The organism is Polyangium sorediatum, from assembly GCF_029946465.1.
GTDB classification, from domain to species: Bacteria; Myxococcota_A; Polyangia; order Polyangiales; family Polyangiaceae; genus Polyangium; species Polyangium fumosum.
The window spans coordinates 57672-115342 of record NZ_JARZHI010000018.1; the positions used below are offsets into that span (position 1 = coordinate 57672).

Genomic DNA, 57671 nt, shown 5'->3' on the forward strand with positions numbered 1-57671 from the left:
GTTGACCCTTGCTTTGGGAAGTCCGAGGACGTGGGGACACGCACGGGAGGGCGCGTCCGAATGCAATCCTAGGAACCCGCGAAAGCGAGAGCAACGATTGGAATCGTCCGGCAGGAATGTAGCGGCGGAAAATGGACTAGTCGCGAAGGCTTTCGCACCGCGGGCAAGCCGCCTTGAGCCGCTCGTTCGCGCGATCGATGCGCTGCTGCGCGGCCGCGCAACGGTCGTCCTCTTTTCCAGCGAGATCGCAGAGGCGCGTGGCCGCGCGCTTCATCGAGGCGTAGGCGCGGCACGCGCCATGGCAAGGCGACTCCTCGCTGCCCGCCGACGTCGCCTCGGGCGCCACGGGCTTGGTGGGCGCCTTGCGCGCTGCATCCGTGGGCGCCGCAGGCGGCGCAGCACCCTCCGCAGAGGACTTCGCCTCGTCCGCCACGACCATCACGTTGAGGAAGGAGATCTCCCAACGATCGAGCTCCGTCGCGGCGTCGTCCGGGGTCCGGAGATCATCCGACGCGACCTTCGCCGACGCCGTGGCCGCAGGGGGCGGCGGCGGCGCAGCGGACTCAGCGGACTCGGCCGCGATGTCGACCGCCGTCGCCGGGGCCTCCCCGGACTTCGGAGCCGCCGCACAAGCGACGAGCGCGATAGGCACGAGCGCAAGGACCAAGGACGCCGGACGCAGGAGACGCAAGGACATGTCGAAACCCCCAAACGCGAAAAAGGCCGGCACCTTACGGTGACCGGCCCTTTTCTCTTCTTTCGGACTCGCGGTTCCTCATGAACCGCTTCGGGGTGCGAAGGGGGGGACTTGAACCCCCACGGTGTTACCCGCTAGCACCTCAAGCTAGTGCGTCTGCCAATTCCGCCACCTTCGCTCGGAACCGCTTGCTTCGAGGCGACGGAACCTACCCGGTTCGCCCCCAATGTCAAACACTTTTTTCGAGGCCCCCCAAGCTCGCCCGTCAGGTCGTGAGAGCCACGACAATCTCGCCGATCTCGAAGGGCTTGCGCACGGCCTTGACCTCGAAGGACGCGGGCAAACCCGACAGGTCACGCACGTTGCCCGAGATGAGGACGATCCGCACCGAGGGGTTCGTCTCGCGGATCTCGACGAGCGCGCCGTGCACGTCCGCGCCGAACGGCGAGAGGTCGCAGAGCGCCGCGTCGACGCGGCCCGTCTTCAAGGCGCCCGCGAGCTCGGCGCGCGCGCGCACATGCACGATGGTCGCGCCGCGCGCCGCGAGCGCCGCTTCGAGCAGATCGAAGACCGCGTCGTCGTCCTCGACGACGAGGATACGTTGGCCCGCGAGGACCATCGCCGGCTTGCGGTTCGAGTGCGGCGGCGCAGGCGGCATGGAAGGACGGCGAGGCCAGCGAAGCTCGAACCGCGCCGAAGGTTCGGCCCGCACGAGCGAGAGCGAACCCCCCGACTCGCGCGCGAGCGCCGCGGCGTAACGAAGGCCGATGCCCGCGCCGCCCGCGCGCGTGGTGACGCCCGCGTCGAGCAAGTTCGCGCGGCGCTCGACAGGCACGCCCGGGCCTTCGTCGGTCACGCCAAAGACGACGTCGTCAGGTCCATCGAGCGTCGCGTCGAGGAGCACGGCGCCACGCGAAGGCGAGACGGCGACGGCGTTCAGCAGGAGGTTCGTGAGGATCTGCAAGATGACGGAGGTGCCCGGCAGATGCGCGGCTTCGAGCGCAGGGTCGAGCGAGGTGCGGAGCTCGACGCCGCCACGCTTGGCCTCGGGCTCGCAGCCCTTCGCCGCCTCGGCGAGGATCGTCGCGACCGAAGCGGGCACGTCGTCCGGTACGTCGGCGCCGATGGCGCGACGAACGATCTGCCTCGCGTGGCGCGCGCGTGAGGCCGCGATGGCGAGCGCGTCCTCGACGGTGGGGAGGGAGTCGATCTCGCCGCGCGCGCGATCGATCCATCCAAGCACCACGGTGAGCGCGTTCGAGACCTCGTGGAGGACGCCCGCGAGGTCTCGATCGGTCGGGCGTCGCAACGCTTGTTCGACGTCGATCCGCAGGCTCTCTTTGTCGGCCAAGGGCCCGCGGCTCGCCTCCTGCGATGCCCCTCGTCCGCGCGCCGTCTCGTCCTTACCACCGGTGTCGGACTCCGCCACGCCTCCAGCCTATCCCGGACCGAGGCGAGCGTGTACCCCCGGGACGCAGGCGCGAGACAGCACGCGCGCCTACCTCGAAAGCGCGAGGGACGGAGCAAGAGGCAACTTGTAACGGCCTGCGAAATCCGTGGCTCCCTCCGCAATCTGAATCACCACGGTCTCTTCGGTGCCCGACGCCGTGACGGGCATCCACGCGCGGACGGTCGCATTCGGGACGATCTTGCCGAGAGGATCACGGACCTCGCCGCGGAGCACGACGGGGTACGGGAGGACGAGCGTGTTGAAGTCGAAGGGCTGGCCGACGAGGATCTTGACCTGCGGATTTGCGATCCACGGGTAGAGCGAGTCGGACGGCGGGACGACGACCAGATCCGCGAGGCCCGGATCGGCGAGCAAGGAGAACTCGCCCGCGAAGCCGAGCGGCGTCGACATGGGCTGCGAGGCCGGCGCGTCGGCGAGGAGGCTACGCGAGAGGTACGGGCGCGCAGGCGTGCGCGAGGGGAAGACGGAGGCGGAGCCGAACGAGAGCGGGCTGCCGTTCGGCAGAACGACCTCGCCGGAGACGACGGACTTGTCCCGGACCGTAAAGCCCTTGCCGCAGACGCAGTCGCCGTCGGCGGGGACCTCGAAGCCGTCCTCGGTGGTGACGGCCTTCGTGAGGTCGAACGTGGGGTGCGTGGTGACGCGGTACTTGCCAGGCGGGAGGAGCACGGTGAAGCGGCCCTCGGTGTCGGTGTCGACGACGGCGCTGTAGATGGCGCTGTTCGAGGCGTTGCCGGAGAGCTCGAGGCTGCGGAAGGAGACGGTCGCGACGACGGGCGCGCCGTGGGCGTCGACGACGGTCGACATCACGCTGCGGCCGACGGCGTCGAGGTCGATGAGGGTGAGGTCGGCCTGGATGTTCTTGCTGTCGGGGTTGAGGGGGCTGAGCGAGGCGACCTGCCAGAAGAACTTGGGCGCGTCGGGATCGTCGGGCGGCGGCCTGAGGCGGAGGATGGGCGAGCTCTCGAGGCCGAAATCCCAGTAGTACTCGAGGTTGTAGGTCGTGAAGAGCGCGAAGGGCGGATCAACCGTGAGGACCTGCGTGCGCGAGACGGGGATGCCGTGCTTGGGCTCGACGACCTCGATCGACCAGCCGTTCAGGTCCTTGCCCTCGGGGAAGGCGATGCTGCCGGAGATGAGGCGCGGCGCAGCGGAGAGGTGGAGGTCGATCTTGCCGCCCTGCGAGACGTCGATGCCGCGGTAGTACATGGGCGGCGGCGGAGGCGCGGGGCAGTTCTCGGGGGCGCGCGGGACGACGTGCACGTCGTAGATGCCGGGCGGGATCTCGACCGAATAGGCGTCCGTGCTGCCCGGCTGGATGACGGCCTTGGCCTCGTGATCGGGCAGGCCCGCGTGCTGCGCGTCGCGGTAGAAGGTGAAGTCCGCCTGGAGTTTGCCCTCGGGCGAGAGGGGGCAGCCCTTGTAGTCGTAGTCGACGAAGAGCTCGATCGGCGAGACGACGACGTGCGAGAGCGCGATGTCGTGGTCGACGACGAGGCCCGCGCTCGACTGCGCGACGAAGCCCTCGCCGCCGAAAGGCACGAGGTAGGGCGTGTTGGCGCCGGTGTTCGCCTCGGCCGTGGGGCGCACTTCGAGGATGAGCCCGGGGAGATCGACCTTGGTGCCGACGCAGGTCTGGAAGCCGTCGACGCTGGCGCAGACGCCGCCGCCTTCGCAGTCCTCGTCGGAGGAGCAAGCGTTCACGGCTTCCGCGTCGGCCCCCCCGAGCGCGAAGCATCCAGAGAGGGCGGGCACGGCCGTCAGCAGAAAGAGCGATGAAGTCAAGGAGAAGGCGCGTTTCAAGGTCAACCTCCCGTGGTCCCGGCGTCATTCATGTCGCCCGTCGCCGCCGTGGGATCGAGCGGACAGCTAGCTGCGGCGGAGGGGCAGTTCTCCAGGATCGGAGGACAGTCCCCGACGCCGCATTGCCGAAATTGCCAGGTGATCTGGCTTGAATCCCGGAGATCCTTGGGGCAGCCCGTCTGCGTGTCGAATTCGTGCGTGACCACGAGCGTGAGGCGATGGCAGCCCGGATCGAGCGGATACAACTTGGAACTCCAACGAACCCCCACGAGCGGGCGTGGGCCATCCGCCAAGGTCGCTGCCGGTAGCTCCTGGAAATTCGGAAATGCCCACCGGAACGGTTGGTTGAAGGCGTTCATTTCACCGTAATCGACGTAAAGGGCGACCTTGACGGATTCGCCCGCGTCCTCGGACGCGACGGACGCGACGATCGGAAACTCGGGCAAGCCGAGATCGCCGCCCACGAGCAAGATGGAGCGCGGATCGGGGTCGAGGCCCGAGGCGACGAGGATCGGCGGTGTCTGCTGAGGCTCGTACGTGACGGGCTCCGCGGTGACGAGGCAACCCGGCGCGAGCACGGCGAGCAAGAACGCCTGAAGCGATCTTCGGGCCAGCGCGCCGAAGCCCTGGAAATGGCCTTCAGGCAAAGACGGACGGCGCCGCACCCCTGACAGCGCTGTCAGGTCCTGGAGAGCCTCCGGCGCAGACGAGCGGACGGGCGAGAGCGGACGAGCGACGAGCAAGGGCACCTCCTTTTTGGGCAGGGGCACGGCGTAACAGCCGCCGCGCGAGCCCCTCCATCAAGTGCCACGAAAGCGGCTCGGCGGTCCGTTCTTGTTCCCTTCGGTGGAAGGCGCCGCGCGGAAGCGGGCCTCGGCATACTCGCTACGCGTGGCGAGTCGAACGAGATCGGCGAGGGCGGGGTGCGCCGCGCAAGCCCGCGCGAGGCCACCCTCGGCCGTGAGAGGCGTGTCGAGTTCGAGCTTGAGCTCGGCAACGACGAGGCGAAGGGCCGTGGGAAGGTCGCCGCTCGCGAAGAGGCCGGCGCGGCGGGCGGCGCGGCGAGCGCTTTCCATGGCGGCCTCGTAGGTGATGCCGTCGGGCTGGGCGAAGATCTCGCGAAGGCGGCGGTCCCCACGGGGAGGGACGATCTGCCAGAGGTCCTGGCCGAGGCGCGCGACGCCGGGATCGGTGCCGCCGGTGGGGCCGACGGGGCCAAAAGCGGCGCGGAGGGCCTCGATGAGGGTGCGGAGGTGCTCCTCGGGGAGGCGGACGAGGACGTGCTCGGGCATGGCGCCGGCGATGGAGGCGCCGAGGAGGTACCGAAGCTCGGGGGTCTCCTCGCGGATCTCGCCGGAGAGGACGACGGCCGGAGGCGCGAGGAGCGCGACCTGGACGCCGAGGGCGGAGGCCTGGTTCGGGGCGCCGGCAGGCACGCGGCGGTGGAAGAGCGGGGTGCGGGCGGCGCCAAAGACGCGCGTGACGGAGCCCCACACGTCGCCGAGGACGGTGGGCGCGCCGGGCTGGACGCGGAGGGCGCCGGTGAGGCCGTAGTGGCTCGGCTCGCGGCGGTAACGGCCCGTCTCCCAGGTGATGGCGAGGGCCTCGTTGATGGGGCTCTCGACGTTGCGGAAGAGGAGCGCGAGGACGAGCTCGGGCGCGGAGGCGAGCGCCGAGAGCGCGGGGGGCGCGACGGCGCGGCCGGCCGGATCGAAGCCCGCGAGGACGTGGTCGACGGCGCGGGCATAGGCGCCGTTGCGGTCGAGCAGCGCAGCCTCATGGAGCTTCTGGAGCGTGGTTCGATCGCCGGGGCGGAGCGACGCCTGGTGCTTGCGGACGACGAGGAGGTCACGCGAGCGCGCCTCGGCGTTCGCGCCGTAGAGCTCGACGAGGCGCTCGCCAGCATCGTACGAGCCGGCCATGAGCTGCTCGAAGAGCGCCGTCTCGCGCGCAGGTCCGCCGCCCGGGGCCGGAGCCGGAGGCGCGGTGCGGGCGCGGGGTTGCGCAGGCGGCGGGGGCTCCTCGACGATCGGCGCGGGGAGAGGCTTTTCCGCGGGCGGCGGCGGCGGGCGGAGGCCCGTCGGCATGGAGCGAATGGCGCTCGCGGCGAGGGGGATCGGGATGTCGTCGTCGTCGTCGACCGCGTCGTCGAACGCGCTGTCGAAGGCCTCTTCGAGGTCGAGGACGAGGGCCTGGCCGTCGTCGCCGAGGGGCGCGGGGGCCGGCGGAGGAGGCGGGGGCGGCGGATCGGAGGGCTCGACGATGAGGCGCGGCCTCCGCGCATGGGCGAGCTCCTCGGCGATCTGCGCGGTGAGGTTGCGATCGGGGGCGGCGAGCGGGAAGGCGTCGGCGTAAAGGCGAATGGCCTCGTCGGGGTCGGTGGCGACGACGAGGCGGCCGAGCTGGTAGAGGAAGCGGGCGCGATCGAGGCCGGCGCTCTGGCGAATGAGGTCGAAGAGGGCGGAGCGCGCAGCCTCGGGCTCGCCGTAGCCCGCGACGAACTCGAGCTTCTTGCGCATCGCGATCGGGCGGGTGTCGGGCTCGACGGCGGCCGTGTCGAGGAGGCGCGACGCGGTCTCGAGCTGGCCCGCGGAGAGGGCCGCGTCCGCCGCGGCGAGGGCGACGCGGCCACGGCTGCGGAGGCCACGGAGGTCGCCCGTCAAGGCGCGCTCGAAGAGGGGCAAGGCCGCGTCGAAGTTCTTGTTGCGCACGAGGCGCTCGGCCATGCCGAGGGCGATGAGCGGAGCCGGGCCGAACGCAGCATGCCGGCGCGAGAGTTCGCGCATGCCGGCGCCGCCGCCCTGGATGACGTCGAGCTCCTCGGCGAGCAGGAACGCTTGGAGCTCCATCTGCTCGGGCGTGAGGTGCTCGGCGATGCGCATGAGCTCGTCGATGGCGTGCTGCGCTTCGCGAGGCGTGCCGCCGCCGCGCGCGCGGTACTCGAGGCGGCGCGCTTCGAGGACGGCCTCGGCCGAGTGCGGAGCGAGACGGACCGCGCGACGGACGCGATCGAGGGCGGTGGCCTCGTCGCCGGTCGAGGAGGAAGCGCGCGCCGCCTCGACGAGGTAACTCGCGCGTTTGTCCGCGGGCTCGCGGGAGGCGGTGGCGAGCTGATCGAGGGCCTCGGAGAGGGTGCGGGCGTCGCCCTGGTGGCGAGCGATCGAGACGCGCAGCTCGATGACGGCGTCCCGCGCTGCGATGGGCGCGATGCTCTCCAGGATGTTGCGCGCGGCCTGGGCGTTGCCGCCCGCGAGCCAGTCGTTCGCGGCGCGGATGCCGTACTCGGCGCGCTCGTCGGTCTTCGCGGAGAGCTCGCCGAGGCGCTGCCAGAGGGGCGCAGCCCGGAGCGGCGATCCGAGCCGCTCGTGGATGTCGGCGAGGAAGCGGAGCGCGCTCGGATCGTCGGGCGTCTCCGCGAGGAGCGCGTCGAGCTCGGCGCAAGCGTCCTCCAGGCGGCCGAGGCGCTGCTCGAGGACGGCCGCGCGGCGCAGGCGGAGCGTGCGGCGAAGATCGGGCGTCGACGCCGCGGCGATGCGCTTGCCGAGGATGTCGGCGACGGCGGCGTGATCGCCCTGTGAGGCCGCGTGTGCTTCGAGTCCTTCGAGGGCTTCTTCGTTGTCGGGCGCAAGCTCGCTCGCGGCCTTGAGGTGCGCGACGCCAGCCTTGTGATCACCGAGCGCTTCGAGGAGCGCAGCGAGCTCACGCAGGATGGCCGCGCGCGCGACGGCGTCGTCGGTCCGCTGGAGCTGGAGGTTCAGGAGCGCGACCTGCGCGGGGCGATCGCCCGTGCGGCGCGCGAGGCGCAGCGTGGTCGCGAGGAGCTCGTCGGTCGGCTCGCTGTCCTGGAGGATGCGCTTCAGGACGTCGAGCGCGGCCGCGTCCTCGCCGCGGCCCGCGAGCATGGTCGAGAGATCGACCGCGATGCGCACGCGTGACATCGGGCCGAGGTCCTGGCGCGCGAGCTCGGAGGCGAGCACGGCCTCGGCCTCGCTCGCGCGCTCGGACAGGACGAAGAGCCGGCGCATGCTGGAGAGCGCGGCCTCGCGTTGCTCGGGCGTGATGCTCGGGGATCGCAAGGCGCGTTCGAGCGTCTCGATCGACTCGGCAAAATTGCCTTCGCGCTCTTTGCGCTCGGCGACGTGGAGCAGGGCCGCGAGCCGGACATCCGGGGCGACGGCCGCGTCGAGGTCACGCGCGAGCGCCGCGTCGCCCGAGGCGAACACGGCTGCGTCGGCGTCGCTCACGAGCAGCTCGTCGTCCGGAGCGCGGCGCGCCGCCTGCACGAAGAGCGTGCCCGTGACGAGCGGATCCCCGATCGCATGCGCGAGCTTGCCGCCGAGACGGAGGAGCGCGACGCCGACGCTGGCGTACGGCTTGGCGACGGCGAGCAGCAGGGATTCGAGGAAGGCGCGGGTGGTCGCCGCGTCGCCCGCGGCGACCATGGGCGCGAGTTCGACGAGCGTGTCGTACTCGTCAATGTCGCCGTCCGCGGCCACGGCGCGTTCGACGAGCGAGAGCCCGAGCGCGTACGCGCCGAGGATGCCGAGCGCGACCTTGGCGAGGGCCACGGCCGCGCGCGCGCCATCCGGTCCATCGGTTCGCTTCAGCGCGGCGAGGGCCGCGGTTTCGAAGCGGGCGACGAGCGGCCCGACGTGGCTCACGGACGCGACGAGCTTGCGCAGCGCCTCGCCGATCTCCTCGATGGTCCCGAGGTCCGGCCGCGCCGTGAGCGCGCGCAGAAGCAGGTCGAAGCGCATGCGGCTGCCCTCGCCTGCGGCCTTCGCGAGCGAGGCGGCGCGCTTGAGCCACGCGGCCCGCACGCCCCCGTCGGCTGCCTCGGCGACGCGCTCGATCGCGCGGATGGCCTCGGTCGGGTTGCCGCCGCGCTCCGCGAGGCGCGCCATCAAGAAGTACGACGTGCCCTCGGACGGGACGGCCTCGAAGCACGCGACGGCGTGGCGAAGCGCCGCCTCGGTGGCGCCTCTTCGTTCGAGCTGACGCGCGCCGCGGTAGTGCGCCGCGCGCCGCCCGTAACAACCGAGCGCGGCGGCGGCGAGCACGTCGTACGTGCGATCGAGCACGTCGATGCCGCCCTCCACCGCGGAGGATCGCTCGACGATCGCCACGGCTTCGGCGCGCGACGGGTCGATCTGGATCGCGCTCGCGCCGATCTCGAGCGCGCGCTTCGGCAGCCCGTTCGCGACGGCGAGGTTCGCGGCCTCGATGAGCAGGCTCGCGCGACGGCGCGGCTCGGACGTGAGCGTCTCCGAGCGCCGCACGATCGCGTCGAGCGCAGCCGCAGGACCCGCGAACGTCACGAGGTCCCGCGCGTACCGCTCCATCCCGCCGCGCGGCGCGGCCACCGCGGCCCGCCAGAACGCCTCCTCTGCGCCTGCCGAATCCTGCGCGAGATCCCAGCGCACGGCCCCGAGATCCCTGAGCCCGCTCGACAGGTTCTCGAGGGCCGATTGCTCCGGCCCATCCACGAGATCGCCGAGCGCGTGCACCCTCGCCTCGACGAACGCGACGAGCCCGTCCGAGCCGAGCGACGCGCCGCTCTGCTGCATCTTGTCGTCGAGCGCGTCGAGGTGCTCGTGCAGGTGCCGCGACTCCGCGCCCTTCGCCGCGGCGCGCGCGAGCTCCGCCGCCGCGCCGTCCCAGTCCTCCGCGGTCGCGCGCCGCTGCGCCAGATCGAAGAGCCGCTCGATCGTGCGCTCGTTCTTCGTGTCCGCCGAGACGAGCCGCTCCAGCAAGATCACGCCGAGCGCCACATCCTCTGCGCGATCACTCATCGCGAGCAGCCGACCACGCAGCCCCGGCACGCGCGGCCCGTACATGTCGAGCGCGCGCCTCCCGACGTCGATCGCCCGCGGCGCGTCGAGCTCGAAGAGCAGCGCGAGCGCGTCGCCGAAGAGGCTCGCCATGTCATCGAGCGGCCGCGGCTGCGCGAGCACCCACCCGAGCGCGTCCTCCAGCCGGTCCGGATCGTACGCCTGTGAAGCGAGCCGCACGAGCTCGCGCATCGCGTTCGGGCATCCCGGACGAAGCGCGAGCCAGCGCTGCGTCCACGTCACCGCGAGCGCCATCTCCCCGACCGCTTCGAACGACTTCGCGAGACCCTCGCAGAGCGACGATCGGATCAGCATCGTCGAAGCGCCGCCCTCGACCGCCATCGCCGCGTCGAGGTCCGGCATCGCGATCGTCGCCTTCGCCAGCGCCGACAGAGCCCGCGCCGACCCGGGATCCGTGAGGCACGCGTCCTCCGCGGTCCTCCGCGCGAGCGACGCGATCCCGAGCCCGAGGTAGCCCTCCGCGGCCACCGCGAGCAGGCTCGCGCTGATCTCTCCGCTCGTCTCCGCCGCGATCTGCACGAGCGCATCGGCGCGCTCGCGCTCCTTCGACGCGCCGAGCGTCGCCTGGAGCAACGCCGCCGCCCCGACCTCCGAGCCCTTCGCGCGCGCCGCGATCGACGCGATGCTCCCGCCCTTCTGCCGGAGCTCGCGCCGCACCGAAGTGATCCCATCGAGCGACGCGAGCGCGACGGCGCGATCTGCGAGCAACCCGAGATCACTCTCGACCTCGGCCACGATCCCCGCGTCGAGCACGGCCGCGATCGCGCGCGCCGCGTTCCCCTCGTCGAGCGCCCGCGACACGCGGCGCAGGTGCACCTGCCGCGCGCGGTACCGGTTCGTCTGGAAAGCGGCGAGCGCATGATCACGCAGCGCCTCGTCGGCCGCGCCTGCGGCGCCGCGCGCGGCGAGCGCGTCGACCATCGTGTTCGCCGCCATCTCGTCTTCGGGCGCGATCTCGAACGCGCGCAGCCGATCCTCGAGCGCGCTGTCCGCATCGTCGAGCGCCTCGTGCCGCGCCGCCGCCGTCAAATACCCCGCCGCCGCGTCCGCTTTCGGGATCGCGTCCTGCGCCCACGCCGCGATCGTGCCGATGAGCTCGAGCGGCATCGGCTGGCTCGAATCGAACGCGGCCGCCTCCTTCAGCGCCTCGGCCGCGCCTTTCGGATTGGCGCCTCGCGCGAGCAGCACCGCGATCTTCAAGAGCGCCTGCGCCGACGAAGCGGGCCGCGACGGATCACACGACGCGCGCAGCACCTCCGCGGCAGCGATCGGCTCCCCGAGCCCTGCCAGCCACTCGGCGAGCTCCGAACGCAGCCCATCGTCCTCACCGAGCTCGAGCGCGCGCCGCGCCACGTTCACGGCCGTGTCGAGCTCCGTCTCGCGGGACGCGAGCAGCCGCGCCAGCGTCGACGCGGCCTCGCGCTCGCCGGCCACGTCGCCGGCCTCTCGACAACGCGCGACCACGCCGCGCAGGTGGGCGATTTCCGCGCGAGGGCCGTGATGCCGCTGGATCGGCTCTTCCGTGCGGTTCGCCTCCAGCACGAGGGAACCTGCCGAGGTGGGCGCCGGCCGATCGGCGAGCTCGGGCGGCGGCATGGTGGCTCGCCGCGCGACCGGCGCGGCGTCTTCATCCGTCGCGGAAAAATAGCTCATGGAAGGGCGCGGCCAGGCTACCAGAGGCCGCGGACGAGCGGTGAGCTCAACGCACGATGAGACCGAACGGCATGGCCGCCAGCGTACGCTCGCCCGACAGGAAGGGCGCCATCGAGCCCAGATACCGGGCGACCTCGGGCAGGAGCGCGCCCACCTCGGGCAAGAGAGCGTCCACAGCGGCTTGCCGCGCCGCCCGCGCAGCCTTGCTCTCCTGCGCCGCGCCCGCCTCTCCATCCTCTGCAGCTTCGAGCAAATCGAGGAGCCCCGAGCCCTCGCCCACCACCTCGGCAGGCGCGTCGTCCGGCAGATGCGCGAGCTTTCGCGCGAGCGTCACGGCGTCGACGAGCCCGCCGAGCTCGTCAACGAGGCCCCTCTCCTTGGCCTCGACCCCGCCAAAAATCCGACCCTCGGCGCTCTCGGCGACCTTCTCGACCGCCATCCCGCGCCCCTCGGAAATGCGCCGGACGAACACATCGTAGATCGACTGCATCGACCCGAGCACCTTCTGCCGCGTCGGCTCGTCCCACCCCTGGAACGGCGACATGTACGTCGCGCGCTTCGCCTTCAGCGGATCGGGCGCGGCCGCGATCGTCTCGGTCGTCACGCCGATCTCCGCGAGCGTCTTGCCCACGGCGAGTTTCCCCGACACGACGCCGATCGACCCGAGGATGCTCGTCGGCTCGGCGACGATCTTCGTCCCCGCGCAGGCCAGGTAATACCCGCCGCTCGCGGCCATCCCTCCGACCGACACGACGAGCGGTTTGTCCCCGCGCAGCTTCATCAGCCGCTTCCACAAAAGATCCGACGCGAGCGCCGATCCGCCGGGCGAGTCGATCCGCAAGACCACCGCCTTCGTCGACTCGTCCTTCTCCAGCCGCGCGATCGTCCTGCCGAGCTCACGCTCGTTGATCCCGTCGCTCCCGCCGAGCGGCGACGACGGCGCGCCGCCCATCGCAATCGCCCCTGTCGCCGGCACGATCGCCACGTGCGGCTCTCCGCCCGAGCCCGGCCCCGCGAGCACACGGATCACATCGATGATCCCGCCCGACACCGGCTCCGGCGACGCGCCTCCGCCGAACCGCACGCTCACGCGCTCCGCGCCCGCGAGCTTCTTCGCCTCGTCACGAGCCTCGTCCGCGTACCCGACCTCGTCGACGAGCCCCTTCGCCTTCGCCTCTTCCGGCGGGAACGGCCCATCCTCCACGATGTCCGCGAGCTCGGGTTTGCCGCGCCCCTCCGTGATCGCCGACAGCCACGCCGAGCGCAGCCCGCGCAGCGCGCCCTCGACCGACTGCCTCGCCTCCGGGCTCGCGCTGTCGCGCGTGAACGGCTCCTGCGCGCCCTTGTACTTGCCGACCTGCAGGAAGTTCACCTCGACGTGCAGCTTCTCCAGCAGGCGATTGCCGAACACGAGCTCGGCCGCGAGGCCCACCGACTCCACGCCTCCAGCCGGGCTCACCCACACACGATCACAGCCCATGGACGCGAGCAGCAGCGTCGCGTTCCCGAGATCGTCGGCGTGACAAACCACGGGCTTCTTCGCCTTGCGGATCGACGCGAAGAGGCGCCCGATCTCGTTCGCCCGCGCGAGCCCGAGCCCTGCGGTCCCGAGCTTCACGAAAAACCCCTTCGTCGTCTCGCGCTCGTTCGCCGCGCCGATCGCCTGCACGAGATCGGCGTGCGTGCGCCCCCGCGGCGAGCCGAAGAGCCCGCCCTGCGACGACTCGGGCGCCCCGCGCGACAGATCGATCTCGACCACCGAAGGCCCGCTCAGCGCCGGCGAGACCCGCGCGTTCGTGGTGCTCCGCGGCCTCCCCTCGCAGCCCGCGCCCGCGACCACGAGCGCCGCGATCGAAAGGCCGAGCGCCCCCAGACGAACACGTCGGTCTCGCCTCTTCTTCATCAGGGCTCCCAGGAATCCGCGAACTTGGCGAGCCGCTCCTTCGCGCGCTTCGTGTGCGGGTTCGCGTCGCCGCCTTTCTCGATGATCTTGCGGTAGAGCGTGCTCGCCGTCATGCGTTCGCCGTTCTCCCACCGGAGATCCGCGAGCGCGGCGACCGCATCCAGGTTCGTGCCGTCCGCGGCCACGGCCTGCTCGTAGAACCGGATCGCCGCGGCGCGGTCGCGCTTCTTCTGCGCGAAATCCCCCTGCGCTTTCAGCACCTTCGTGTCCTTCGGCGTCTTCTCCGCGAGCTGCTTCAAGAGGGGCTCGGCCTTGTCGAACTCGCCCTTCTCGATCGCCTCGATCGCGGATTTCAGCGCGTCGTCCCCCGCCTCCACCTTGAGGCTCGCGGCCTCGACCTCGGGCTTCTTCGCGCCCTCCGCGCTCGCCATGAACGCGCGCAGCGACGCCACGAGCGGGTGGGGCCTCGGCATCGCCGCGAGCCTGTCGAGCTCGACCTTCGCGCCGGCCGTATCGCCCGATCGGGCGAGCGCGTAGATCAACATCGACCGCGCACGCCCGAGGTTCTGCTCGTCCCGCGCCGCGGCCCTGAGCCGCTCGATCACCGTCGCCCACACCGGCGCAGCCTCGGCCAGATCGAGCGTCGCGAACAAGAGCTCGTCGCTCGCCTGTGGGGTCGCCTTCGGCAGCGTCGCGACGAGCTTCCGCGCGCCGTCCATGTCTCCCGCGAGGCGAAGCGCGTCGATCCGACAGCGCGTCACGTCCGCGTCGGCCGCTGCGATCGACTGCGCCCGGTCCGCCGCCTGCTTCGCGCGCCCCACCGCGAGATCGAGCTCGCGCCGCGCGTTCGGCAGATCCGGATCCGACGCGCCGAGCAGCCGCACCTTGAGCCACGCCACATCTGCGCGCACGACCGCGAGGCGCGCGAGCCGCACCGCCACGCGCAGATCCGCGTCCGCGATCGCGCTCGCCTTCACGTACGACTCGTTCGCCGCGTCGAGATCCCCATCCCGCAGATCACGATCGCCCTGATCGAGGAGCGCCCCGAGCCGCGCGTCGCCTTGCGTCGACGCCGCCGCCCCGCTCCCCTTCGGCAGGTACTCGCGCCCGACCATCACCGCGCCGAGCGCGCCCGCGCCGAGCAGCAAAACCCCCACGATCCAGCGCGCTGCATGCGGACGACGCGGCGGCACGCCCGAGACCGAGAGCACATCGTCGCTGTGCAGCAGCGCCGACGACGGCGGCAACGACGTGGGCCCGCTCGACGGCGGCGTCGCCGGCGGCGACTTCGAGGAGATCGGCTTCGCTGGCTCGGCTTTTGGCGGCGCGGGCGTGGCCTTGCCCGCCGTCAGCGCCGGCGGACGATCCATCATGAGCGTCGGCCCTTCGCTCGTCGGCGGCCGCTCCATCATGAGCGTCGGATCGTCGCCGCTCGAAGGCCCCGCGTCCTGCACGTTCGGCGGCTCGGGCGTGGCCTTTCGCGGCAGCGGCGGGGGCTCCGGCGGCGGGAACATCGGCGCGGACGCCGCGGCCTTTCGGGGCGGCGGCGGAGGCTCCGGCGGCGGAAACATCGGCGACGACGGCGCGGTTTTTCGCGGCAAGGGCGGCCCCTCGGCCGGCGGCGACGGGAACATCGGCGCCGACCCCGCGGGCTTGCGCGGCGGCGGCGGAGGCGGCGGAAGCGCGCTGATCCGCTCCACGGTCCCACCTCGCTCGTCCGACGACGAACCCGCTTGCGCGCGCATCGGCGGCGGCGACCCGAAGCCGCCGTTGTTCCGCGTCGAGATGGGCGCCTCCACGACGTCCATCGTGTTCAGCTCTTCGAGCCCGCCCGGCACGCGCGGCGCCGCGAGGGCCGGCATGTCCGAACCCTTGTCGGCCCCGGCCGACGCGGGCGGGCGCACCGACGCCGGCCTCCGCCCGAGCAACGCGCCGCCCATCGCCATGGGCGGAGCCGCAGCCGCTGGGGCCTGCTGCTGACGCCCGGGCAACGCGAACACGACCGATCCTTCTTGCCGCGGGGGCTGCGCCGCCCCTCCGCCGAGGCCTGCGGGCGTCCTCGTTCGGGTCCGCGCGGCCGGCGGCGGCGGCGTCGTCCCGGTGCCGGGCACCGTCATGCCGATGCGGTTGAAGAACGGATCGAGCTCGGCGATCGACCCGAGCCTGCGCGGCCGGCTGTTGCCGCGGGAGAGCACGTCGTCGCGGGTCACCTTCCCGTCGTGGATCGCGCCCTGGAGCTCGCGCAGGGCGGAGAACTCGATCTCGCGCCCGTCGACGGTGCGTACGACCCACGTATCGGGGACCGTCCCCACGGATGCGCGACGCACCTTGAACTGGTGCCCGCAGGTCGTGCACTTCACGGAGGTGCCGCGCTCGGAGACGAGAGCGTCATCGAAGTCGTACACCGTGCCGCAGCGCTCGCAGGTGACTTCCATGGGGAACTTGGCAGCTTTCCTCTTTGTGCACCGGGACGCAACGGCCGCGAAGGCCGGCGCTGCGGCGCATCAGGCTCCTACTTCTACCGCGCTTGCCCTGCCGTGCTCCACTGTTCGACACGCAAGGTCCGTGGATCCTGCGCGCTCGGCTCGCCGGATCCTGGATGCCACAGCCGATCGTGAACGCCCTTTCACGATCCGACCCCACGCGCCGCGCCCGCCCCCCTCTCTCCGCAGCGGATCGGCGCGACAAAACCCGGCGCGATCCCGCGGCCTTGTACAGGGCATGCTGCTTGCTAGGCTCCTCCTGTTGCCCCGGCCTTCGTCAAGGCCCGGGAAGACCTGCTTCGCGGCGTGGTCGATGCTTATTGGGAGACGGTATGAAGCGACTTTCTCTGCTGGGCTTCATCGGCATGATGGCGACGTTGCTCGCTGGCTGTCCCATCTACGACGACGACGGCGAGTGGAACGAGGGACCGTGCCCCTCGGGGGACTGCTCGAATCCAAACGGCTGCAACGACTCCAGTGATTGCGGCGTGAACGAGACGTGCGGCCGGGACAACGAGTGCCACACGGGCGACTGCACGATCTGGGGATGCACCTCGGACTTCGAGTGCGTCATCGAGGGCATGCAGGCGAGCTGCCAGCCTGGCGGCACAGGTGGCACAGGCGGCACAGGCGGCTCGGGCGGGACCGGCGGCACGGGCGGCTCGGGCGGCTCGGTCACCTGGTGCGGCAACCCCGACGACTGCCCCATGGGCGAGACCTGCGCACCCGACGGCACCTGCAAGCCGGGCACCTGCGACACCGTCGGTTGCATCTACGGCTACGCTTGCGAGGCTTCGCAGTGCGTCCCGCAGAACCCCGCGGCGTGTGGCACGGACGCCGACTGCAGCGCGCTCGGCGCCGGCTACGCCTGCGTCAGCGGCGTGTGCACCGCGCCCGCGGATCAGTGCACGGACCAGACCCAGTGCCCGGCGAACAACAAGTGCGTCGACGGCAAGTGCACCCCGGCGTGCAACGACAACGCCGACTGCGACGGCGGATACACCTGCGACCCCGTCGGCGTCTGCACCGTGCCGGCCAAGCCCTGCACCATCACGAACGACTGCGGCTCGGCCGATGAAGTCTGCGTCGACGGCGCGTGCGTCCCGCGCAGCCAGATGGGCATGTGCCCGCCGGGCGACGTATGGGTGGAGAACGGCTGCATCCCGAACCAGACGGCCGCGTTCTACTGCAACCAGGATGGCGTGCAGGACGCCTGCGCCGCGGGCTCCATCTGCCTGCACCACGCCTGCTACATCTCGTGCGCCCCGCCGAACGACAACGCCTGCAACAACCTGCCGTCGTTCGACGTCTGCAAGCCCGTCTCGACGATGTCCGGCGACCACCAGGTCTGCGGCTCGAACGACAACCTCGGCAATGAGTGCGATCCCACAGCCGGGCTCGCCTGCGCGTCGGGCAAGATTTGCATCGACGGCTTCTGCAAGTAGCTCCCCCCTTCTCGCATCCTGCCCCTCACACGGCGCCGCGGACATTTTTGCGGCGCCGTGTGCGCTCGCCCTGCCCGCTCCTGCTGTGGCATGCGTGCTGCCTGGCCCTCCCGCGCGGATTCGATCGAGCGCTCACGTGGTTCGTTTCGCGCTGGGAGCTTCGGGTCACCTGCAGCGACCCCCAGCTCCCAGCCCCACGTGAGGCTCCGATCCATCCCCGACGGAGCCTAAACAATGAAGAACTACGGATTCCTCCAGCGTTTGGCAGAGTCGTTCCCTTACGAGCGCAGGACCACGACGAGCTGGCTCGTGCCAGCCTCCATCGGGGTCGGCGTCGGGGTGGCCCTCGGCGTGGGCATCGGCTTGCTCTACGCGCCGCGCACGGGCGAAGAGACCCGAGAGCGACTCCGCCAGGGCGCCGATCGGGTCAAAGACCGCGCGCGCTTCACCGCCGGGCGCGTCCGGGGTGAGCTCGAGTCAGCCGCGAACCAGATCCGCGAGCGCTCGTTCGCCACATCGAACGAGGCCGGCCAGAGCCGTTAGCGCCGACGCGCGCGCCGGCGTTCGTGACGCGCTCCACACACACCTCACGTGCGAACCGTGTACGCGCTGCGTGCACGGTTTGCACGCTTTGGGGCCTCGAAGCTCCTGCGCGGTTCGTCCGCGCGAAAGTCGCGGCATCATGAAACACGAGATCCTCATCGCTTTCTTCTTCGAACGCGCGCAGGCGGACGGCGCGCTCGCTTCGCTCGCCGAGCTCGGCGTCCTGCCCGGCGACGTCAGCGTCATCCCCAAGCACGTCGGCCATCGAGGCGACCTCGGCCTCCACCTCGGCAGCAAGGCCTCCGAAGGCGCTGCGATCGGCGCTGCGATGGGCGGACTGCTCGGCGCGATCGTGGGCGCGCTCGGCGCCGCGGGCTCGCTCGTCGTGCCCGCGACTGGCTCCGTCTTCGCGGGTCCGGTCGTCGCGGCGGCGGCGGGCGCCGGCGTCATCGGCGCGATCGGCGTGGCGGTGGGTGGACTTTTGGGGGCGCGTCACCCGGAGTTCGAGGCGCGCTTGCTCGATGATGCCGTCGGCATGGGCGGCTCGCTCGTCGCGGTCCGCGCCTCGCCTGCGGCTGCGGGCGCCGTCGAGCGCCTCCTCGAGGCGCGCGGCGCAAGCTTCGTCCGGCGTGAGTCGGCCGAGCCCTGAGGCCGGCCCGTTCGTCGTCCCGAGGCGAGCTCGCTTCGCGCGATCTCGCAGAGCGCCGAACGAGTCGGCGCTCTCGCCGTCCTCCAGGCGCTCAGCGCGCGCCTGCGTTGCCCATCCGCTCGGCCAGCCCGTGCTCGAGCCCGGCCAGCGTCTCTTCCACCGTCGCGCGGAAGTAACGTCGCGCCGTGAAGAGCGCCGCCGCGCCGAGCAGCCGGGGCGTCAGCCCGCCGCCGAGCAGAAAGCCCACCGCGACCGCGCCGACGAGCGCCGCATGTGGGTTCGCCCGCGCCACGTCGCTCACCATCGTGAGCACCTCGTTTGGATCGACTCCGCCGAACGCTGCGAGGGGACCACGGTCCGCCCCTTGTTCCGTCGTGCCGCCTTGCCCCGCTTGTCTCTCCCCAACCATGAACCCCTCCGTTCTCATCCTTGACGCGTCATCACGCGCCCGAGCACGTACCCGAACGCGAGCGCCACGCCGAGCGCGACGAGCGGCCGCTCCTCGACGAAGGCGACCAGCTTGTCGTCGGCCCGTTTCACCTGACGAACCACCCGCGCCGCCCCCTTCGCGTGACCGTTCAGGTGGGCGCCGCCCATTTCCGATTTGTGAGGATCTTCGATCATCGCCTCGCGCTCCAGCAACGGGCGCGCCATGCGGCCTGAGCAAGGCCCGCACGGTCGAGGCGCGTGCTCACGCGTCGAGCGGGATGCAAAGCCGACAGATGGTGCCCTGGCCCTCCACGCTCTCGACCGACAAACGACCTCGGCAGAGCGTCGCCAGGTGGTGTGCCAGGTACAGACCTACACCCAGCCCGCGATACAGGTAGCTCGGCGCGTTGGAACCCCGATAGAACTTCGTGAACACCTGGCCGAGCTCGCGCGCCGGGATCCCGATCCCCCGGTCCTCCACGACCACCACCGCGCTCGCCGCGTCCTCGGAGATCACCCGCACGCCGATCGGCGCCTCGGGCGGCGAGTACTTCACCGCGTTCTCCACGAGCGACGCCACGATCTGCTCCACCCGCTCCGGATCGCCCCGCACGCGCACCGGCGAGGCGGGCTCGTGAAGCGTGAACGTCCGCGACTCCAGCATCAGCCGCGCCTCGCCCACCGCCCGCCGCACCGGCTCGCGCAGGTCGAACGAGAGCGCCGCCACGCGCAGCGATCCGTCCTCGATACGGGGCAGGTCCACGAGCAGCGCCTCGATCAACCGGCCCAGCCTGCGCGCCTGCCGCATCGTCCGCGGGAACGTGTCGGGCGGGACGCTCGTCCCTCGTTCGAGCGCCCGCGCGAGTGTCATGAGCGAGACCTCCAGCGGCAAAAGCGGACTCTTGAGCTGATGCGCGATCAGCGCGAAGAACGTCCGCATCTCCTGCCGCGCCTCTTCCTCGGCCGCCTCCCGCTCGGCGCGCTCCTGCGCGAGGCGCTCGTTTTCCTGGCGGAGGCGCGTGTTCTCCTCCTGGGCTTCGGCGAGCCTCGCTGCGAGCGCCTCGTAGCTCGGCTCAATGCGGCGGGCGAGTTTCATCGCGGTTCCCTCGTTGGGCCGGCGCCGCCACGCCTTTGCCCTCCGGCCAGTGCCTCGGCAGCACCAGCGAGAAGGCGCTCCCTCGCCCCACCTCGCTCGCGACCGTCAAGCTCCCGTGCAGACGCTTCGCGAGCCCTTGTGCCAGATAGAGCCCCACACCGAGCCCGCTCGCCGCCGTCGGCACGTTCGAGCCGCGGTAGAACTTGCCGAACACGCTGGCTTGCTCCGCCGCCGGGATCCCGATCCCCTGATCGATCACGCGCACCCGCACGCGTGACTCCGTCCCCTCGACCTCCACCGTCACCACGCGCTGCCGCCCCGAGTACTTCATCGCGTTGTCGATGAGGCTGATCAGGATCTGGTGCACCCGATCCGGATCCGACGTCACGGGCACCCCGTCGCCGGGCCCGTGGTACTCGAGCCGCTGCGACGGCGCGGCCAGGCGGAAGTCCTCCACCACCTCGCGCGTGAAGACCGCGAGGTCGAAGGGCGCCACGTGCACCTCCAGCGTCCCGCGCTCGATCGCCGCGGCGTCGCTCAGGATCGCGTCCACGAGCCGCCCGAGCCGGAGCGTCTGCCGCAGCGCGCGCGCCATCGTCCCCTCGGGCGGCGTCGTCCCGATGGCGAGCGCGCGCTCGATCGTCCGGAGCGAGTTCAGCACCGGCTGGATCGGCGCGCGGAGCTGATGCGCGGCCATCGACAGGAACGACTCGCGCTCGGCCGAGAGCAGCTTCGTCGTGACCGACCGATCACTCGCCGACAGGTCTCGCACGAAGGCCGTCGCGAACGCGCGGCCCCCGGGCGGCACGAGCGAGACCTCGAGCGGCACGTTCGTCCCGTCCTTTCGATGCCCAATGGCGCGCTCCGGCGCGACCGTCGCCTCGTCCCAGCGATGCCCTTCTCCGTTGGACAGCGCCACGAGCTCGGGGAACGACTCTCCGACGAGCTCTCCGGGCGAGCGCCCGAGGAGACGCTCCGCCGCGGGATTGGCGTACACGATCCGCCCACGTTCGTCCGCGCAGACCACCCCATCGGGCGCCCGCGCGATCACTTCGGTCCAATCGATCGTCGTCTCCTGCACGGTTACCACCTTGCGTTCGTCGACGGTGGCTTCATTAGGGACGGAGGGGTTCATTGCCAGTGGGGGGCACGAAATTGGGAAAGCGCTCGCGACCGACCGTTCTGATCGTCGATGACGACGACGAGATTCGATATTCGATGCGCAACCTCCTGGTCGTATCGGACTTCGACGTCTTGCTCGCCGCCGACGGCGTCGAGGCCCTCAAGCTGCTCGAGCGCCATCGCGTCGACGCGCTCGTCATCGATTTGATGATGCCGCGCCTCGACGGCGTGGGCGTCATTCGGGCCTTGCTCGGCAAACCCCCCGAGACGCGGCCGGGCGTGATCATCGTCGTCTCGGCGCACGTCGAGCTCCGCCGGCGCATCATGGGCCTCGACGTCCGCCGTGTCTTCCCCAAGCCCTTCGACGCGCTCGCCCTCGTGAACGAGCTCTCGGCTGCCTTCAACGCAGGCGCTGGGGACAACGAGCCCGCCAAGGACAAACCGCCCGCCGAGCCGACCCTCGTCGCCGTCCCCCGCGGACACGAAGGGCGCCCGGTTTGACCGGACGCCCCTCGATTTCCCCGACATTCTTCGATTTCGAGCGCGACGACGACGATTCGCTCAGCCGGCTTCGTCCGACGTCCCGATCCGTTTCCGGATCGTGTCCTCGACCATTTCCCGGACAACCTGCCAGAGCGCGTCCTGGTTCGGACAGGCCGCGAGCGGCCCGAGCGGGATCTGGAATCCGCCTTTGCCGCGCCGCCCGCCGCCGTAGGGCATCCCGAGCGGGCCGATGCCGAACGCGTCGCGCAGCCACGTCGCCGGATCCAGCGACGCATCGGTCGTGCGCAGCGAGCCGTCGATCCACCCCTCGACCAGGCCGAACGTGATCGCCGTCTTGATCCCCTCGCGCCGGAGGAGGAAGTCGGCGGCTTGCCCGATCGCGTCCCGGTCCTGCGAGCGCACCTGCCCCACGCCCGCGAAGACCCACATCCCTTCCACCTGCATCGCCTCCAGCGCCCGCCGCATGATCCGCATCGAGCTCGACGGGATCGCGTAGCGCGACAGCGCGCTCAGCACGTCCGTGTCCACGAGCTCGATGATGCTCGCGAGTGCTCGCAAATCGTCGGCGCTCGCGTGCAGCAGATCATCCGTATCGCTTCGGATCCCGTAGGCCAGCGCGGTCGCGAGCCTCGTCGCGATCGCCCCGCTCTCCAGGACCCGCGTCGGCGCCTCGATCACGTACTCTGTGTAGATCGTGCTCGCGGCGCCCACGCCGAGCCGGATGTCCACGAAATCCGCGATCGGTTTTCCCTGAATGGCGTGATGATCCACGATGGACACGCAGGGCAGCCCTGCGCTGCTCGGCAGCTCGATCGCGTTCGTGTCGACCAGGCTCAACGCGGCGTACCGGTCGAGGTCTTCCGCCGCGGTCACGCGAACGAGCGGGAGATCGAGCAAGTTCACCATCGCCCGATTTTCCGCCCGGCTCACGAGCGGCAGGTGCGCGATGTCGCACTCGATGCCCACGCTCGCGGCGAGCCTTTGATGGGCCCACGCGCTCGCCAGGCTGTCGGGGTCCGGGTATCCCCGGATGACGACGACATGCCTGCCTTCGTGCTTTCGCAGCGCTTCGAGGAGCTGTCCGACGCGGCTCTCGGCTCCGTCCACGCGCCGCGGCCCGCGCAGATCGGGAAGGTGTGGGCTGCTGCTACGGTCGGGTTCGATCCGCAACGCTTCTTGATGGTTCACCGTCTTGCCCCGGAGGTGCGGGCCTGATGCCGCACGGTCCGCCACCCACGAAAGCAAGCCGCGCGCCCAACCCGCAGCCGGGCCGTCCCGTACGAACCGGGAGGGACGTTTGCCCGAACCGCCTCAGAGCTTGAACATGGCCATGGCCGTTTCGCCCGGACGAACGGTCACGCTCTTCGACTTCGCGGCGCCGCTCGCGGGCTTGCACGTCACCGAGTACGTGCCCGCCTTCAGCGACACACGCAGCGACGATGACTTCCCCTTCGAGGCCCCGTTGACGGTGAACGAACACGGACCGCCGACCGCCACGGCGACGAGGGTCCCGTTCGCCGCGGCCGGCGCGGGCGCGGGCGTTGGGGTCGTTTTGGTCGTCGACTCGGACGCGGCGCTGCCGCCTTTCGGCGCTTCGTCCCCGCCCGAGGGCGGCGGCGTGACGGCCGCGACGGCCGACGCGGAGGACGCGGGCGCCTCGGCGGACGCCGCCGCGGAGGCGGTCTCGGCCGGAGGGGGCGCGGCCGAGGGAGCCGGCGTGCTCGGGGGCGCGGCGACGGCCGAGGGAGCGGGCGTGGCGACGGGCGGAGGCGTGGGGATCGCGATGGGCCCGTTCTCCTGGGACTGCGTCGTCGTCGAGGCGGTTGGCTCGCCGGACTGCTTGCGCAGGAGCATGACCATGAGCACGACCACGCCGAGCAAGCCGACCGCGCAGAACGCGAGGAGAACGCGGATCATGCGCGAGCTGTCGGGCGCGGCAGCGGGCACGGGCGCGGCAGCGGGCACGGGCGCAGGCGCAGGTGCGGCGGCAGCAGGCGCAACGACGGGCGCAGGCGCAGGCTCCGCCGCGGGTGCGGGCGCAAGTGCGGCGGCGGCAGCGGGCGCAGGTGCGGCAACAGGCACGGGCGCAGGCGCAGGCATGACGACCGGCCCGGAGAACACCTCCGTCATCGGCTCGTCCATCCCCATCGGCGCGGGCGCAGCCTGCTGAAGCGCCGAAGCCATATACCTTTGCGGCGCCGGCGCCCCGTAGATCCCCGAGCCGAGGTGCACGTTCGTCTCGGCGTCGTCGTCGGCGGGCAGGTGCGCGAACTCGGGGTTCACGACGCCCCCGGCCATGGGCGGCGGCGTCGGCGCGGGCAACCACGCGGGCGCGGTGGCCGGGGACGACGGCGGCGGCGCAGGCGGCGGCACCGATCCGGTCGTCTTCCTCTCGCGCGCGGCCTGCGCGATCTGCCCGATTCGATCCACGAGCAGCCGGCCCTCGGGCGGCGAGAACGGCAAGAGCGCGTGCGCGAACGCGTGCACGCTCCGGAAGCGCGCCTCCACGTCCTTCGCGAGCGCCCAGCCGATCACCGTGTCGAGTTCCGCAGGCACGTCGCCGCGCAACTGCGACACGCGCATCGGCTCTTCGCGCGTGATCTGCAGCATCAGGTACGCGGCTTCGCCCTGAAACGGCGGACGACCTGCGAGCATCTCGTAGAGGATCGTCCCGAGCGACCACACGTCCGTGCGCGCATCCACGTCCTTCGCCTTGCGCACGAGCTCCGGCGACGCGTACGGCGTGAGCCCGAACATCGCCGTCCCCGTGAGCTCGCCCGTCGCATCTTGCGCGCCGCCCAGCAGCTTCGCCGTGCCGAACTCCGTGATCTTGATCAGCGGCGCGCCGCCGGTCCGCTGCGTGAGGAAGAGGTGCGACGGCTCGAGATCACGCACGACGATGCTGTTCGCGTGTGCCTCGGCCACGGCCTCGCAGGCTTGCAGCGCGAACAGGACGGCGTCGTGCAGCGGCAGCGGGCCGGTCTTGCGGACGTGCCGCTCGAGGTCGATGCCTTCGAGGTACTGCCGGACGAGGTAAAACGTCCCGTCGGCCTCGTTGCCGACGTCGATGATGCGGGCGACGTGCTCGGAGGCGATCTTCGAAAGGGCGCGCGCCTCGCGGCGAAAGCGCTCGATCTCGCGCGCATCGGCCTGATGCGGCAGGAGCAGCTTGATGATGGCCCGCTGGTCGAACGCGGTGTGGAACGCGTCCACCGTGAGGCCATGTTTACGCCCGAGGATGGCGCGAACGCGGTATTTACCGCCGATCAGGGCGCCGGGATGGATGTCGTTGGCGGAGCGCATGACTCGTCGTTGTCGGCGAACCGGATCGCGCGCCCATTCTTGCATGACCTCGGCGGGAGGGGTAGGAGCGTGCGTCTGGGCGAGAGACGCCCACGCTGCCGACCATGAAGCGCTACCAGCCCGGCCCCTACGACAACCTCCCCGACGTGCGGGATGGCTTGACCCGCAAGGAGCGCATCGTGCTCTATGTCCTCCACAAGACGCAGGAGGAGCGCGGGGGCCGCAACGTGCCCACGGCGATGCTCTACGGCCGCGTCGTCGAGTACATCGACATGAGCGTCGAGGAGCTCCAGCGTATCCTCGCCCGCCTGGCCGCTCCGCAGGAAAACACCCGCGGCAAGCCCTGACGGCCGGCCGCGCTCAGCCGGCCTTCGGAAGCGTGATCTTCGGCTCCTTCGGGTGACGGCGGTAGAGCAAGATCGTCCGGCCGAGCACCTGCACGAGCTCGGCGCGCACGGCGGGCGGGATCTTTTCGGCGAGATCGCCGCGCTCGTCGGGGCACTCGGTCCCGACCCGCACCTTGACCAGCTCGTGCTGCTCGAGCGCGTCGTTCACGGCGGAGACGATGCCGTCGGTCAGCCCGTGTTTGCCGAGCTGGACCACGGGATCCAGGTGATGGCCGAGCGCGCGCAGGTGGCGGCGCTGCTTTCCTGTCAGGCTCATGCGGTCCTCTTGGCTCGGCCGACTCGGTCGAGGGACGGCCGGCCTAGTCCCCCGGCTCCTCCACGTCAAGCGCGCCCGCGCTCCATTGCCGCATGCACCCGACCCCTCCATGTTCCGCGCGTCGCGCCGACGAGGCGCGCGAGGAGGGACGCTTGCAAGAGGAACGCGCGCAAGAAACGGAACGAATCACGTTCGTCCTCATCGCCGACGCCAGCCGAGCCCGCCTGCTCCGGCGGGGCAAGGAGAGCGCCGCGCTCGAGGTCATCGAGGCGTTCGAGCACCCCGAGAGCCGTGCCATGGCCCGGGACCTCATGGCGGACAAACCTGGCCGCGCCTTCACCGGCGGCGGCCAGGTCGCCGGACGCGGCGCCAAGGAGTACGCCACCGACCCGAAGGACGTCGAGGCGCAGAAGTTCGCGCGTAGCCTCGCCGACCGGCTCGCCTCGCTCTACGACGCGCATGCCTTCCACGCGCTCGTCCTCGCCGCGCCGCCGAAATTCCTCGGCCTCTTGCGCGGCACGCTCGCCGCGCACACGAACCACGTCGCCGAGGCCGTCGTCGCGTCCCACGAGAAGGACTACACCCAGCTCGACGTGCGCACGATCGCCGAACGAATCGCCGCCTGAGATCCAGGCACAGAATCGTCGGGCGCGCCCGCGCCGGCGAGGTATACCGGGGCCCTCCATGAGTGACGTGGCCCCGATTCCCAGTGCTTCGCGCATCGTGGACGAGACGGTGGCCGCAGGACCGCGGACCTTGCGCGCGGAGCTCCGCGAGGTCGCCGCCCTCGGCGGACCCATCACGCTGAGCTTCGTCGCCAACCAGCTCCTCGGCTTCGTCGACACCGCCATGGTCGGCCGCCTCGGCGCCACCGCGCTCGCCGCCGTCGGCATCGGCAACGGCATCTTTTTCTCGATCACCGTGCTCTTCATGGGCCTCATCCTGGGCATGGACCCGCTCGTGTCCCAGGCCGAGGGCGCGGGCGATCGCAGCCGCGCCCGCGCCGTGCTCGGCCAGGCCGCGCGCCTCGGCCTCGTCTTGTCGGTCCCGTGCATGGCGGTCATCGTCCTCGCCGGCCTCCTCGTCGGCCGCGCTGGCATCGATCCCGAGACCTCGCGCAACGTCCTGCACTTCTTGCTCGGCCGCCTCATCAACGTCGTGCCTTTCCTCCTGATCACGGCCTGCCGCGTGTACCTCCAGGCCCGCGGGCACACGCGCGCGCTCGTGTGGTCGGCCGTCTGGGCGAACGTCACGAACGTCATCGGCAACATCCTCCTCATCTACGGCGACGAAGGCCTCGCCTACATCGGCCTCCCGCGGGTCGGCTTGCCTTCGCTCGGCGTCCTCGGCTCGGGCCTCGCGTCGAGCATCGCCTCGCTCGTCTCGTTTGGCGTCGTGTTCCGGGACATCGTCCGGCGGGAGGGCGGAGTCCGCGCCGACGAGCTCCGCGCCGATCGCGAGACCACGCGCTCCATCGTCCGGGTTGGCTGGCCCATCGGCACGCACCTGCTCGCGGAGGTCGGCGCCTTCTCGATCGCGGGCATCTTCGCCGGTTGGATTGGCCCCGAGGCGGCGGCGGGCCACCAGGTCGCGCTCTCCCTCGCGAGCCTCTCGTTCACCATCGCGCTCGGCATGTCGAACGCGACCTCGGTCCTCGTCGGCCGCGCCGTCGGCCGTGGGGATTCCACGGCCGCGCGCCATGCCGGCCTCCTCGGCATCGCCTCGACCTGCATCGTGATGAGCCTCTCGGCCGTCGTCTTCGCCGCGGCCCCCGCGCTCTGCGCGCGGATCCTCTCGGACAAACCCGACGTCATCGCGGCGGCGGTCCCGCTCATCCGCATCGCCGCGATCTTCCAGCTCGCGGATGGCGCGCAGGCGGTCGCGGCGGGCGCGCTCCGGGGGGCGGGGGATACGACGTCGGCGCGCAATGCGAACGTGGTCGGGTATTACGCGTTCGGCATTCCGCTCGCGCTCGTGCTCGGGTTCGCCGTCGGGATGGGCGCGGTCGGGATCTGGTTGGGGCTCACAGCGGCGCTCTTCGCTGTCGCGGCGGTGCTCGTCATCCGGTTCGCGCGCCTCGCGCCGACGCAGATGAAGCGAATCTGAGCGCCTCGCTCAGAACGAGCGGGGGTGCCGCGCCCCCGCTCCTGGTTTCCAGCGATCACGTCACGCTGCGGTCATGCGCTCCCGGCGGCTTTCCCCGAGGGACGAACCTCGTACTGGAGCAGCACCACTCCATTGCGGTACACCTTCGTCGACACGAGGTCGAGGTTCACCGGTGCGGCGAGCCGCGACACCACCGGGATTCCCCCGCCGAGCAGCACCGGATTCAGCTTGAACAGCACCTCGTCGACGAGCCCCTCGGCGAGGAGCATCGCCGCGAAATCCCCGCCGCCGGCCAGGTACATGGGCTTGCCCTCCTGCGCTTTCAGCTTCCGGATGGCGCCGACGGCGTCCTCCGCGATGATTTTCACGCGTGGATTCGGGCTCTCCTTCAACGTCCGCGAGAAGACGTACGTCTCTAGCGTCGGATACGGATCGGTGACCCCCACCTTCAGCCCGACGTCATACGTGCGCCGTCCCATCACGACGGCGCCGTACCCCGCGAGGGATGTGAGGTAATCGGCGGCGTGATCCCCTTCCATCACGAAGAAATCGAACGAATGGTCTTCGCGCGCGATGCAGCCGTCCGCCGTGATGGCGACGTGATACACGAGTTTTCTCATATCGATCTCCAGACACACGCCGGCCCCGAAGCCGGCGTCTGAGCAAGCAGCAACCACGATTTCGGATCCGTCACGAGCGAACGGCCGAAGCTCGACTCCAACAGAAGGAGCCGCGGCGTCGCAATGACGGGGGTTCGTGCTCAGCGCGAGGAGACCATAGAGCGACGCTTCGTCAGCGTCGCGGCCACCTTACCCATCTCCCCCGGACCTTGCAAGAAGTTTCCGAATCTCCCTGGGCCCGTTCGTCCGGGAAAGCAGTATTTGTCCACATATCGTTGGTAGACAAAGCTTTCTGACGGTGCCACCCTCCCCCGCCATGGCTCGCCTGCTCCTCGTCTCGAACCGCCTGCCCGTCACCGTGAAGGTCGAGCACGGCGAGGTCCACGTCACCCGGAGCGCCGGAGGCCTCGCGACCGGCATGAAGGGGCCCCACGAGCGCTCGGGAGGCCTCTGGCTCGGCTATCCCGGCGACGTCTCGCGCCTCCCGCCCGAACAACGCGCCGCCCTCGAAGCGCGCCTCGAAGACCTCCGGTACGTCCCGCTCCACCTTTCCACGGGCGAGGTCTCCAGGTTTTACGAGGGATTCTCCAATGGCGTCCTCTGGCCGCTCTTCCATTACCTGCTCGACCAGGTCCCCATCGGCGAACGCGACTGGGAGAGCTACCGCCGCGTGAATGAGCGATTCGCCGACCTCGTCGCCGCGCACCACCGCGAAGGCGACCTCATCTGGGTCCACGACTATCAGCTCATGCTCGTCCCCGGCCTCCTGCGTAAGAAAATCCCCAACGCGCGAATCGGTTTTTTCCTCCACATCCCCTTCCCCTCCGCCGAGGTCTTTCGCATCCTCCCCTGGCGCACGCAGCTCCTCGAAGGCCTGCTCGGCGCCGACCTCCTCGGGTTCCACACGCTCTCGTACCTGCGCCATTTCGCGTCGTCGCTCCTCCACGTGCTCGGCATCGAAGCCAACGTCGATCGTGTCTTCACGGAAGGACGCGAAGTCCGGCTCGGCGCCTTCCCGATGGGCATCGACGCCGCCGCGCTCTCCACGCTCGCCGGCTCGCCCGAGGTCGACGCCGAGGCGCAAACCTTCCGCCAGCCCGGCCAGCGCATCCTGCTCGGCATCGACCGCCTCGATTACACGAAAGGCATCCCGCGCCGCCTCCTCGCCGTCGAGCGCCTCCTCGAACGCGAGCCCTCGCTCCGCGGCAAGGTCCGCCTCGTCCAGGTCACGGTCCCCTCGCGCACCAACGTCGAGGCGTACCAGGGATTCCGCAGCCGGGTCGACGAGCTCGTGGGCCGCATCAACGGCGCCTACGCCACGGTGCATTCCGTGCCGATTCACTCCATGTATCGCTCCTTCAACGAGCGCCAGCTCGCCGCCCTGTATCGCGCGGCCGACGTCATGCTCGTCACGCCCTTGCGCGACGGCATGAACCTCGTCGCCAAGGAGTTCGTCGCGTCCCGCACCGACGACGACGGCGTGCTCGTCCTCAGCGAGTTCGCCGGCGCCGCCTCCGAGCTCGCCGACGCCTTGCTCGTCAATCCGTACGACATCGGCGGCGTCGCGGCCACGCTCAAGCGCGCCCTCACGATGCCCCAGGGCGAGCGGCGGCAGCGCATGCAAAACCTCCGGCAGCGCGTCCTCGAGAACGACGTCCACGGCTGGGCGCAGAGCTTCCTCTCCACGCTCGAAGAGCAATCCGAGGCGTCGAGCGGGCGCTCCCTCGGCGCGACCACGTCTGCGGCCCTCGAAAGCCTCACCTCCGATCTCCGCAAAGCGCCGCGCCTCACCTTGCTCCTCGATTACGACGGCACCCTCGTCCGGTTCGCCCGCGCCCCCGACGACGCCGCGCCCGATGCGGACCTCCGTCACCTGCTCACGGCCCTCGCCCGCCGCCCCGGCACGCGCGTCCACGTCGTCAGCGGCCGGACGCGCGACGTCCTCGAGCGCTGGCTCGGCGACCTGCCCATCGCGCTCGCCGCCGAGCACGGCTTCTGGACGCGTGACGCCTCGGCGCGAGAATGGCGCCCCCGCACGGACATCCCCTCCGATTGGAGTGCGAAATTCCTGCCCTTGCTCCGCCAATTCGTCGCCCGCACCCCGGGCACCTTGCTCGAAGAAAAGAGCGCCTCCCTCACCTTCCATTACCGCATGGCCGACCCCGAGTTCGGCGTACTCCAGGCCAAAGAGCTACGGCTCCACCTCGGCGACCTGCTCAAAAACACGCCCGTCGAGATCCTCCCCGGCGAAAAGATCGTCGAGATTCGCCCCATGGGCGCGGGGAGCGCCGCGCTCGTGGCATCCCTCCTCGAAGGCGCGCCCTCCGGCTCCCGCCTCGTCGCGCTCGGTGACGACCTCGTCGACGAGGAGATGTTCGCCGCGCTGCCGCCCCCACACATCGCCATGCACGTCGGCCCGCGCCCGAGCCGCGCCCCCTACCGTTTGTCCGGGCCCATGGCCGCCCGCACGTTCCTCCAGGCCATCGCCGAGGACTAGCAGCCTGTGGAATGAGCGTCGCGAGCGCCCCGAAGCTAGGGCGACGGAGCGAGGAATCCTGAAGGATTTCGAGCGATGTCGACCGACGATTCGGGGCGCGCAGCAGATAAGTCCACAGGCTGCTAACCGCGCGGGCACCTCCGCATCACCTCTTCCGGCGGCGCGAGCCCCGCGGGGATCCACCCGCGCGCGTCGAGCGCCTGCACGATCCGCGTCGTCTTCGAAACCCCTCCTCCCCGCGCCGCCTCAATCCGCGCCGCCGCCTGGTGCCACGCAGGCACGTACCGCAAGGCCGGCGGCAAATGCCTCGTCCTGCGCAGCGCGCCGAGCGCGAGCTCGTACGCCCGTTTTGCGTCCGCGTCCCAGGGCAAACCCACCGCGCTCCGCCACCGCTCCGGCAAAAGCCCCGCGCAGAGCCTCGCAACGCCGCGCATGTACGGCGGACCAAAAAGCACCCGCAGGATATCCTTCGCCATGTCCCCGAGCTCCAGCGCTCCCTCCACCATCTCCTCGAAATAACGCGCGAAGCTCTCCCAGTCGGGCGGCAATTGCTCCGGGGGCAAACCCACCACGGCGCCCCACCGCTTCGACTCCTCGTAAAAACGCGCCCGCTCGTCCCGATCGAGCGGCTCCACGGCCGCCTCGTACGTCGTCAGCGCCCCCTGCACCAGCGTGGCGAACACCCATTGCAGGGCCGCCGGATCGTTCGCACGATAGCGCGTGCCTGCCCGCCCCTCGCTCGAACGCGACGAAATTCCACCCCGGACCCGCTCGTGGAGCTGAAAGATCCGCCCCCCCACCTCGATCGACATCGAGAGATCGCCGAAGACGAGCGCGTGGGTCGCGTACACCGTCCGCCGCGTCCTCGCCATCAGCTTCGTTTGATAATCGCTGAACCGCCCCACGCCCTCGGCCACCTCGGGCAGGAGCACCTCCAGGACCACCGCCGGCGGAATGGCGGCCAGCATCGCCCCTTCCCGCCAAATTCGCCGCACCATCCCTTCCTGCGCGAAGAGCCCCTCCACCGGGCCCACCGCGTGCTCACGCGCGTAGGCGAGGCAACGCTCCCGCCGCTGCCTGTCCTTTTGGGAAACTGCCGCGAGGTTTTCGTAGAGGTCTGGCATTGCAACAACGTATCACGACGGCCGCTCCCTCCGCAGCCTCCACGCGCGCTCGATCCCGGCCCCGGTGCTCACACCGACCGCATAATAAATGAGGTCCATCACATGGAATCCATGTCCGAGCGCGAGCCCACCGAGACGCGTCGCGCGGATCGCATCCACCCAGGGCGCGTGATAAAGCTGACTGGCCTCGATCGCGTAACAAAAGAGCAGCGCAACGGCGGATGCGACAGCCGTCCGACACGCGGGAACGAAGAGCCCCACGAGCCAGAAGCTCATCGTGGCATAAAGCGCGTCCCCCGCTCCTTTCGATAGCCACGCCGGCAAGCCCGGAATTTTCCGCGACAAAAGCCCGAGCCCGATCGTCACGAGCACGAGCGCCGCGTACAGCCCCCGCGAACGACGAGGCGCCGACACGTCGCAGAGGGTATGTCGCGACGAACGTTTCGCCATCAAAGGCAATGCCGCTTGTACTTCTTTCGACCGGACGCGTCGATGAAGAAGGGCGGATCGCAGCCGGCGCTCGCAGCGACAGGTTTCGCCCGCGTCGTCGTCGTCGTCGGGCGCGGCGCCGCGGTTCCGCTGGGCGAAACGCTCGGCGGCGCAGCCGCGACGACGCTCGTCGCGGAAGGCGCCGGCGCAGCCGCGGCAGAGGGAGCGCTCGTGATCACGGATTCGGGTGCGGCGACGCTCGTGGCCATCGGAGGCGCGCTCTGCGCGGCCGCGGTGCTCGCCGGCACACCCCGCAGCAGAATGACGACGAGCACCACCACGAGGAGCCCGACGAGCCCGACGAGCCCGATCACGACCGGCGTCACGCGCCGCTCCGGCGCATGCGTCGGCGTCGCACCTGGCACCTCCGTTTTTGCCGTCAAAGCCACCACCGACGCCGGAGGCTCCTCGCGGGATGCCGACACGTCGAGCAACGTCGCCTCCCCGGGGCCCGGCGCGGGCAGGCTCGAAAGCATGGGCCGCAACGAGCGGCGCTCCTCGCTCTCGATCGCCAGGATCAACTGCGCGCGCTCGGCGAGCGTATCCCCCGCCATTTCCTCGACCCACGCGGCGATCTCCGACGGCGTCGCCAGCGGCCCGCACGCTTCGAGCGCCATCGCCATTTCGAGCGCCGTGGGAAAACGCGCGTCCGCGTCGCGCCGGAGCGCGCGCAACGTGACCTCGTCGAAACAAGCGGGCAGCGCGGCCACGCGTTTGCTTGGCGGCTCGACCTCGGCTTCGAGCAGGCGCACGAGCGCGAGGTCCTCCGACGCGCCCGCATAAAGCCGCCGACACGTGAGCGTCTCCCAGAGCACGACGCCCGCCGCATACACGTCCCCCCGCCGATCGAGCACCTCCCCGCGGAGCTGCTCGGGCGACATGTACGCGAGTTTTCCCTTGATCGTATGGTCGCTCGTCACGTGCGCCCGCCCGGCCGCCCGCGCAATGCCGAAGTCGAGCACGCGCGCGACGCCGTCCGCGCCCACGAGCACGTTCTGCGGCGACACATCGCGGTGCACCACGCCGAGCGGCTCGCCCCGCGCGTCGCGCGCCTCGTGCGCCGCGTGCAGCCCTCGAAGCGCGTTCGCCAGCACCGCGGCCACGATCGGCGGCGGGATCTTCTGCTTGCGCTTGCTCGCCGCGCTGATGAGCCGCGCGAGCGGCTCGCCGTGCACGTACTCCATCACCAGGAAGACCTCGCCTTCCTGCGACACCACGTCGAGCGTGCCCACCACGTTCGGGTGCCGGATCCGCGCCGCGATCCGCGCCTCGTCCGTGAACATCGCGACGACCTCGGCGATCCTCGCGTGCCAGGGATGGAGGCGCTTGATCGCCACCGTCCGCATGAACCCCTCGTCTCCGAGGAGCCGCCCGAGGTGGACCGTGGCCATGCCGCCCGCCGCGATCTCGTCGTGCACGCGATAACGGCCCAGCACGAGCACCCGGGGCGCGCCGCGTTCGCCTTCCATTCAGCCCTGAGACTACCCCTTGTGGCGCGCCTTGATGAGCTGAAAGTAGCGCCGCGCAATCCCCGACGCCGCGGCGGCCGCGCCCACGTTGCCGCCGTGCGCCGCGAGCACCCGCTGCACGTACCGCCGCTCGAACTCCTCGACCACGCGCTCGCGCGCCCGCGGCAAAGGCAAATCGAGCGCGAGGATCTCCTCGGCGAAATCTGCCGGCGCGGGCTTCGGCGGCGCGCTCGGCCGCGGCACGCCCGACGCGCGCGGCGTGTTCGGCCGGAGCGTCGCGATCGGCGCGAGCTCGCCGAGGGCCACGCGACGCGCCACGGCGTTGTAGAGTTCGCGCACGTTGCCCGGCCATGCGTAGTCCGCGATCCGCCGCGCGAAATCGGGCGGGAACGGCGTGTCCTTGCCGGCCAGTTGACGCCAGAAGTGTTGCGCCAAGACAACCACGTCCCCCGATCGCCTCCGCAGCGGCGGCAGCTCGATCCGCGCCACCGCGAGCCGGTAGAACAGATCGTCGCGGAACCTCCCCGCCTGGATCTCGTGATCGAGGTCGCGCCGCGTCGCCGCCAGGATCCGCACGTCCACGCGGACCCACCGGTTCGATCCGACGCGCTGCACCTCCGAGCGCTCGAGCGCGCGGAGCAGCTTCGCCTGCAGCGGCAGCTCCAGATCGCCGATCTCGTCGAGCAGAAGCGTCCCGCCGTGCGCCTCCTCGAACACGCCCTTGCGGGACTCGGTCGCGCCCGTGAACGCCCCGCGCTCGTGCCCGAAGAGCGCGGACTCGACGAGGTTCGGCGGGACCGCCGTGCAATCGAACACGACAAACGGACCCTGCTTGCGGGGCCCGAGCTCGTGCAGCGACTCGGCCAGCACCTCCTTGCCCGTGCCCGTCTCACCCTCGATGAGCACGGGCACGGCCGCGCTCGCGAGCCGCTCGCAGAGCGGATAGAGCGCGCGCATCTCCGGGCTCGCGCCGAACATCGCGCCGAACCGCACGGCCGAGGGGATCGCCGCGGGCGCTTGATCGGCGAGCCTGTCGATGCGGATCTGCGTCTCGCCCATCGTGACGACTTCGCCGCCCGTGAGCAGCGCGCCGAGGACGGCCACGCCTTGCACCGACGTGCCGTTCGTCGACTCGAGGTCTGTCACGCGGAGCTTGCCGCGCAGAATCTCAAAGGCCGCGTGCCTGCGCGACACCAGCCGATCGTCGACGCGGAGATCACACATCGGACTCTGCCCGACGAGCACGCGCGACGGGTGCCCGGGCGCGATCGTGAACGTCTGTCCGCGGCTCGCGCCCGCGACGACGACGAGCGAAAACCCGGGCGAGGCCGCGCGATCGGGCCTGCGCACGAGCTCCGTCTCCACCTTGTCGTCGAACTCGTCCTCGTCCTCGCGCCCGCTCATGCGGCGCCATCTCAGCACGCACGCACGCCGACGTCACGGCCCCGGCGCGCGCCCCGCTTTTCGCCGGAGAGCGCGGGCTCCATGCCTTCGCGCATGAACCTCGAGATCGCGGACGAAGAAGCAAGGGAGCTCAGGATCGCGCTCGACATCCGGCTGCGGGAGATGCGCAACGAGCTCGTCCACACGGACGATCACGCCTACCGGGATGACCTGCGCAGATCGCTCGAACGGCTGGAGAAGGTCGCGGAGAAGGTCAGCGGAAGCGGGACGCGCTGACGGCGCCTACGTCCCGCTCCCCTCCGGCTTCGGCTTCGCCGGCGCCGCCTTCCCGAACGTGTACATCGCTCCGAGGCCCACGATCGTCGCGTTCGCTGCATACGTCCCGCCGTTGATGATGTTCGGCTGCGGCGCGGGGTTCGCCACGAGCGGGCTCACCTGCGGGATCTTCGCTTCGCGTGGATCGACGTCCTGCGAGAACATGATGGCGTGCGCCACCACGAGGTCGAACCGGAAGGGCCCGACGTGGAGCCCCGCGCCGACCGAAGGCGTCAGCTTGTTCGAATCGATCGTCAGCACCGAGACGTATTCGTTCGGCACCGCGCTCGTCTCGAAGCGGAGCCCCGCCCGCACGTCGAGCTGCATCTTCCCCACGGGAATCGCGTATTCGCCGCCGACCTGCGCCGAGAACGCGCCCCGGAAATTGCGCGGCAGGTTCACGGGCGGCAAGAGGTACGTCTCGGGAAACCCCACCACGTTCTTCAGCGCGACCCCGTTCGGATTCACGCGAATGCTATCGTGGACCCCCCAATCCTCGTAGGCCACCGCGAGCTCGGCCCGGAGCTTGTCGTTCGGCCGCGCCTCCACGCCGAGCCGCACGTTCCACGGCAGCTCGAAGGCCACGTCCGCGTCCTCGCCTTCCTGCCGCGCCGTCGCGAACGGCGCCGCCGACGGCAGCCGCGTCCGGATCGTCCCGCTCGACCGCACCCAGAACGGCAAATGCCCCGACAAACCCACCCGCACCTTCGGGTGCGGGATGTAGATCACGCCCGCGTTCGCCGACGGCGCGATGATCGGCCCGACGGCGAGCTCCGCGAGCACGTCCCACGACGGCTGCTCCGGCGCGCAGAAGAACCGGTCCGGCACGCACCCCGAGAAGACCACCGTGCTGCGGAACGTCCCCGCGAGCACCTCGATCCCCGCGCCGACCCGCAGGTTCGGCGTCGGCGCGTAGGCCGCGTACGCGCCGCCCACCGCGAGGACCGAGCCTTCGAGCGAGAGCAACGAATACCGCTGCGGTGCGGGTTGCCCGTTCGAGGTCTCGGGGTACGTCGCGATGCCCACGTACGGCGCCCATAACCCGACGCCCACGACCCATTGATCGTGCGGGACGAACGAAAACCCGAGCGTCGGGATCGGCAGAAACGGCGCGCTCCCCCGGACCGGATCGAACGTCTGCACGCGCTCGTTCACGGTCGCGCCCGTATTCGGATCCGTCTGCCGGACGATCGTGCTGCGCGTGTATTCGCTCGAAAAATGAACGTAACTCGCGTCGAAGAGCACGCTCATCCCGGCGTCGTAGAGCCCCGCGGGGTTGTAGACGACGGACCCGAGATCGTCGGCGCCCGCGACGAACGCACCGCCCCGGCCGAGCGGGCGCACGCCGCGCTCGGACAGATAGAGGCCCGCCGCGCCGGCGGATTCGGAGAAGAGCCCGAGAGAAACGGCGGCGAGCGCGCCCATCGCGAGGGCGCGCTTCCGCGGGGAGGTGTTTCTGGTCATTGACGCGGCCGCTTCTGGACGATGGTGTAGATCTGCTCGAGGCCGCGGGTCGGGCTCGTCAGGAAATCACGCGCGGAGCCGAAGATCGTCTCGTAATCGGTGGGCGCCAGCGGCCCCGGGTTCGCCGCCGCGTCGATGCGGCTCACCTCGGCCACCGTATCCATGATGATCTCCAGCGGCGACAGCCTCGCCACGCCGTTCACCGGCTCCATCGGCGTCACGAGGTTCGGCAGGATGTGATCCATCACGTGGTACTTGTCGTACACGTCCGAATTGAGCGCCTTCAGGAGCTGGAGCGCTGCCGGCAATGCGCCCTTGTTCCCCGCCTCGTCCTCGGGCCGCGCGCCCGGGGCCGCCGCATTGAGGAGCGGCGCGATCTCGGTATCGGCGAGCAGCGCTTGCAACGCGTCCGCGAGCGACGAGAGCGTCGCTTCGAGCGCCTGCCCGTCGCTCGCGGACGACAGGAGATGATCGAGCAGCCGTTCGAGCTCACGCCGCGCCGTCTCGTCCTGCCGGATCTTCTCCAGCAGGTCCACGAGCGCGGCCGCCATCGGGCTGTCGAGCCCGTCGGCGAGCGACTTGCCGAGCTCTTTCGCCCAGGTACACGGCGTCCCATTCTCGCGATCCGGGCAATGCGCGTTCACCTGCTCGCGGAACACGCGCAACGTCGTCGAGAGCGCCCGCGGGATCGCCGGGTTCGCGAACTTCGCCGCCGCGCCCTCGCCCTCCACGGCGAGGAACTGATCCACGAGCTGCGAGCGCGCCCGCTTCCATTGCCCCTTGCGCCGCTCCGCGTCTGCCTTGCATGTGTCGTGCGCCGCCTGGCAATCGGCGAGCTCCTGCCCCGCCTTTCCGGAACAGCCACACGCGTTGTCGAAGCGCAGATCCATCGCGTGCAGCCCGTCGGCGAACAACGTGAACACCGTGTGCTGCGCCTGCGGCGTCCCGTCCACCCACGTCGTGCCCTTGTTCCCCTTCCGATCCGTCATCCCTGCGGCCGCGGCGTATGCCGGGTCGAACAGGAGCTGCGCAGTCTTTTCGAGCACGTCGGCGCCCGTGAGCACCTTGCCCGCGTTCGGCCCGCGCGCGACCGTGACCTTCGAGACGTCGCGCATCGCTTTCGAGAACTCGTGCAGCGCGGGCACGATGTCGGTCATGAACGCGTCCGCCAGGATCGGCTCGTACGTGTTCACGCCCGCGCCCGAGCAATAGATCGGGTTCGTCTTGGCATCTCCGCTCGAATCACACTCCGCGCCGTGATCGGGCCCCGGCCAGTGGCGCTTCAGGATCTCGATCAGGTCGAGCAGCATGACCTCGCCGTCGACCACGAACTCGCCGTTCTGCTGCGTGCATTGCGTCCCCGCCGCGTTACACGTCGCGTTCGCGAACGTGGTCACCAGCGGCCGCAGGTAATCGTAAAACCCGAACCGTTCGAGGACGAACAGCGTGTTTTCCCCCCGCAAGCGCAGAATGTCTGCCGACGTCTGGCACTTGCGCGTCTCGATCTGCGTCTGCGGACAAACCACGGTGGGGACGGGCTCGATCAGGTTCGAGATGAAATCGTTCGTCTTCTTGTTCTTCGCGTTGCCGCCGAGGATGTAGAGGTCGATGTCCGGCAGCACGCTGAACTGATCCGACGTCGCGCCGAAGAAGACGAGCCGGTTCAGCGCCTTTGGTTCCGGCTTCAGCGTCAGGCCCGTGATGCCCGACGATTGCTCGAAGAGCGCGCCCTTGTCCGTGAACACGCCGAGGAAGTCCAGGATGCCTTCGAGCGTGCCCGATTTGATCTTGAACTCGGCCCGCTTCGGGTGATCGGCCGGCAGGACCGAGTCGAGGTAAAACACCCCGAGATTCGGGAACGCGAGCAGTTCGCATTCGTCGTAACCGCCTGGATCGAAAAGCTCCAAAGGCCAGGTGACACTGAGCGACCCAATCGCCGCCTTCACACGAGCGCCCTTCTTGTTGCACGCCTTCACGTTGTTCGCGTGGTGAATGATGTCGAGCGTCCGCTCCCAGCACGAGCGATTTTCCCCCGCGACCGGCTTCGTCCGATCGACGGGCGTCGACGGATCGAGCGTGTTGTTCGTCGTGACGTTCCACGCCGGACCATTGAGGTCGTCGTCGTAATACGTCATCTCGTCGCGGTTCGTCATGAGCCGCATCAGCGACTCGCCCATGTGCGAGACGCCGCCGGTCGGCGTCACGAACGCCGGATCCCCGAACGATCCGATGAGTTTCGCCGTGAGCCCCGGCCGCTGCGTGACCCGCCCCATCACGGCCGCGATCTCGTCCCAGATCGGCGCCTCGTACGGGATCCCCGCGCGCTTCTCCGTGCCCTGCGCCGCAAGCGTATCGTGATCGAGCGCGATCTTCCGGATCTTCAGCGCCGCGCCGAGCAACCGCGAAAGCTCCTGCTCGTGGTTCTCCACGAGATCGATGAGCCCGAGCACGAGCGCGTCCGACTCCGGATCCGCGAGGATCTGCCCGAGCGCATGCGCGAGATCCGGCAGCGGCGAGGTATCGGCCTTGAAACGCCGATACGGAACACAGCTCGCACATGTGGTCCCTGCGGGTTTGACCTCCTCGGTCTCCAGATCGTAGACCGCGTCCTCGCGATCCCCGAGCAGCATCGTCGCCCCCGCGACCGCGTACATCAACGTCTCGCGCTCGTCCTTCCACGCGTCCTCGCCGCCGCTCGGCGCGTACTGCGTCGCATCCACGAGCGGCGCGAGGTCCTGCGCGACTGCGCCGATCAACGTGCGCGACGTGTCGACGTATTCGTAGATCTGCGGCTCGGCGCGGCCATATGCATCCGTGCCCGGCGTTCCTTGCGGGCTGAACGGCGCGATCGCCGCGACGGGCACGTTGATGTCCGTGACGAACTGCCCAAACTCGTCCGTGTCCGCGAACCCATCGCCGTCCTTATCCGCGAACGGCGCGGGCACCGTGCCCGCCTGCCCCGGCACGTTGCCGAACGGCACGACAAACCCGCGCCGATCGCGCCGCGCGATCCACGTCGGCTCCGCGGATGCATCCTTCGTGTACCGCGCGTCCTGGTCGAGCAGGATCCGCGAGAGCATCTCGAGCGTCTCCATCGGCCGGTTCGGCTGCGCCGTCGCAGGGTCCACGACGATTGGCGCGAGCGGCGCGAGCGTCGGCTTCGAAGTCGCGAGATCGCGCTCCACGACGCGGAGGATCTGCGTGAGCTCGGGCGCCATCACGCCCTCGGGCGCGAGCACGTCGAGCGCGCTGCCGAGGAGCGGGCGCAGCCGCGGGTACGAGAGCAAAGGCCGCACCGCGCCGAGCGCCGCGCCCGTCGGCCTGTATCCTTGCCGCCCCCATATCTTCGAGAAGGCTTGCCGTGCGGGCTCGCTCTGCATGAACGAGGCGAAGACCTCGCCGAGCGCGCGCGTCGAAGCGGGCACCGTGGGCGTTCCTTGGGGCTCGAACGGATTCGACTCGTAGAGGCGCGAGAGGTTCTGGCTGAACGACAGGAGCGCGTCGTGCAGCCGCACCTTGTCGCCTTCGGCCTCGGTCGTGACGTCGTCGATCTCGATGTCGGGGAAGATCGCGTTGAAGGCCTGCACGAGGTCGCTGCGCCGCTTCGCCATGGCCTCGACCTTGGCGATGCCGAGCGCGCGCGCCGTCTCCTGCTCGGCCCCGCGCGCGGGCGGCAGGAAGCTCGTATCGACCGTATCCGCGTAGATCCCCTGGTTCGAGTAGTGGCAGATCGCATGGTACGATCCGCCCGTGAGATCTTCGGTCAGCGAGCTCGCGCCGATACGATCGCAGAGCACGCCGTAAAGGTCGTCGCCGAGCGTAGCCTTCGGCGGCGCAATCCGGGTGGTATCGATGCCCTCGTGGCACGACGCGGCCGCAGCGACGGTGGCGACCAGGCCAAACGAACGAAGAACACGGCGCAAGACAGGCGAGCGAGTCAGACGAGCGCGCATGTGGACCCTCCCACGCGAAGGATTCTACATGAGCCCTCCCCCACCAGGAACGCCGACGTTCGACAATTGTCACGAGCGAGGCGCCCAAAGGTTGCTACATCGCCGCGCATGACGTTCATCCCCGCGGAACCCGAGGTCCCGGAAGCACAACGCGCGGCGGGGCCGCTGGTCCTGCGTTACGAGGACATTAGTCAGAACGGAAAACTCCTGCTCGACGCGATGCCGGTGGTGCTCGGGCCTTCGGTGTGGCGGGCGGTGTGGCAACGAGGCGCGGCGCCCGCGCTCGCGGCGGAGGGGATCGTCCCGATCCTGAGCCGTTTCGTGATCGAGGGCGGCGAGGGCCCGCTCTCGGTGATGTCCAAGGTCGAAGGGGACGGACGATTCCAGATCGCGCACACCGTGGGCGCAGACGGCGCGGTCGAGCGGCTGATGCTGAACATGTGGTGCAACGTGTACGGCGAAGCAGGGCGCACGCACGGGCCTCCGCCGGCAAACGCGGGCGAGCGCCTGCTCGCCGGTCGTGTCTTCGCCGAGCACGTGATCACGCGCCCGTTCGGCCCCCTGGAGGCGCGCAAGATCACGCGTGTCTCCGTGCCGGGTCTTCCCGAGGTGCCGCCCGACCGCCATGCGTGGCGACCGCCCGAGGCCTCGATCGAGCTGCCGCCGGGGGCGCGCTGGCTCGACGACGCATTCACGCTCGACGCGACGCACGTGCTCTTCGGTCTCGACCACACGGACTCGAACCAGCACGTCAATTCGCTGGTCTATCCGCGCCTCTTCGTGGACGCCGCGCTGCGCCGGTTGTGGGACCACGGCTGGAAAAACCCGCAAATCGCGCGCGCCGCGGAGATCGCTTACCGAAAGCCGAGTTTCGCCGGCGAACGGGTGCGGGTCGCGTTGCGCGCGTTCGCGCGGGACGACGCGGCGGGCGTGGCAGCGATCCTGATGTCGGACGAGGAGGCCCAGGGGCCGATCGAGAAGGCGCGGCCGCGGGTGTTTGCGCGGATGTGGTTTGGCGAGTCTTGAAGGGCGCTCACTTCTTCTTGAACAAGAGGGCCAGGCCGAACATCCCCCCCAGCGTCAGGATGATCGTCGCCCCGCTGGCCACGTCCGCGTAGTACGAAAGCATCAATCCAATCGACGACCCGACGACCCCGATGGCCACCGCGAGCAGCGCCACGCGCCCGATGCTCCGCCCCACCATTTTCGCCGTCGCAGCCGGGATCACCACGAACGAGCTCACCAGCGCGATCCCCACCGTCTTCACGGCTACCACGATCACCACGGCCGTCAGCGCCAGCAACATGTAATCGAGCGCGGCCACCTTCACGCCCGACAGCGCCGCGAGCTCCGGGTCGAACGTCGCATACGCGAGCTTCGTCCACGTGAATGCCATGAGCAGCGTCGTCACCACGCCGACCACGCTCACCGTGATCAGGTCGTCCGGGGATATCGCCAGAATGCTCCCGAAGAGCACCGTCTCCACGTTCACCTGCGGGCCGTCCGTCGATCGGAGCCCCAAAAGGAGCACGCCGAGCGCGAACGACACGGCCGAAAACACGCCCGTCGCCACGTCCCCGCGCAGGCTCCCGCGCCGCAGGACATAACCGATGCCGAGCGCGATCAGCACCGTGAACGGCAGCGCCACCCACGTCATTCGCTCCAGCGACACGCCGAGCAAAAGGCCGAGGGCGATGCCGCCGAACGCCGCGTGCGCCAGGCCGTCGCCGATGAACGACAGGCCCCGCTGCACCACGAAGACGCCGATCATCGCGCAAAGACCACCCACCACCGCGCCGGCGATCATCGCCCGCATCATGAAGGGCACCAGCAAGGGCTCGAGCCATCCGTCCACGAACGTTCACTCCTCGTCCGGCAATTTGTGGTGATGCGAATGCGCCGCGTGGTCGCCGCCCGCCACGGCCGATATCGCCGAGAGCGACGCCTGGCCGAGCAGCTCGCCCGGCAATCCCCACGCGGAGACGCGCCCCGCGTCGAGGTACACCACCCGCTCGGCGCAGCGCGCGACCGCCGCCAGGTTGTGCGTCACGAGGATCGCCGCGAGCTCGTCGCTCGCCGAGATCTCCGCCAGCAAATCGAGGAACTCCGCCCGGCCCTTCACGTCGACGCCCGCCGTCGGCTCGTCCAGGATCACGAGCGACGGCTTGTTCACGAGCGCCCGCGCCAAGAAGACCCGCTGCGTCTCGCCGCCCGAGAGCCGCGCGATCTCCTTTTCGAGCAGCTTCTCCCCGCCCACGTGCCGCAGGATCTCGATCGCGCGGGCGCGCTCCTCCTCGCGGATGCGCAAAGGCCAGCTCCCGCGCATGCTCGCCACGATGAGATCGATCGAGCGGGCCGGGAACGTCATGTCGCTCGTCTTGCGTTGCGGCACGTAGCCCACGTCCCGCAGCGCTTTTTGCGCGGGTTTGCCCAGGATGCGGATCGAGCCGCTCGTCGGCGGCATCAGGCCGAGCACCGTCTTCAAGAACGTGCTCTTGCCCGCGCCGTTCGGGCCGCAGAGGCACACGAACTCGCCCTTCGGCACCCAGAACGAGATCCCGTCGAGCAGCCTCCGCCCGGGCACGTCGACGATGAGGTTCTCCACCTCGAGGACCCGCGTCAGCGATGGATCGGGCAGCGTGAAATGCCCTTGCGGGATCCCGTCCGCTTCGGCGTGTGCGGCGCTCATTTCAAGGCCTTGTCGAGGACATCCGCGTTCTTCAGGAAGAGCTTCTCGTACGTCTCGGCGCCGGCGCTGCCGCCGATCGGATCGAGCTCGAAGAGCGGAAGCTTCCCCTGATCGGCGATCACCTGCGCGGGCCTGCGATCGAGCTGCGGCTCGGAGAAGAGCGCCGCGGGCTTCGTCTTCTCGACCGCGGCGAGCACGTCCTTCACGTACCGCGCCGTCGGCTCCTTGCCGGGGAACGGCTCGATCACGGCCGCGATCGAGAGCCCGTAGCGCTCGGCAAAATAACCCATCGAGCCGTGGAACGTGACGATCGTCTTTTTCGTCCAGCCCTTCGCGCGCGCTTCGAGGTCCGCGTGCAGCTTGTCGAGCTCCGCCTCCACGGCCTTGCCGCGCGCCCGGTAGCCCTCGGCGCCCTTCGGATCGAGCTTCGCGAAGGCCTCGACGAGCTCGGGCACGACCGACTTCATGCGCACCGGATCCAGCCAGAAATGCGGGTCCTCGGCGCCGTGCGCGTGGTGATGGCCGTGGTGGTCGTGCTCGCCCTTCGCCGCGCCTTTGGGCTCGGGCTTCGGCGCGTGGTCGCCGTCGTCGTGCTCGCGGCCGTCTTCGTGTTTCTCGTGCTCGTGCTCGTGCTTCGCCTTGTCGTCGTGATGATCGTCGTGGCCCTTCGCGTCGTGGTCCTCGCCCTCCTCGGCGGCGTCGGCGCCGACCTCTTCGGCCGTCATGCGCCGCGGGTTCGCCTTGGGGCCGAGCTGCACGATCGGCACGTCCGTGCCCGCCGCGCCCCGCACGATCTTCTCCAGCCAGCCATCCATGCCGAGGCCGACCGAGATGCCAAGCTTGCTCTTCGCGACCTGCGCCATCTCCTTCGGCGTCGGGTCGTAGCTGTGCTCGGAGCGGCCCGGCGGAAGCACGAGCACGACGTCGAGGCCGTCGCCCGCGACGCGTCGCGCGATGTCCCATAACGGGAAGATCGAGACCGCGACGCGGGGTTTGTCCGAAGACGCTGCAGGCCCGTCCTTGCTGCGGCTACTGCAAGCCGCGGCGACGAGCACGACGAGGACGAGGACGATGGAGCGCAGAACCGTGGCGAGTCTCGGCGACATGAACAAGGCTTCCCCCCGGGCGAGGACCGGGGCGGCAGGATCGAAGCGAGGGGGGATGCGTGTCAAGCAAGCTCGGATGCGACTCGGACGGTGCCACGGCGTGACGCCGTAGTACGATGCGCCTCGATGTCGTCCACGTCCCTCACGGCGCCCAAGGGCAGCCCATCGACGGCGCTCGCCCCGCGCGCCGCCTTTCCTCGCGTCCGCGTTTGCATCGACTGCCGCACGCTCCTCGGCCCGAAAGAGACGTGTGACGGCGGCCCCAAGCACCGCGTGACCTCGATCGAGACCCCCACCGGGCGCAACGCGCTGCGCACCGAGGTGTGGGGCCCGCCGTCCGTGCGAAGGCGCGCCAAACAGCTCGCGAAGGCCGGCGGCACCTCGCTCGGCGCAGGCACGATCTTCGAGGGGTGCAGCGGCTGCGGCGACTGCGGCGGCGTCGCGCTCGAGGGCGAGTTCATCGTTGTCGTCGCCGTGATCGCGCTCATCGCGGCGGCCGGCGCCTTGCTCTACTGGATCATCGCCAAGATCGTCGAGGCCATCCGCGCCTACCAGAACCGGCCTCGGCCGAACGGCGGGCTCACGAAGCCTCCCTCGCTCGGGCGCAGGGCCGGGCCCAGCGGCGTCGTGCTCGGACAAACCAACATGCTCGCGCCCGCGACGGGCAAGGAGTGCGTCGCCTGGGCCCTCGATCTCCGCAACGAGCGTTTCCTCGGGACCGACCTCATGCTGCACGACGCCGAGACCTCGGGCTTCGAGGTGAAGCTCGACGACGGCACCCTCCTGCGCGTGCCCGGGGGCCGCATCCGCCTCGAAGGCCCGAAGAAGCGGGTCGATCGCTCGGACGCGCGGCCCCTCGAAGAGTTCGTCCAGACGATCTCGCCCGAGGACGACCCCGAGGACGAGGGCCTCGATGCATTCCCGTACGACACGGTGGACGAGGTCGTGGTTCGTCCGGGCGATCGGGTGCGTGTCTTCGGCGCGCTCGAACGCGAGGTGGATCCGGATGCGCCCGGCGGGTATCGCGCGTCGAACGCGATCCTCGTGCCGAAGGGCGTGCCTGCCTTCCGCGTGGAGCGCGACAAGGGGCCTTCGTGAAGGCCGAGCTCGCGGCTTGCCAGGTCCACGTCACGCCCGAGGAATACGCGTCCGCCGAGGCCTTCGACGCGATGCTGGATCGCATCGGCGAAAAACTCGCGAACGCGCGGGCGCGACGCGCGAACGGCGCTTACGAGCACCCTTGCCTCGCCGTCTTCCCCGAAATGATCGGCGCCTTCTTGCCGCTCGCCGGCCGGCTCGACGCCGTCCGCGGCGCGCGCACCGTCGACGAGGCGCTCACGAAGGTCGCGATCCGCTCGCCCTTTCGCATGGCGTCCGCGATGCTCCGCGGCAAGACGGCCCGCACGAGTATCGGCTTTCTCCTCGCGGTCGCCCCCGACGTGCAGCGCCTCTATCGCGAGGCCTTCGCGCGATTCGCGCGGCGCTACGAGGCGTGGACCGTGGCCGGCAGCGCGCTCTTGCCTCGCAATGCGCACGGCGACCTCGCCGATTCGTTTTCGCCCGCCGGCGGGCGTGTCTACAACACCTCGTACACCTTCAATCCCGCGGGGCGGCACGTCTCCGTCGCCCGCAAGGTGAACCTCGTCCCCACGGTCGAGGACACGCTCGGCCTCTCGCCGGGCCGGCGCGGCGAGCTCATGCCGTTCTCCACGCCGTTCGGCCAGGTCGGCACGCTCATCTGTTACGACGGATTCGCCGTCCCACACACGGCCCGCGAGCCCGACTTCTGCCCCCTGCTCCCTCATTACGATGCACACGGGTGCAGCGTCGTCGCCCACCCCGCCGCGAATTTCTGGCCGTGGGAGACGCCGTGGACCTTCGGCGGGATGGACGGACATTTGAACCGCAAACAGCAATGGCTCGACGAGGGCCTCTTCGCGCAGATGGAAAGCGCCCCGCTCCGTACCGTCCGCTACGGCGTGACCGCGCAGCTCCTCGGCCGGGTCTTCGACAGCCACTTCGACGGACGCTCGCACATCCTCGCGCACGACGGATCCTCCGTGCGCATCCTCGCCGAGGCGGCGCGCGGCGAAACGTCGCCCGACGCCGAAGAGGTGCTCCTGCGCGTGGTCGAGGTGTAGACAACCCCGCGCCGTGGTCTTACCTTCGGGCGCCGGCGACGAGCCACCGAGGAAGCACCACGATCATGAATCAACCGAACCCGTGGATCCTGCTCATGGGAGGCTTCGCGCTCTTCAACGTCGCCGGCATGGCGTACGGGATCAAAGCGCCGGAGTGGGCGAAGATCGCGGCCGCGCTCGCCTGCGGGCTGCTCGGCGTCGTGTGCATCGTCCTCGCGTTCCAGCGTCAGTTCGGCAAGAAGCCGGTCCCGCCGCCGAAGGTCGAAAAACGCGCGACGCGCGCGGCACGGGCTTCGTCTCCGCGCCCCACGCAGGCAGGCGACGCGGGCGACGTCTCGTAGAAAGGGCGCTCGGGTGACGTCCCGCGCGTCCGGCTCGACCTCCCGCGACGAAGCGCGCAGGGCCTTGCTCGCGGATCTCGCCGCGGGCCGCATCGTCTCCGACCTCGCCTTCGACCGCCTCTACCCCGAGCGCATCCGCAAACTCTCGAATCGATACTGGACGCCGGTCCACGTGGCCCGCCACGCCGCGGCCCTGTTCGCGAAGCACGGCGCGCGCCGCGTGCTCGACATCGGCGCCGGCATGGGGAAATTCTGCGTCGTCGCGGCGATCACGACGGCCCTCGAGCTTTCGGGCATCGAGCAGCGCGAGGGCCTCGTCACGGCCGGCCGGGAGATGCTCGCGACGTATGCCATTCCGCGTGTCACCTTGATCCACGGCACGCTCGACGAGATCAATTTCGACGCGTACGACGGGTTCTACCTGTTCAACCCCTTCGAGGAGGGCACCTTCGCGCCCTCGCAATGGGTCGACCGAACGATCCCGCTCTCCGAGCAGCGCGCCTCCGAGGACGCTGTCCGGGTCGAGGCCGCGCTCGCGCGGGCCCGGCGCGGCACGTGTGTCGTGACGTTCCACGGATTCGGCGGCGCGATCCCCCCAGGATTCGTATACATGCCGGAGGAGACGCGCGGCATTCCGTTCCTGCGGCTGTGGGTAAAGGGGTGAGCCTGCGACGAGGGTGGCGCGGCCGCGCCTTTCGCTGGTAAGCTCGCCTCGTGCAGGACGACTTCGATCTCGGCACGCGCTCCCGATATCTCGGCGCGATCCTCTGGTTTGCGCTCGCGCTCTTTTGCCTTGCGCTCGCGTTCGGCATGCTCTCGGCGCCCATCCAAGGGCATCCGGTCCTCGCCGTCCTCATCAAAGGATCCATCGTGTTGCTCCTCGGCTCCATCGGCGTGGGGACGCTGGTGAGCGGCATAAACACCCTCTCCGGCGCGAGCGGCAAGGCGCGGGGCGTGCCCGACGAGGCGCTCGCCCATTGCCTCACGTGCGGCGAGCGCACCCCGAACGACGTCGTTTGCCCTGTCTGCGGCGAGCCGCCTTGCGACCGGACGCGCTCGTTCCACGTCGACAAGCAGGGCTGGGGAGGCGCGACGTTCGGCGTCGCGCTCTTCGGGGCCCTCTTCTGCCTCGGGCTCTTCATCCTCATCGGGCCTTATTACGACGGCGAGCGCCGCGTCTGGGTGCTGCTCGCTTGCGGCGGGCTCGCCTTGCTGCTGCTCGCCGTCGGCGGCGCGGGGCTCGTCGGCTCGCTCGGGACCTTGCGCAAAGGGCTCGGGGGCGGGTCGACCCTCTCGTATTCGGTGGGTGGCAAGGAGCGGCATGCGGGCGGCTCGGGGGCGGCGCTGTGGGGCAAGCTCGTCTGGCTCTCGGGGCAGGCGCGCGTGGTCGCGCCGCTCTCGCCCTACCCGGCGAACGAGGGCGGGTATCGGGTATCGGCGGGCGACATCGAATTCGCGGAGATGGTCGCGACCCTCAATGCCGCGGGAATCGTGATTCTGGAGGACGTGACGACCTACCATTTTCGCCTCGGCGAAGAACCTGCGAAGGAGGGCGCTCGCCCGCGTGCCCGAGGGAATGGCCCGCTCCCGTTCACGCGCACCAAAAACCGATGCCTCCGCATCCGGCTCGCGCCCATCGCGCGCTCGGTGACGCCGAGCGGCGAGTACGACGATGGCCTCTCGGACGTGCTCGTCCTGGATCAGCTCCTCGCCGCCGAACCTCGGAACGCCGTGCACCGTTTCTTCGCGCAATACCTGATCGAGGAGACGGACGTCCGGCAACTCCGGCACAGGCTCGACGAGAACCCCGTGCACCGCGCTCAGGCGATCACACACGCGCACGCCCTGCGCGAGGGCGGGATCGGCGTCGCGCAAGAGCTCGTCGACGCCGTCCTCGGTGGCCTGCGCGAGGCCCCGCAGCCGCCGTCCACCTAGCGAAACCCGTCCTTCGCCGCTCGCACCTTCCCGAGCGTCTCGGCCCCGCCCGTCCCGCCAAACTTCGCCCGCAGGCTCGGCGCATCCACGCGCAAAAACGGATTCGTCCGGTGCTCCTCCGCCATCGTGGACGGCACCGTGGGCTCGCCGTGGCTGCGTTTCTCCTGGGCCATCATCAACGCGCGCTTCACGTCCTCGTTGTCGGGCTCGGCGAACGCGGCGAATCGCAGGTTGCTCACGGTGTACTCGTGCCCGCAATAGAGCTTCGTCTCGTCCGGGAGCCGACCGAGCTTCTGGCACAAAGAGGCATACATCATCGCCGGTGTGCCTTCGAAGAGCCGCCCGCACCCCGCGACGAACATCGTGTCTCCGGTGAACACGGCGTCGTTCACGACGTACGCGACCGCGCCCAACGTGTGTCCGGGCACGTGAATCGGCCGAAACGTGAGACCTGCCGCCTCGAACGGCGTCCCCTCCTCGACCCCGACCGTCTGCCCCGGAACCCGCCCCTGCGCCAGATCACTCGCGTGGCCGTAGACGGGCAGGTCGCCGAAGCGACCACGGAGCGCCTCGTTCGCGCCCACGTGGTCCCAGTGGTGATGCGTGTTCAGGATGGCCACGAGTTCCAGCCCCTCGCGCGCGAGGGCTGCGAGCACGGGCTCCGCCTCCGAGGGATCCACGACCACGGCCTCGCGCCGCCCCTCGTCGGCCACGAGATACGCATAGTTGTCGCTCAAACAAGGGACGGTGACGACTCGCATGCGGCACACCCTACTGCGCTCGCCGCCCCTCCTCAACAGATGCCGCCTGTGCCACGCCGTCCCCGGTCCCTCCTGGCAGGGGCGCCTCGATGGCACACTTCGGCACCACGGCACAGCCGCATTTCGTGAGGAAATTCGAGGGGCGGAGGCCGAGCGCTCGATGGCCCGCCGCTTGCTCAAAGGACCGGCATGATCAAACACGCTCGCTCCGCCTGGTGGCTCTTCGCTTCGCTGCTCCCCCTCACCGCGGCCGGTTATGGCTGCAGCGGCACGACTGACGTGCGCACGCCGACGACGGCGGAGGCGCGCGGCACGCTGCAACAAGCCCAGAGCTGCGCTGATCTCGAGCAGATGCTCAAGCAAGACGCCATCGCGAAGATGAACGCGCAGATCGACGCGATCATCGCCGAGATCGAGGCCAACGGCGGCTACTGGGGCTACCCCGATTACGGCTGGGAGGACGGCGGCTCGGTCTCGGTGGGCTCGGGCGGCGAAGTCCCCCCCTCCCCGGCCCCCGGCACCGGCGGATCGGGCGGCAGCTCGGGCAGCGGCGGCGGGTCGAACGGCGGCGACGGATCGGGCACGCCCCCCGAGCATTCGGAGACGAACACGCAGGTCGCGGGCGTCGACGAGGCCGACATCCTCAAGACGGACGGCAATTACCTCTACCTCCTCCACGGGCAGAGCCTCCAGGTCCTGAAGTCCTTCCCCGCTTCGGATCTCGCGATCAACACGACCACGGCGATCGAGGGCAACCCGATCGAAATGTTCGTGACCGACGACCAGCTCGTCATCTACTCGCAGGTCGACGGCACGCAGCTCTACACGGACGCGGGCGTGGAGCCGCGCTCGCCGTATTATGATTATTACGGCGGCGGCGTGGCGTACGACGGGTATTACAACCCGTACTACGCGCCGCTCACGAAGATCACGGTCCTCGGCCTCGACGCCGGGCAGACGACGGGCGTGCAGAAGGAGGTCTATTTCGAGGGCAACTACGCCTCCTCGCGCCGCGTGGACAAGCACGTGCGCACGGTGCTCTCCGGCGGCCAGCACGGCCCCGGGCTGAGCTATTACCCCGACCTCGGCGATAGCAACCCGCAGACGGTCGAGGAGTGGACGGCGGCGTTCGAGGACCTCCGCTTCAAGAACGCGCTCGCGATTTACGGCTCGACGATCAACGACTGGCTGCCCTACCGCTTCGAGAAGAGCAACGGCACCGTGTCGTCCATCGCGCCGAGCTGCAGCTCCTATTACGTGCCCACCCAGGGCTCCACGGCGTACGGCCTCGTGCAGGTCGAGTCGTTCGCCCTCGACAACCTCCAGGCGCCCCTCGCCGAGACGAGCATCGTCGGCGCCGTGCACACCGTGTATTCGAACGCGGACTCCCTTTACCTGGCGGCGCAGGCCTGGAAGGACCCGGGGCTCAACTGGAGCCTGCCCGTCGAGGCGGTCGACACCAGCGAGACGTTCGTGCACAAGTTCGACCTCGCGACGAACCCGGCGCAGCCGGCCTACGTCGCGACGGGCGCGGTGCCCGGCTACGTGAAGAACCAGTTCTCGCTCGACGAGAAGGACGGCCTGCTCCGCATTGCGACGACGCGGCAGCTCGCCTCGCAGACGGACTGGACGAGCTCGAACAGCGTCTACGTCCTCGGCGAGAGCGAGGGCGCGCTCGTGCAGGTCGGCGCCGTCACGGACCTCGCCCCCGGCGAGCAGATCTATTCGACGCGGTTCATCGGCAATCGCGGGTATGTCGTGACGTTCCGCCAGGTCGACCCGCTCTTCGTGATCGACCTCTCGACGCCCGCAGCACCGGCCGTCCTCTCCGAGCTCAAGATCCCGGGCTTCAGCGAGTACATGCACCCGATCGACGAGAACCACCTGCTCACGATCGGCCAGGACGCCACGAATGAAGGCCAGATCCTCGGCCTCGCGCTCCAGGTCTTCGACGTGACGAATGCGACGGCGCCGGCGCTGATGCACAAGTACGCGTTCTCGGGCTCGGAGTCGGGTTATTCCGAGGCGGCGTACAACCACAAGGCGTTCAACTGGTATGCCCCGAAGAACCTGCTCGCGTTCCCCTTCAGCGGCTGGAACCCGAACACGGGTGAGATGAAGAGCTCGCTCGAGCTCTTCAACGTGACGCTCGACGCCGGCATCCAGAAGCGCGGCTCGATCGACCACACGACCTTCTTCCAGGCCGATCCGTACGGCTACTGCAATGGCTACTACGGCGTCGACGTTCGCCGCGGCGTGTTCATCGACGATTACGTGTACGCCATCTCGTACGGCGGCGTGACCGCGAGCGACGTGAACAGCCCCGAGACCCTCGTCTCCTCCGTCGCCCTGCCCCAGCCGGCCCAGCCCTACGGCTACTGCGGGTTCTGAGAGCCTTACGCCGCGCCCCGGGGCTCGCTCCTCCCGGCCTCGGGGCGCGGCGGTTCATTCCGACGATCGCTCGCGCGTCATCTCGATCATCGTCGCGCGAAACCCGAGCGACGCAAACAGCTTCTGCGCCGCCTCGTTCTTCGTAGCCGTCGCGAGCACGACGCGCGGCGCGCCGAGCTCCGATAACCTCTGAATCATCCCCACGCAGAGCGCGCGCCCCGCGCCGAGCCGCCGCGCCTCCGGCTCCACGTAAATGTCGTGCAGGGCGCCGCAAGCGTCGAGCAGCATCGTCCAGTCGCGCTTTTCGAGGCGCCCCCAGGTATACCCGATCACCTGCGCCGCGCCGTCCTCGCCCCGGGCCTCGGCCACGAGCACGACCGAGCCCTGCCGGCCGAGCTCGCTCGCGAGGAAGGCCCCGTATCCTCGCTCGTCGCCCATGGCGAAAAACCGGAGCGAATCGAGCGAATGATGAAACCGGACGAGCGCCGCGCCCATGCGGCCGAGGGCCGAAACATCCTCGGGCTTCGCCGGGCGAACGAGAACGGGAGCGGAGAGGGTCATGGGACATCCTTAGCAACGGGTATACGAACGAGAAAGCGGACGGCTTCGAGCGTCTTCAATCGCGGAACCGGTGCCGGAGCTTCTCCACGCGCGCCTGGATGATCTCGCCGTGCGCCGCCTCCTCCAGCGCCGCGCGCAGCTCCAGGTCGGCACACGCCTCCACGGCGATGCGGATGCGCCGCTTCGTGCCCTCGTCATTCGACTGCGAGAGCGCGATCGCCGCGCCGATGCGGCGCTCGGGCGCGGCGCCGGGGTCCTCCACGACCACCGCGAGATCCTCGGGCACGATGCGGCTTTCGCGATACCCGCCGCGCTCCGCGAGCAGGCGGCGCATCTCGTCGAGCCACACGGAAAAAGGTTTGTCCCGCTGATCGAGCTTTTCCAGGTCGAGCCGCACGACGCTGCTCTGCCCACGCGCGGCGCGGGCCTCCTCGATGCGCCGGAAGAGGATCTCGCGCCGCACGAGGTTCTCGTCGAGCACGGCGGCCGCCGTCCGGGCTACGCGGGGCGGCGGCGTGAGCGGCATGCTGCTCAGGACCGCGGCGCGCACGGGCAGGAGGAACTTCTCGTTGCGGCGCAGCCCGAGCAAGACGCCGTGAGAATGGCGGCGCACGTTCTCGATTTCCGTGTACGGGATGAAGCGCGGGCCGAAGTAGCCGTGAAACACCACGCCGTCGGTGCCGACCACGACCTCCCGGCTGCGCATGAATCGAAAGAGGGCCGCGACGAGCCCGAAGAGTCCCATGGATGGGAGGAGCACGAACGCGAAGAGGACGATCGGGTTCATCGGGCCTCCTTCGAACGAACTCGCCAGGAGGACCGCCACGAAAAGCACGGTGAGCGGCGTGGTGAAAAGCATGCCGGTCACGCCCAGGATCTCCCCCCACGGCACGCGTGACGCGGCGCTGGCGAGCGCGACGCGCATCACGCGCGCGGACGCCGCCACGCCCGCGGCCTCCAGCATTCGATGGCCCGTCTCGTCGTCGGGCACGTCGACCGCGACGTCGAACCCATCTTGCAGGCGCAAGACCACGCGGCCCGGCGCCTCCAGCCAGCCTTCGGCGACCTCGCTGAGCTGGAACGAGCGCTCCCCCTCGCGCTCGGCGCGCACCACGATCGTCTCGCCCTCGATCGACAGCGATCCCGGCGAGGAATCGCCGCGCCGGCGTGATGGATTGCCGGCGACGATCGCCGCGCCGCCCGCGACGACCAGGCCGACGAGCATGCCCCACGAGAAGGCGCTCGTCAGGGCAAACCCCAGCACGGCGCAGAGCAGCGAGCCGACGAGGCTGCCGATCATGACGACGCGCGCGCGCCTCCGCCACCGCTCGGACGCGGAGAAGCCGACGCGCGTCTCCAACAATCGAAAGCCGTCCTCGGACAAAAGCACCTCCTAGCCGTCGATCACCATCTCCGCGATCCGCCTCCGGTGATGCGCGGTGTCCCCGAACGCCGCGCGGCTCCACTGGGCGCGCTTGAAATAAAGCTGGACGTCGCACTCCCAGGTAAAACCGATGCCGCCGTGGAGCTGCACGGCCTTCGCCGCCGCGAACGTGTACGTGTCGGACGCGTGCGCCTTCGCCATCCGCGCGAGCTTCTCCGCTTGCGCGGGCGCGTGATCGATCGCCGCGGCCGCGCGATACACGAGCGAGCGCGAGAGCTCGATCCGGGCGAGCATCTCGACGAGCGGGAACTTCACGGCCTGGAACGCGCCGATCGGCCGGCCGAATTGCTGCCGGATCTTCGCGTATTCGGTCGTCATGCCGAGCAGCCGATCCGCGCCGCCCACCATCTCCGCCGCGAGCGCCGTCCACATTCGCGGCATCACCCGGCCGAGGATCGACACCGCCGCGCCTCTCGCCCCGATTCGATCCGCGTCGCGCACCGCCACGTCCTCGAACCGCACAGCCCCGCTCCGCCGCGTCGCATCGACGAGTTTGTCGGGTGACACCGTCACGCCCGGCGACGCGGCCGGCAGGGCGAACAGGCTCGGCCCCTCGGGCTCGGTCGCCGTCACGAGCACGAGCTCTGCGCTCGGCGCGTCCACGACGAGCTCCTTCTCGCCCGAGAGCAGGATCCGCTCTCCCTCGCGGCGCGCCGTGGCCTCGACGTGTGTATACGCCCAGCCCCCGCGCCGCTCCTCCGATCCCACGGCCGCGCGGAGCTTGCCCTCCGCGATACGCGGGAGAAAACGCGCCTTCGCCTCCTCGCTCGCCGCCTCCTTTAGGACGAGCGTCGCGAAGAGCGTCCCGACAACCGGCAAGGGCAGGACCACGCGGCCCATTTCCTCCATCAGGACGGCGAGGCTCGTCATCGACATCTCGCTCCCGCCGTGCGCCGCGGGCACCACGAGGCCGAGCCAGCCCGCCTCGGCCGCCCGCGCCCACAGCCCCTCGTCGAAGCCCGCGGGCGTCTCCATCCATCGCCGCACGTCCTCCGTCTTGCAGGAGCTCTCGAGCAGCTTCTTTGCTTCGCGCCGGAGGAGCGCCTGCTCCTCGCCATACCCGAAATCGTCGGGGATCCGAGCGGTGCTTTGCATGGTCCCTCTCCTCAGGTGCTCTTCGGAAGGCCGAGGATCCGCTCGCCCACCAGGTTCCGTTGAATCTCGCTCGTCCCGCCGCCGATGGTGAAGCCGAAGCTGTTCATGTACGCCCGCTGAAAATGGCCGCCGTCCGCCGCGCGCTCCGCGCCGAATGCGTATTGCGCGAGCGGCCCCTCGAGCTCCTGGCCGACCGCCGCCGCCCGCTGCCCGAACTCGGTCGACACGAGTTTGCTCAGGAACGGGAGCGCGAGCGGGCGCTCCTCGACGAGCCCGGGCACACGCGCCCGGAGCGCCGACGCGAGCAGCGCCTCCTCTTCGATCGCAAGCTCTGCAATGCGATCCCGCATCACGGGATCCTCGCTCGCGGGGCGACCATCCCGAGAAACTTCTTTGGCCAGCGCGACGAGACGCGCGACTTCACCGCCCGCCGCGAGCGCACCGCCCGTCGCGCTTCCTTCCGACGCGCCGCGCTCGAACGCGAGCGTCATGACCGCGAGGCGCCACCCGTCCCCTTCCCCGGCGAGCAAACACGAGGCCGGGACAAGGACGTCCTCGAAGAGCACCTGGTTGAAGCCGCCCTCGCCCGTCATCTTCACGAGCGGCCGCACCGACACGCCCTTCGATTTCATGGGGAACAGGAAATAGCTGATCCCCGCGTGCTTCGGCGCGCTCGTGTCCGTGCGCGCGAGCAGGATCATGAAATCGGCCCAGAGCGCCTGCGTCGTCCACACCTTGTGGCCATTGACGATGTAATGGTCGCCGTTCCGGACGGCGCTCGTGCGCAGGCTCGCGAGATCACTGCCGGCGCCCGGCTCGCTGAAGCCCTGGCACCACACCTCGTCGCAAGAGAGGATGTTCCGCAGGTAGCGTTGCTTCTGCTCCTCCGTACCCACCGCGAGGATCGTCGGCCCCGCCCAGTCGAGGCCGATGCGATTCACGATGAACGGCACGCCGGCGCGCCCCATCTCCTCGGCCACGACACGCTGCGACCCGGACGGCATCCCCTTTCCGCCATACGCCGTCGGCCACTCGACGCCGAGCAGCCCCGCGCCATACACCTGCTTTTGCCAGGCCTTGAGCCACAGGAATTGCTCTTCGGACTCGACCTCCAGAAACGTCTGCGGAAGCTTGAAGCCCGGGTCGGACGGACGGTTGTCCTGGAAAAACGCTCGCGCCCGCTCGCGCAGGTCACGCTTCTCGGCGGTGTCTCGGATCGGGTCCATACGAGACGTACGCTACCACGAGGTTTTACCGCTGCGAAGAGGCCTGGATCGGGCTCGGCGCGCGCACGCCCATCGAACGGAGCGCCGTCTTCAGGCCCTCTTCGAGGTCGGCGACCGTCGTCAGCCCCGAAAGATCAACCCCGAGCTCCACGATGGTCTGCGCGACGCGCGGCCGGATGCCGCTGACGATCGCGCGCGCCCCGAGCAGCTCCGCGGCGCGCACGATACGCAGGAGGTGGTCGGCCGTCTCGGCGTCGAGCGTGTCGACGCCCGTCAAATCGAGGATCGCGAAATGCGCGCTGCGCTGGACGATCTCGTGGAGGAGCGCCTGCATGATCGTCGTCGCGCGCGCCCCGCTCACCTGCCCGACGATCGGCAACGTCAAGATGCCCTCCCATACCTGGATGATTGGGGTCGAGAGCGCCGCGATCGTCCGCGCCTGCTGCTCGATCAGGAAGGCATTCTCTTTTTCGGTCCGGCGCAGCGCGTCCTCCGTCACGCGGCGCTCCTCGACCTCCTGGCGGAGCCGCTCCAGCGCGACCGCGAGATCCGCCCGCGTGGCCGCGTCCGCCGCGAGGAGGCGCTCCAGATCGCCCTCCACGGTGCGATCCGAGGGCCGCACGATGAACTCGTCCGCCTCGTCGCCGCGGGACTGGAACGAGATCTGCTGCGCCCAGCAATTCGAACCAAAGAGGCGCGCGCAGAGGCCGGAGAACTTGCCGCCCATCATGCCCGAGCCCCAGCACACGGAGAGCGCGCGCTGGTACATGGCCTCCCAGCCATTCGTGCAGCGGAATCGCCCGATCTCGCGCTCGCGATCCAGCGAGACGATCTCCCACAACCCCCAGCCCGCCGCCGCCGCGATGACCGCGAGCGAGGCAAACCCCTCCTCGAACGTGGGGAACGTGATGATGTGCGCCCAAT

46 protein-coding genes and 1 tRNA gene (1 of these 47 only partly in view) are annotated in these 57671 nt (G+C 70.1%); 16 read left to right on the forward strand and 31 right to left on the reverse strand.

Annotated elements, in window-relative coordinates; genetic code table 11:
- Window positions 1-136 precede the first annotated feature (136 nt).
- From QHF89_RS21160 to QHF89_RS21195, 8 genes are all read right to left on the reverse strand, one after another.
- The gene (locus tag QHF89_RS21160; RefSeq protein ID WP_136930924.1) at window positions 137-697 is read right to left on the reverse strand and encodes a hypothetical protein; all 561 of its coding nucleotides are present in this window, start codon (window positions 695-697) and stop codon (window positions 137-139) included.
- 96 nt (window positions 698-793) lie between these two features.
- A tRNA-Leu gene (locus QHF89_RS21165) sits at window positions 794-875 on the reverse strand.
- A gap of 87 nt (window positions 876-962) precedes the next feature.
- Window positions 963-2126: an ATP-binding response regulator gene (locus tag QHF89_RS21170; protein WP_136969928.1), complete on the reverse strand. Its 1164-nt coding sequence runs from the start codon at window positions 2124-2126 to the stop codon at window positions 963-965.
- A gap of 69 nt (window positions 2127-2195) precedes the next feature.
- The gene (locus QHF89_RS21175) at window positions 2196-3971 is read right to left on the reverse strand and encodes a carboxypeptidase-like regulatory domain-containing protein (protein ID WP_136969927.1); all 1776 of its coding nucleotides are present in this window, start codon (window positions 3969-3971) and stop codon (window positions 2196-2198) included.
- 2 nt (window positions 3972-3973) lie between these two features.
- Window positions 3974-4741, reverse strand: a complete 768-nt coding sequence (locus tag QHF89_RS21180) for a hypothetical protein (RefSeq protein WP_136969926.1) — start codon at window positions 4739-4741, stop codon at window positions 3974-3976.
- Window positions 4742-4771: 30 nt separating this feature from the next.
- A complete protein-coding gene (locus QHF89_RS21185) occupies window positions 4772-11476 on the reverse strand; it encodes a hypothetical protein (protein ID WP_136969925.1) in 6705 nt (2234 codons plus the stop codon).
- 46 nt (window positions 11477-11522) lie between these two features.
- The gene (gene sppA, locus QHF89_RS21190) at window positions 11523-13379 is read right to left on the reverse strand and encodes a signal peptide peptidase SppA (RefSeq protein ID WP_136969924.1); all 1857 of its coding nucleotides are present in this window, start codon (window positions 13377-13379) and stop codon (window positions 11523-11525) included.
- Window positions 13379-15814: a zinc-ribbon domain-containing protein gene (locus QHF89_RS21195; protein WP_136969923.1), complete on the reverse strand. Its 2436-nt coding sequence runs from the start codon at window positions 15812-15814 to the stop codon at window positions 13379-13381. Before QHF89_RS21195 ends, sppA begins: the two co-directional genes overlap by 1 nt.
- A 380-nt stretch (window positions 15815-16194) precedes the next feature.
- On the opposite strand from QHF89_RS21195, the gene QHF89_RS21200 reads away from it, so the two are divergent.
- The 3 genes from QHF89_RS21200 to QHF89_RS21210 all read left to right on the forward strand — a co-directional run bounded on the left by QHF89_RS21200 (window position 16195) and on the right by QHF89_RS21210 (window position 18499).
- A complete protein-coding gene (locus QHF89_RS21200) occupies window positions 16195-17307 on the forward strand; it encodes a hypothetical protein (protein WP_284720754.1) in 1113 nt (370 codons plus the stop codon).
- Between the two features lie 234 nt (window positions 17308-17541).
- Window positions 17542-17850: a YtxH domain-containing protein gene (locus QHF89_RS21205; RefSeq protein WP_136930932.1), complete on the forward strand. Its 309-nt coding sequence runs from the start codon at window positions 17542-17544 to the stop codon at window positions 17848-17850.
- A gap of 139 nt (window positions 17851-17989) precedes the next feature.
- Complete coding sequence (locus QHF89_RS21210) at window positions 17990-18499, forward strand: hypothetical protein (protein ID WP_136969920.1); 510 nt, start codon at window positions 17990-17992, stop codon at window positions 18497-18499.
- Between the two features lie 91 nt (window positions 18500-18590).
- Here QHF89_RS21210 and QHF89_RS21215 read toward each other — a convergent pair whose 3' ends face one another.
- The 4 genes from QHF89_RS21215 to QHF89_RS21230 all read right to left on the reverse strand — a co-directional run bounded on the left by QHF89_RS21215 (window position 18591) and on the right by QHF89_RS21230 (window position 21105).
- Window positions 18591-18908, reverse strand: a complete 318-nt coding sequence (locus tag QHF89_RS21215) for a hypothetical protein (RefSeq protein ID WP_136930934.1) — start codon at window positions 18906-18908, stop codon at window positions 18591-18593.
- 14 nt (window positions 18909-18922) lie between these two features.
- Window positions 18923-19123 (reverse strand): hypothetical protein, encoded by a 201-nt coding sequence (locus QHF89_RS21220; protein WP_136930935.1) that lies wholly within the window; start codon window positions 19121-19123, stop codon window positions 18923-18925.
- Window positions 19124-19190: 67 nt separating this feature from the next.
- Complete coding sequence (locus tag QHF89_RS21225; protein WP_136969919.1) at window positions 19191-20024, reverse strand: sensor histidine kinase; 834 nt, start codon at window positions 20022-20024, stop codon at window positions 19191-19193.
- Window positions 20002-21105 carry a PAS domain-containing sensor histidine kinase gene (locus tag QHF89_RS21230; protein WP_284720755.1) on the reverse strand — a complete coding sequence of 368 codons (1104 nt, stop codon included), beginning with the start codon at window positions 21103-21105 and terminating at the stop codon, window positions 20002-20004. The genes QHF89_RS21225 and QHF89_RS21230 overlap by 23 nt, the downstream gene beginning before the upstream one ends.
- Window positions 21106-21164: 59 nt before the next feature.
- On the opposite strand from QHF89_RS21230, the gene QHF89_RS21235 reads away from it, so the two are divergent.
- Window positions 21165-21647: a response regulator gene (locus QHF89_RS21235; protein ID WP_284720756.1), complete on the forward strand. Its 483-nt coding sequence runs from the start codon at window positions 21165-21167 to the stop codon at window positions 21645-21647.
- A 60-nt stretch (window positions 21648-21707) separates the two neighbouring features.
- On the opposite strand, the gene QHF89_RS21240 is transcribed toward QHF89_RS21235, so the two are convergent.
- Both QHF89_RS21240 and QHF89_RS21245 read right to left on the reverse strand, forming a co-directional pair.
- Window positions 21708-22838: a DHH family phosphoesterase gene (locus QHF89_RS21240; protein WP_136969916.1), complete on the reverse strand. Its 1131-nt coding sequence runs from the start codon at window positions 22836-22838 to the stop codon at window positions 21708-21710.
- Window positions 22839-22961: 123 nt separating this feature from the next.
- Window positions 22962-24953 carry a serine/threonine protein kinase gene (locus QHF89_RS21245; protein ID WP_284720757.1) on the reverse strand — a complete coding sequence of 664 codons (1992 nt, stop codon included), beginning with the start codon at window positions 24951-24953 and terminating at the stop codon, window positions 22962-22964.
- A gap of 104 nt (window positions 24954-25057) precedes the next feature.
- Between QHF89_RS21245 and QHF89_RS21250 the strand changes: the two genes are divergently transcribed.
- Window positions 25058-25300 (forward strand): hypothetical protein, encoded by a 243-nt coding sequence (locus tag QHF89_RS21250; RefSeq protein WP_136930940.1) that lies wholly within the window; start codon window positions 25058-25060, stop codon window positions 25298-25300.
- 13 nt (window positions 25301-25313) lie between these two features.
- Here QHF89_RS21250 and yhbY read toward each other — a convergent pair whose 3' ends face one another.
- On the reverse strand, window positions 25314-25616 hold the full coding sequence (gene yhbY / locus QHF89_RS21255; protein ID WP_136930941.1) for a ribosome assembly RNA-binding protein YhbY: 303 nt from the start codon (window positions 25614-25616) through the stop codon (window positions 25314-25316).
- Between the two features lie 152 nt (window positions 25617-25768).
- On the opposite strand from yhbY, the gene QHF89_RS21260 reads away from it, so the two are divergent.
- Both QHF89_RS21260 and QHF89_RS21265 read left to right on the forward strand, forming a co-directional pair.
- Window positions 25769-26242 carry a host attachment protein gene (locus tag QHF89_RS21260; RefSeq protein WP_284720758.1) on the forward strand — a complete coding sequence of 158 codons (474 nt, stop codon included), beginning with the start codon at window positions 25769-25771 and terminating at the stop codon, window positions 26240-26242.
- Window positions 26243-26300: 58 nt separating this feature from the next.
- On the forward strand, window positions 26301-27722 hold the full coding sequence (locus tag QHF89_RS21265; protein ID WP_136969913.1) for an MATE family efflux transporter: 1422 nt from the start codon (window positions 26301-26303) through the stop codon (window positions 27720-27722).
- 71 nt (window positions 27723-27793) lie between these two features.
- Here QHF89_RS21265 and QHF89_RS21270 read toward each other — a convergent pair whose 3' ends face one another.
- A complete protein-coding gene (locus QHF89_RS21270) occupies window positions 27794-28342 on the reverse strand; it encodes a dihydrofolate reductase family protein (protein WP_136969912.1) in 549 nt (182 codons plus the stop codon).
- Between the two features lie 316 nt (window positions 28343-28658).
- Between QHF89_RS21270 and QHF89_RS21275 the strand changes: the two genes are divergently transcribed.
- Complete coding sequence (locus QHF89_RS21275) at window positions 28659-30839, forward strand: bifunctional alpha,alpha-trehalose-phosphate synthase (UDP-forming)/trehalose-phosphatase (protein ID WP_136969911.1); 2181 nt, start codon at window positions 28659-28661, stop codon at window positions 30837-30839.
- 122 nt (window positions 30840-30961) lie between these two features.
- On the opposite strand, the gene QHF89_RS21280 is transcribed toward QHF89_RS21275, so the two are convergent.
- The 4 genes from QHF89_RS21280 to QHF89_RS21295 are packed head-to-tail and all read right to left on the reverse strand — an operon-like array spanning window position 30962 to window position 35325.
- On the reverse strand, window positions 30962-31963 hold the full coding sequence (locus tag QHF89_RS21280; protein WP_136969910.1) for an oxygenase MpaB family protein: 1002 nt from the start codon (window positions 31961-31963) through the stop codon (window positions 30962-30964).
- A gap of 12 nt (window positions 31964-31975) precedes the next feature.
- On the reverse strand, window positions 31976-32377 hold the full coding sequence (locus QHF89_RS21285) for a ribosomal maturation YjgA family protein (protein ID WP_284720759.1): 402 nt from the start codon (window positions 32375-32377) through the stop codon (window positions 31976-31978).
- A gap of 35 nt (window positions 32378-32412) precedes the next feature.
- Entirely contained in the window at window positions 32413-33921 is a 1509-nt protein-coding gene (locus QHF89_RS21290) for a protein kinase domain-containing protein (protein WP_136969908.1), read from the reverse strand.
- Between the two features lie 12 nt (window positions 33922-33933).
- Window positions 33934-35325 carry an FHA and sigma-54 interaction domain-containing protein gene (locus tag QHF89_RS21295; protein ID WP_136930949.1) on the reverse strand — a complete coding sequence of 464 codons (1392 nt, stop codon included), beginning with the start codon at window positions 35323-35325 and terminating at the stop codon, window positions 33934-33936.
- A 93-nt stretch (window positions 35326-35418) separates the two neighbouring features.
- Here QHF89_RS21295 and QHF89_RS21300 point away from each other — a divergent pair, with 93 nt between their 5' ends.
- Window positions 35419-35601: a hypothetical protein gene (locus QHF89_RS21300; protein WP_136969907.1), complete on the forward strand. Its 183-nt coding sequence runs from the start codon at window positions 35419-35421 to the stop codon at window positions 35599-35601.
- Window positions 35602-35607: 6 nt separating this feature from the next.
- Here the strand turns inward: QHF89_RS21300 and QHF89_RS21305 are convergent, their stop codons facing one another.
- Window positions 35608-37104 (reverse strand): OmpP1/FadL family transporter, encoded by a 1497-nt coding sequence (locus tag QHF89_RS21305; RefSeq protein WP_136969906.1) that lies wholly within the window; start codon window positions 37102-37104, stop codon window positions 35608-35610.
- Window positions 37101-41057, reverse strand: coding sequence for a hypothetical protein (locus QHF89_RS21310; RefSeq protein WP_136969905.1), 3957 nt, complete (start codon window positions 41055-41057; stop codon window positions 37101-37103). Before QHF89_RS21310 ends, QHF89_RS21305 begins: the two co-directional genes overlap by 4 nt.
- A 108-nt stretch (window positions 41058-41165) precedes the next feature.
- Between QHF89_RS21310 and QHF89_RS21315 the strand changes: the two genes are divergently transcribed.
- Window positions 41166-42083 (forward strand): hotdog family protein, encoded by a 918-nt coding sequence (locus QHF89_RS21315; protein WP_136969904.1) that lies wholly within the window; start codon window positions 41166-41168, stop codon window positions 42081-42083.
- A 7-nt stretch (window positions 42084-42090) separates the two neighbouring features.
- On the opposite strand, the gene QHF89_RS21320 is transcribed toward QHF89_RS21315, so the two are convergent.
- The 3 genes from QHF89_RS21320 to QHF89_RS21330 are packed head-to-tail and all read right to left on the reverse strand — an operon-like array spanning window position 42091 to window position 44852.
- Window positions 42091-42912, reverse strand: coding sequence for a metal ABC transporter permease (locus QHF89_RS21320; RefSeq protein WP_211365418.1), 822 nt, complete (start codon window positions 42910-42912; stop codon window positions 42091-42093).
- Window positions 42913-42918: 6 nt separating this feature from the next.
- Window positions 42919-43746 (reverse strand): metal ABC transporter ATP-binding protein, encoded by an 828-nt coding sequence (locus QHF89_RS21325; RefSeq protein ID WP_136969903.1) that lies wholly within the window; start codon window positions 43744-43746, stop codon window positions 42919-42921.
- Complete coding sequence (locus tag QHF89_RS21330) at window positions 43743-44852, reverse strand: metal ABC transporter substrate-binding protein (protein WP_136969902.1); 1110 nt, start codon at window positions 44850-44852, stop codon at window positions 43743-43745. The genes QHF89_RS21325 and QHF89_RS21330 overlap by 4 nt, the downstream gene beginning before the upstream one ends.
- Before the next feature lie 126 nt (window positions 44853-44978).
- Between QHF89_RS21330 and QHF89_RS21335 the strand changes: the two genes are divergently transcribed.
- The 5 genes from QHF89_RS21335 (at window position 44979) to QHF89_RS21355 (ending at window position 49269) form a co-directional block, all read left to right on the forward strand.
- Window positions 44979-45950, forward strand: coding sequence for a hypothetical protein (locus tag QHF89_RS21335; protein WP_136969901.1), 972 nt, complete (start codon window positions 44979-44981; stop codon window positions 45948-45950).
- Window positions 45947-46993 (forward strand): nitrilase-related carbon-nitrogen hydrolase, encoded by a 1047-nt coding sequence (locus tag QHF89_RS21340; RefSeq protein WP_136969900.1) that lies wholly within the window; start codon window positions 45947-45949, stop codon window positions 46991-46993. Before QHF89_RS21335 ends, QHF89_RS21340 begins: the two co-directional genes overlap by 4 nt.
- 65 nt (window positions 46994-47058) lie before the next feature.
- Window positions 47059-47334: a hypothetical protein gene (locus QHF89_RS21345; protein WP_136930958.1), complete on the forward strand. Its 276-nt coding sequence runs from the start codon at window positions 47059-47061 to the stop codon at window positions 47332-47334.
- A 13-nt stretch (window positions 47335-47347) separates the two neighbouring features.
- Entirely contained in the window at window positions 47348-47998 is a 651-nt protein-coding gene (locus QHF89_RS21350) for a class I SAM-dependent methyltransferase (RefSeq protein ID WP_136969899.1), read from the forward strand.
- A 50-nt stretch (window positions 47999-48048) separates the two neighbouring features.
- Window positions 48049-49269, forward strand: a complete 1221-nt coding sequence (locus QHF89_RS21355) for a hypothetical protein (protein ID WP_136969898.1) — start codon at window positions 48049-48051, stop codon at window positions 49267-49269.
- On the opposite strand, the gene gloB is transcribed toward QHF89_RS21355, so the two are convergent.
- Window positions 49266-50030: a hydroxyacylglutathione hydrolase gene (gene gloB, locus QHF89_RS21360; protein ID WP_136969897.1), complete on the reverse strand. Its 765-nt coding sequence runs from the start codon at window positions 50028-50030 to the stop codon at window positions 49266-49268. The genes QHF89_RS21355 and gloB overlap by 4 nt on opposite strands.
- 189 nt (window positions 50031-50219) lie before the next feature.
- On the opposite strand from gloB, the gene QHF89_RS21365 reads away from it, so the two are divergent.
- Window positions 50220-52421 carry a beta-propeller domain-containing protein gene (locus QHF89_RS21365; RefSeq protein WP_136969896.1) on the forward strand — a complete coding sequence of 734 codons (2202 nt, stop codon included), beginning with the start codon at window positions 50220-50222 and terminating at the stop codon, window positions 52419-52421.
- A 54-nt stretch (window positions 52422-52475) separates the two neighbouring features.
- Here the strand turns inward: QHF89_RS21365 and QHF89_RS21370 are convergent, their stop codons facing one another.
- The 5 genes in view from QHF89_RS21370 to QHF89_RS21390 are tightly spaced (at most 55 nt apart) and all read right to left on the reverse strand, a layout consistent with a single transcriptional unit that may run on beyond the window.
- Window positions 52476-52982, reverse strand: coding sequence for a GNAT family N-acetyltransferase (locus QHF89_RS21370; protein WP_136930963.1), 507 nt, complete (start codon window positions 52980-52982; stop codon window positions 52476-52478).
- A gap of 55 nt (window positions 52983-53037) precedes the next feature.
- Window positions 53038-54366 (reverse strand): hypothetical protein, encoded by a 1329-nt coding sequence (locus tag QHF89_RS21375; protein WP_136969895.1) that lies wholly within the window; start codon window positions 54364-54366, stop codon window positions 53038-53040.
- 9 nt (window positions 54367-54375) lie between these two features.
- A complete protein-coding gene (locus tag QHF89_RS21380; RefSeq protein WP_136969894.1) occupies window positions 54376-55521 on the reverse strand; it encodes an acyl-CoA dehydrogenase family protein in 1146 nt (381 codons plus the stop codon).
- An 11-nt stretch (window positions 55522-55532) separates the two neighbouring features.
- Window positions 55533-56747 (reverse strand): acyl-CoA dehydrogenase family protein, encoded by a 1215-nt coding sequence (locus tag QHF89_RS21385; RefSeq protein ID WP_136969893.1) that lies wholly within the window; start codon window positions 56745-56747, stop codon window positions 55533-55535.
- 25 nt (window positions 56748-56772) lie between these two features.
- A protein-coding gene (locus QHF89_RS21390) for an STAS domain-containing protein (RefSeq protein ID WP_284720760.1) crosses the window boundary here: on the reverse strand, window positions 56773-57671 show its 3' portion. It continues 256 nt past the right edge of the window; only the last 899 of its 1155 coding nucleotides appear in the window; its start codon lies beyond the right edge, outside the window; its stop codon occupies window positions 56773-56775.

Coding starts and splice junctions, on each gene's coding strand:
- QHF89_RS21160 (WP_136930924.1), bottom strand. CDS start 697: ATGTCCTTGCGTCTCCTGCGTCCGGCGTCCTTGGTCCTTGCGCTCGTG.
- QHF89_RS21185 (WP_136969925.1), bottom strand. CDS start 11,476: ATGAGCTATTTTTCCGCGACGGATGAAGACGCCGCGCCGGTCGCGCGG.
- sppA (WP_136969924.1), bottom strand. CDS start 13,379: ATGAAGAAGAGGCGAGACCGACGTGTTCGTCTGGGGGCGCTCGGCCTT.
- QHF89_RS21195 (WP_136969923.1), bottom strand. CDS start 15,814: ATGGAAGTCACCTGCGAGCGCTGCGGCACGGTGTACGACTTCGATGAC.
- QHF89_RS21200 (WP_284720754.1), top strand. CDS start 16,195: ATGAAGCGACTTTCTCTGCTGGGCTTCATCGGCATGATGGCGACGTTG.
- QHF89_RS21205 (WP_136930932.1), top strand. CDS start 17,542: ATGAAGAACTACGGATTCCTCCAGCGTTTGGCAGAGTCGTTCCCTTAC.
- QHF89_RS21210 (WP_136969920.1), top strand. CDS start 17,990: ATGAAACACGAGATCCTCATCGCTTTCTTCTTCGAACGCGCGCAGGCG.
- QHF89_RS21215 (WP_136930934.1), bottom strand. CDS start 18,908: ATGGTTGGGGAGAGACAAGCGGGGCAAGGCGGCACGACGGAACAAGGG.
- QHF89_RS21220 (WP_136930935.1), bottom strand. CDS start 19,123: ATGATCGAAGATCCTCACAAATCGGAAATGGGCGGCGCCCACCTGAAC.
- QHF89_RS21225 (WP_136969919.1), bottom strand. CDS start 20,024: ATGAAACTCGCCCGCCGCATTGAGCCGAGCTACGAGGCGCTCGCAGCG.
- QHF89_RS21245 (WP_284720757.1), bottom strand. CDS start 24,953: ATGCGCTCCGCCAACGACATCCATCCCGGCGCCCTGATCGGCGGTAAA.
- QHF89_RS21250 (WP_136930940.1), top strand. CDS start 25,058: ATGAAGCGCTACCAGCCCGGCCCCTACGACAACCTCCCCGACGTGCGG.
- yhbY (WP_136930941.1), bottom strand. CDS start 25,616: ATGAGCCTGACAGGAAAGCAGCGCCGCCACCTGCGCGCGCTCGGCCAT.
- QHF89_RS21265 (WP_136969913.1), top strand. CDS start 26,301: ATGAGTGACGTGGCCCCGATTCCCAGTGCTTCGCGCATCGTGGACGAG.
- QHF89_RS21270 (WP_136969912.1), bottom strand. CDS start 28,342: ATGAGAAAACTCGTGTATCACGTCGCCATCACGGCGGACGGCTGCATC.
- QHF89_RS21275 (WP_136969911.1), top strand. CDS start 28,659: ATGGCTCGCCTGCTCCTCGTCTCGAACCGCCTGCCCGTCACCGTGAAG.
- QHF89_RS21280 (WP_136969910.1), bottom strand. CDS start 31,963: ATGCCAGACCTCTACGAAAACCTCGCGGCAGTTTCCCAAAAGGACAGG.
- QHF89_RS21290 (WP_136969908.1), bottom strand. CDS start 33,921: ATGGAAGGCGAACGCGGCGCGCCCCGGGTGCTCGTGCTGGGCCGTTAT.
- QHF89_RS21295 (WP_136930949.1), bottom strand. CDS start 35,325: ATGAGCGGGCGCGAGGACGAGGACGAGTTCGACGACAAGGTGGAGACG.
- QHF89_RS21300 (WP_136969907.1), top strand. CDS start 35,419: ATGAACCTCGAGATCGCGGACGAAGAAGCAAGGGAGCTCAGGATCGCG.
- QHF89_RS21305 (WP_136969906.1), bottom strand. CDS start 37,104: ATGACCAGAAACACCTCCCCGCGGAAGCGCGCCCTCGCGATGGGCGCG.
- QHF89_RS21310 (WP_136969905.1), bottom strand. CDS start 41,057: ATGCGCGCTCGTCTGACTCGCTCGCCTGTCTTGCGCCGTGTTCTTCGT.
- QHF89_RS21315 (WP_136969904.1), top strand. CDS start 41,166: ATGACGTTCATCCCCGCGGAACCCGAGGTCCCGGAAGCACAACGCGCG.
- QHF89_RS21325 (WP_136969903.1), bottom strand. CDS start 43,746: ATGAGCGCCGCACACGCCGAAGCGGACGGGATCCCGCAAGGGCATTTC.
- QHF89_RS21330 (WP_136969902.1), bottom strand. CDS start 44,852: ATGTCGCCGAGACTCGCCACGGTTCTGCGCTCCATCGTCCTCGTCCTC.
- QHF89_RS21335 (WP_136969901.1), top strand. CDS start 44,979: ATGTCGTCCACGTCCCTCACGGCGCCCAAGGGCAGCCCATCGACGGCG.
- QHF89_RS21345 (WP_136930958.1), top strand. CDS start 47,059: ATGAATCAACCGAACCCGTGGATCCTGCTCATGGGAGGCTTCGCGCTC.
- gloB (WP_136969897.1), bottom strand. CDS start 50,030: ATGCGAGTCGTCACCGTCCCTTGTTTGAGCGACAACTATGCGTATCTC.
- QHF89_RS21365 (WP_136969896.1), top strand. CDS start 50,220: ATGATCAAACACGCTCGCTCCGCCTGGTGGCTCTTCGCTTCGCTGCTC.
- QHF89_RS21370 (WP_136930963.1), bottom strand. CDS start 52,982: ATGACCCTCTCCGCTCCCGTTCTCGTTCGCCCGGCGAAGCCCGAGGAT.
- QHF89_RS21380 (WP_136969894.1), bottom strand. CDS start 55,521: ATGCAAAGCACCGCTCGGATCCCCGACGATTTCGGGTATGGCGAGGAG.
- QHF89_RS21385 (WP_136969893.1), bottom strand. CDS start 56,747: ATGGACCCGATCCGAGACACCGCCGAGAAGCGTGACCTGCGCGAGCGG.